Below are 57,671 nucleotides of genomic sequence, written 5' to 3'. Positions count from 1 at the left end.
TTCCACCACGGTGAAGTTAGGCATGGTTTTGCCCGGAATCGGCTCGCACTCGCCAGCACGCCAGTCTTTCGGATCGAAAGGCTGACCCAGTTCGCCCGGGGTATCGTGCATCAGCGGGGTCAGCACCAGATCCTGCTGGGTGCCGAGGTAAGGACCACCGATTTCTTCAAATTTCTTGGCCAGACCTTTGTAGATTTCCCAGTCCGACTTGGATTGCCACAGCGGCTGCACAGCTTCCGACAGCGGGTGAATGAAGGGGTGCATGTCCGAAGTGTTCAGGTCATCCTTCTCGTACCAGGTGGCCGTCGGCAGCACGATGTCGCCATACAGGCAGGTGGTGGACATACGGAAGTCCAGCACTACCAGCAGGTCGAGCTTGCCTTCGGCAGCCGGACGTACTTTCACGTCGCGCGGCTTGATGCAGTGCTCTTCGTCGCTCATCAGCGCATTCTGGGTACCCAGCAGGTACTTCAGGAAGTACTCGTGGCCCTTGCCCGAGCTGCCCAGAATATTCGAACGCCACACAAACATATTGCGCGGGAAGTTGGCCGGATTGTCCGGATCATCGCAGGAGAATTCCAGCTGCTTGTTCTTGATCTGGCTGACCGCATAGGCCACTGGCGCTACGCCGGCGGCTTCGGCCGCACGGGTCACTTCCAGCGGGTTGGTCTGCAACTGTGGTGCCGAAGGCAGCCAGCCCAGACGTTCGGCCTTGGCGTTGTAGTCCAGCAGCGACATCGGTGCAACGTCGTCACCTGCCGTCGGCGAGGCGATTTCTTCCGTGTGCAGTTTTTCGTGGCGCCACTGGCTGGTGTGGTTGTAGAAGAACGAGGTACCGTTCATCTGGCGCATAGGACGGTTCCAGTCCTGTGCGAAGGCCAGCGGGGTCCAGCCGGTTTGCGGACGCAGTTTTTCCTGACCCACGTAGTGCGCCCAGCCGCCGCCCGATTGACCGACGCAACCGCACATCATCAGCATGTTGATGATGCCGCGATAGGTCATGTCCATGTGGTACCAGTGGTTCAGTGCCGCACCGACGATGACCATGCTCTTGCCGCGGGTCTGGTCGGCGTTTTCGGCGAACTGGCGTGCCACGGTGATCACGTCTTCGGCTTTCACGCCGGTGTGCTTGACCTGCCATGCCGGGGTGTAAGGTACGTCTTCTTCATAGCTGGTGGCCACGTTACCGCCACCCAGGCCACGGTCGATACCGTAGTTGGCCATGGTCAGATCGAATACGGTGGCCACCAGTGCGGTGCTGCCGTCAGCCAGCGTCAGACGCTTGACGGGGACGTTGCGCATCAGCAGATCGCTGGCGTCCTTGCCACCGAAGTAGGCGAAGCCCACAGGCACCACTTCATCGGCGCAGTTGATCAGCGACAGTTGCGGATCGACGGGAGCACCGCTGGTGCCCTGCTTCATTTCCAGATTCCACTTGCCCGTTTCGCCCCAGCGGAAGCCGATGGAGCCGGCAGGCGCCACGATCTGGCCGCTGGCTTCGTCGATGACCAGGGTTTTCCAGTCCGGATTGTTGGTTTCGTCGAGGTTGTTGGCCAGATGCGAGGCACGCAGGAAGTATTCCGGTGCCAGCGTGCCGTTCTGCTCTTTCAGCAGCACCAGCATAGGGAAGTCGGTGTACTGCTTGGCGTACTCTTTGAAGTAGGCCGATTGACCGGCCGTATGGTATTCCTTCAGGATCACGTGGCCCATGGCCATGGCCAGTGCCGCATCGGTACCCTGCTTAGGTGCCAGCCAGATGTCGCCGAACTTGGCCATTTCGCCGAAGTCGGACGACACGGCAACCGTCTTGGTACCTTTGTAGCGCACTTCGGTGTAGAAGTGGGCGTCCGGGGTACGCGTCATCGGCACGTTGGAACCCCATACCATCAGGTAGGTGGAGTTGTACCAGTCGGCCGATTCCGGCACGTCGGTCTGTTCGCCCCAGATCTGCGGGCTCGATGGTGGCAGATCGCAATACCAGTCGTAGAAGCTCAGGGCCACGCCGCCGATCAGCGACAGGTAGCGGGTACCGGCTGCATAGCTGACCATGGACATGGCGGGAATCGGCGAGAAGCCGACGATACGGTCAGGGCCGTATTTCTTGATGGTCAGTGCATTGGCTGCAGCCATGATTTCGTTGGCTTCATCCCAGCTGGCGCGCACAAAGCCGCCCAGGCCGCGCACCGATTTATAGCGTGCTGCACGTTCCGGATTCTGGCTCACGTAGTCCCATGCCGCGATCGGGTCCATGGTCTTACGGGCTTCGCGCCACATTTCCATCAGACGGCCACGGATCATCGGGTATTTGACGCGCTGCGCCGAATACACATACCACGAGTAGCTGGCGCCGCGTGGGCAGCCGCGCGGCTCGTGGTTAGGCAGATCGGGACGGGTGCGCGGATAATCGGTCTGCTGGGTTTCCCAGGTAATCAGGCCGTTTTTGACATACACCTTCCAGCTGCACGAACCCGTGCAGTTGACGCCGTGCGTGGAACGCACGATCTTGTCGTGCTGCCAACGTTGACGATAGGCGTTTTCCCAGGTGCGATCTTCCTGCACGACGGCGCCGTGACCGCCCGAGAATGTCGACGTAGTTTTGCTGAAGAATTTCAGGCGATCCAGAAAATGACTCATGCTGCCTCCTCACTGACACCCGGCACTGCGCCGGGTATGCGGTCCCATGCAACATGCACGGACTCGACTATGTTGCAAGTCTAAGCAGCGGCCCTACTGGTGTGAATCGGCAAGAAGGTCATCTGGCAGGGTGAGAAGGACTAGTGCTCCTAGTCATTAGTGACTAGACGCATTCATCCCTTACGGCAATTTTCAACGGGGCGCTTGCGCGCTATGGTTACGTTGTACAAGCACCGCTCTCGCGAGCCAACGAGGAATCCCATGCAAATCAATAGTTTCGAAGACCTGATCATGGCTGCCGCCATGCAGACCCAGCCCCAGCGCCTGCTGATCGCCTTCGCCGTGGCTGAAGCCGAGCCTGATTCTGAGCCCGGTGCGGCCGGCCGTACCACGCTGGTTCCCGTGATGTGTGTGGACAAGCAGGTAGGCGAGCTCGATACCTATGCCAATCTGGTCGAAGAAGCACAGGCCATGGGCCAGCACTGGGATGTGATGCTGATCTCCACCCTGTCCGGCCAGAATGGCGTGCTGCCCGACCCGCAACGCACCGATGCGGCGCTGAACCAGATGCTGGGCCATATCCAGCAGGGCCAGATGGACCGCATGCTGGCGTTTGACCGCAGCGGCGACATGCTGCGCTACCACTAAGCGCCACAGCGGCGACGGCTGCCGGATACCGCAGCCGGGCGTCGCGCGCCCTTCCCCACATGGCCAAGCGCTTCCCCATCCATCCCGCCAAGCCCGAGCTGATCTGCTGGGGCTGCGATAAATATTGTCCGGCTGACAGCATGGCCTGCGGTAACGGCTCCGACCGTACCCAGCATCCCGTGGAGCTGTTCGGCCCGGACTGGCATACTTTCGGCTTGAATGCGCAGGATCAGGCCGACGAGGAGCCGGCCGCGCAGCAGGACGAACCGCCAGCGCCGACGACCTAGCCCTAGCGCGCTAGTCCTAGCGCGCAGCCACTTCATCAGAATATCGCAGGGATTGTGCCGCCGCAGATATGGCGCGACCAGTCTGGCCGCGCCGGTTTCTATCAGGCCGCGGCATCCTGCCGCTCGGGCAGGGAGCCGACCAGCGGCAGGAAGGCATGCTGGCGCGCGGAATACGCCATCAGCGCGCCCTTCTCCAGATCGAAATACCAGCCGTGCAGCTTGAGCAAGCCCTGCTCCACCCGGCGCTTGAGCCACGGGTAGGTCATCAGATTGTCGAGCGACAGCAGGATGCTGGCCAGTTCGCAGGCATGGTGCTGCTCGGCGCTGCTGCGGTGGGCCAGATCGCGCCGCACCCGCTCGGCCACCGGTTCGGCCACACGCATCCACTGGTTGACGAAGTCCGTCTCGCGCTCGACTTTGCGGGGCGACATCACGGCACGAATGCCGCCGCAGCGCGCATGGCCGAGTATGATGATGCGTTCGACCTCCAGCTCGCACACGGCAAACTCGATGGCCGAACTGACACCGGCCGAAGCCGTCGGCGTGCAGGCCGGCACCAGATTGGCGATATTGCGCACCACGAACAGATCGCCCGGATCGCTGCCCGTCAGCAGCATGGGATCGACGCGCGAATCGCAGCAGCCTATCAGCAGCGTACTGGGGCGCTGGCCCTCGCGCAGGCTGTCGAACAACGCCTGGCTATCCTGAAAATACTGCTGCTGGAAACGGCTGAAGCCATTGATGAATTTTTCGATATCTTCCATTTCAGCCTCCGCTTTTATTCCGCACAGCGGCGCAGACCGGCCCGATCCAGCAAGCTGATCTGGCGGCCCTTGAAGGTGATCAGCTGCTGCGAGCACAGGTCGGCGAGAATGCGCGAGAAGTGTTCCGGCGTCAGGTTCAGACGCGAAGCCAGCACGCCTTTGGACGCCGCCAGCGTGAACTGGTCACCGCCCTCGGGGAACTCGCGCAGCAGATAGGCCGCTACGCGCTGGGTACCGGAACGCAACGAATACGATTCCATATCGCACATCAGGCTGTGCATGCGCTGGCTCAGGCCAGCCAGCATCTTGTGGGCGAAGCTCGAATCGTTGTCGATTTCGCGGAAGATGGTGGGCTTGGCGACGTGCAGCAGCAAGGTGTCTTCCGTGGCTTGGGCCGAGACGATGTAGGGGCTGCCCATGAACATCAGCGCTTCGCCGAAGCTGTGGCCAGGGCCGATCAGCTCGATGACTTTTTCCGCGCCGCCGGCCGAAGTGAAGGACAGCTTGATCTGGCCGAACACTACCTGATGGAAGCCTATGCAGGGATCGCCCCGCTCGAACACCATCTGACCGCGCTCCAGCCGCACTTCGGTAGTGCCGAGCGCGATGCGGTCCAGTTCCTCGGCACGCATGGAGGCAAACAGCGGCACGCGCGAGAGGAAGGTCTGTACCTTGATCTTACTTTTATCCATAGTCGTCTTGCTACTTAGCTCTTGCTTAGATGGTACGCGAATAGCGCATTACCTGCGGCCCTTCCACTTTGGGCAGGTGCAGATACTGGTCGAAAGCCATGCAGATATTGCGGATCAGCAGACGGCCGCGCATTTTCACGCGTACGCCACGGCTGCCTACGCACAACAGGCCCAGTTCTTCCAGCGGTTTCAGGCGTTCGAGTTCGGTCGCAAAATATTCCGGCCCGCTCACGCCCGCTGGCAGCGGCAGATCGTCGTAATCGAGGATGAAATTGCACATCAGGCGGTTGATGGCCGTGCGCCGGATCACATCGTCCGTATTCAGCGTAATGCCGCGCGCGATAGGCAAGGCACCGGCATCGATGCGCTCGTAATACGCCGTCAGGGTCTTTTCGTTCTGGCTGTAGCTGTTGCCGACGGCGCTGATGGCCGACACACCCAGCGCCACCATGGGCGCATCGGCATGGGTGGAATAGCCCTGGAAATTGCGCTGCAGCTTGCCCACTTCGCGGCTGCGCGCCAGATCGTCTTCGGGCAGCGCAAAGTGGTCCATGCCGATATACACATAACCTGCGCCCGTCAGCTTCTCGATGCACAGGCCCAGCATGGCCAGCCGGGTTTCGCCGTCCGGCAGATCGGCTTCGTTGATCAGCTTCTGCGCCTTGAACAGATTCGGCATGTGGGCGTAGTTGTACACGGCCACACGGTCGGGACGGGCCGCGATGATGCGGTCCAGCGTCGGGCCGAAACTGGCGACGCTCTGCAACGGCAGGCCGTAGATCAGATCGACACTGACGGAGCGGAAGCCATAGGTGCGCGCGGCGTCCAGCACAGCCAGCGTCTGCTCGGGCGATTGCACGCGGTTGACGGCCTTCTGCACTTCTGCGTCGAAATCCTGCACGCCCAGACTCAGGCGGTTGAAGCCTTGCCGGCGCAGCACGCCGATACGTTCGGGCGACACCGTGCGGGGATCGACTTCGATCGAGAATTCGCCCTCTTCATCGCTGACGAACTCGAAGTCCGCACGCAGGCGGGCCAGTAGCTCGTCCATCTGCTCGTCCGTCAGATAGGTGGGCGTACCGCCGCCGAAGTGCAGCTGGGAGACGGCACGGCCACGGCCCAGCAGCTCTACCTGCATGGCGATCTCGCGGTACAGATAGCCCAGATACTCGGCCGCCTTGCCCTTCTCCTGCGTGATGATCTTGTTGCAGCCGCAGTAGTAGCACAGCGAAGCACAGAACGGAATGTGCACATACAGCGACAGCGGTGCTGCCGCACCTTCCGCGCTCAGGCTGCCGATAGCAGCCTGATAGGCGGCGATGCCGTAACCGCCATGGAAGCGGTCTGCCGTGGGGTAGGAGGTGTAGCGCGGACCGTTCAGGGTCAGCTTGCGGATCAGCGCTGCATCAAACAGTTCCGTGCGGGTCGCCACAGCGGCGGCATCTTCAGACATATCAAACTCCGTTTAGCAAGGCATGGCCGCATTTTTACGGGCGTAGCACCACCACGTAATTGCGATGCAGCTCATGTAGAAAGCAATGAAGCACCACAGCGCAGCGTCAGGACCGCCCGTCATTGCAATCGAGGTACCGTAGCTCTTCGGAATGAAGAAAGCACCGTAGGCGGCAACAGCGGAAGTGAAGCCCAGCACTGCAGCACCTTCCTTATTGGCGTCAACGATCGCTTGCTGTTGTTCGGCTTGCGATTTGCCAGCTGCTGCGCGCTGACGCTCGGTCATGAAGATTACAGGAATCATGCGGAAGGTGGAAGCATTGCCCACACCGGTACCGGCGAACAGCGCCATGAACATCCAGAAGAAGCCGGTGAAATTGCCGGCTGCACCGCCATGGGGCAGGAAGCTGATCACGCCGTACACGGCTGCAATCATGCCGACAAAAGTCCACACCGTGACTTTGGCGCCGCCCAGTTTGTCGGCGATCACGCCGCCGACCACACGGGCCAGTGCACCGACCAAAGGACCCAGGAAAGCGTACTGCAGCGGGTTCACATCAGGGAACTGGGTTTTGATGAGCAGCGGGAAACCGGCCGAATAGCCGATGAAGGAGCCGAAGGTACCCGTGTACAGCCAGCACATCAGCCAGTTGTGTTTGCGTTTGAAGATCACGGCCTGATCAGCGAACGATGCTTTGGCCGAGGCCAGATCGTTCATGCCGAACCATGCCAGCAGTGCGCTGACGCTGATGAAAGGCACCCAGATGAAACCGGCGTTCTGCAGCCACATGGTGCTGCTCTTGCCAGCTTTGACTGCCGTCTGGGCATCACCGCCCAGGGCGCCGAACACGCCGACGGTAATCACCAGCGGCACCACGAACTGCACCGCCGATACGCCCAGATTGCCCAGGCCGGCATTCATGCCCAGCGCATAGCCTTTCTGTGCTTTCGGGAAGAAGAAGCTGATGTTGGCCATGGACGAAGCGAAGTTACCGCCACCGAAGCCGCACAGCAGGGCCAGAATCAGCATGGTCGGATAGCCGGTGGTGACGTCCTGCACGGCAAAGCCTATGCCCAGCGCCGGAATCAGCAGCGAAGCGGTGGAAATCGTGGTCCACTTGCGGCCGCCGAAGATAGGCACCATGAACGAGTAGAAGATACGCAGCGTTGCGCCGGACAGGCCCGGCAGCGCCGTCAGCCAGAACAGCTGGTTGGTGCTGTACTGGAAGCCGATGGCCGGCAGATTCACCACCACCACGCTCCACACCATCCACACGGCAAACGCCAGCGCCAGTGCGGGGATGGAAATCCACAGATTACGGTTGGCCGTATCGCGTCCGCCGCTGGCCCAGAACGTGGCGCTTTCTGGCTCCCACGTGTTGATCATATATTTGCTCATGAAATTCTCCTAAAAATACAAATGTCTGCCTCAGGCCTTGGCCTGGGCTTTGACGGCGGCCGCAGCCACTTCGGGACGGAACGAGTAATGCATCCACACCAGCGAAACGCAGACGGTGCCGTACAGCAGCATGAAGGCGCTGGAACGCACGCCCGTCATATCCAGCAGCGCGCCGAACAGAATCGGCAGAATGAAGCCGCCCAGACCGCCAGCCAGACCCACCACGCCCGAGACGGCGCCGATGTTGTCGCTAAAGTCGTCGGCAATGAATTTGAAGACGGACGCTTTGCCGACCGCCATGGCGGTACCGACGATGAACAGCAGCACGGTGAACACGGTAGGCGACAGGGCCAGATCGAGTTTCAGATCGCCACGGGTGGTGGTGATGATCATCGAGGTCTGTGGGTAGGACAGCAGGAAGAAGCATACCCAGCAAACCCACATCACCCACCAGGTCACTTTGTAGGCACCGTAGCGGTCGGAAATCCAGCCGCCGACTGCGCGCAGCACGCCACCGGGCAGCGAGAAGCAGGCAGCCAGCAAGGCAGCCAGTTTCAGGTCAAAACCGTATTCGCCCACATAGTATTTGGTCATCCACAGGGCCAGGCCCACATAGCCGCCGAACACCACCGAGTAGTACTGGCAATAGCGCCATACGCGGCGGTCGCCCAGCACTTTCATCTGCGCGCCGAAGGAAATCGCGGAATTGGACTTGTGGCTAGGATCGGTCGCCGTGAAGATCCAGAAAATCGCGCAGGTGATCAGCATGGCGATCGCATACACCTTCGGCAGTGCCTGCCAGCCCCAGGCGGCGATGATGGCGGGTGCGACGAACTTGGTCAGTGCCGAACCGGAGTTACCGGCACCGAAGATGCCCATGGCCAGACCACGGCGCTCGCTGGGGAACCAGCGCGCCACATACGGCGTACCGACCGAGAACGAGCCGCCGGCCAGACCGATGAACAGGCCCAGCACGAGGAACTGCCAGAACTCGGTGGCGTAGCTGATCAGGAAGATGGCCGGCACCGTGGCCAGCATCAGCAGGAAGAACACGATGCGGCCACCGTATTTATCGCACCAGATACCGAGCGGCACCCGCACCAGCGAACCGCTGAGCACCGGCATGGCAGCCAGCAGACCAAACTGCGTTTCATTCAGGCCGAGCATTTTTTTGATGGGGATGCCCAGCACGGCGAACATCATCCAGATCGCAAAACAGATCGTGAATGAGAAGGTGCTGGCGGCGAGTACCCCTACCGCTTTGTTATTGCTTGCCACGTTACACTCCTAACGAGTTTAGAATGCGCTCAGGGTACGCGCCGCGCTAGACCTCGCCAATTGGCCGGAAGGCTAGGCGACCCCGGCAATCAGGCTAGCTATCTAGTCCGAAGTGACTAGTTGGATAATCTGGTCGAAGCGGTTGCGCGGCAGACCCGAGGCCGGCAGCTGCGGCAGCAGGTCGGCCAGCGTGACCTCGTCCAGCACGGCCAGAAACGCATGGCTGGCGCGTGCCAGCACGCCCTGCAGGCCGCAGGCCTGCGCATACGGGCAATCGTTCTGGCCGCCGTCGAAGCAGGCCGTCATATGGAAATGCGGCTCGCTGGCGCGCACCACCTTGCCCAGATTTATTTCGCCCGGACGTAATGCCAGCACGATGCCGCCATTGCGTCCGCGCACCGTACGCACCACGCCGCTCAGGCCTAATTGATGTACCACCTTGTTCAGATGGTGCTTCGCCATGTCATGGCGCTGCGCTATGTCGGCCACTGTGACCAGCCTGCCCTGCTGGCTGGCCAGGTCGAGCAAAGTGCGCAGCGTGTACTCCGTAAATACCGTTAATTTCATGATGCCCCAGCACAGTTTGTCGCGAGGCAGCCATTATTCCCGCCCTCTTGTGCATTTGTTCATAACTTGGATCAAGAAAAACAAGGATCGAATATACATGTTTAAAACAGCGGCCTAAAATCAGCCCCATCGTTCTGGACAAGACCGGAGCGAGGGTTTTCAAGCTGATACATAACTCACGAACTAAGGAACCATGTCATGCACGCTACGCGCAAACTCTGGACCTGGCTCGGCTTGATCTGTGCTCTTTCCTTCGCCGTCCTCGGCTGGGTGGGAGCAGAAATCTATCTAGCCGCCCCACCCATACCAAAACAAATTATTAGTGCCGATGGCAGCCAGCTCTTCGGCGAAGGCGAAGTTGACCGAGGCCAGCAGGCATGGTTGTCCGCCGGTGGCCAGCAACTGGGCACCGTCTGGGGCCACGGTAGCTATGTGGCACCGGACTGGTCGGCAGACTGGCTGCACCGCGAAGCCGTCGCGCTGCGCGAACTGTGGGCCCAGCGCGACTTCACCGCGCATTTCGAAGACCTGAGCAAATCCAATCAGGCCTATCTGAATGCCAAGCTGAAGGAAGAAATGCGCCGCAATACCTACGATAAAGCCCGTGGCGTCATCGTGGTATCGGCTGACCGCGCTGCTGCGATCCGCAGCGTCGCCAAGCATTACACCGGCCTGTTCGGCGACGAGGCCAGCCTCGACGCACTGCGTACCCAGTACGCCATGAACCCTAACTCGATCACCAATGCCGACGATCTGAAAGCCCTGCCGGCCTTCGTGTTCTGGTCGGCCTGGGCTGCTGCCACCGACCGTCCTGGCCAGCAAGACCTGAGCTACACCAGCAACTGGCCACACGAACCGCTGATCGACAACCGTCCTAGCGCCGGTGCCGGTATCTGGTCTATCGCCAGCGTGATCCTGATGATAGGCGCCATCGCCGCCATGGTGATGTTCCACAGCGCTGCCAAAGAGGAAGAAGATCCAGTCCCACCTAAGGCTGATCCGCTGCTGAACCTGAAAGCCACGCCTTCCATGCTGGCAACCAAGAAATACTTCTTCGTGGTGATCGGTCTGATCCTCGCGCAAGTCGGTATGGGTGTGATTACCGCCCACTATGCGGTTGAAGGCCGCAGCTTCTTCGGCTTCCCGCTGGCCGACATCCTGCCATTCGTGGTCAGCCGTACCATCCACACCCAGTTCGCCGTGCTGTGGATCGCCACTGCCTGGCTGGCTACCGGCCTGTATATCGCGCCTGCGATTTCCGGTCATGAACCACGCTTCCAGAAACTGGGCGTGAACCTGCTGTTCTACGCGCTGCTGTTCATCGTGGTCGGTTCGACCGCCACCGGCTGGCTCGGTTCGCTGCAACACAAAGGTACGGACTTCTCGTTCTGGCTCGGTAACCAGGGTCTGGAATTCACCAGCATGGGCCGTATCTGGCAAATCCTGCTGTTCGTCGGCCTGCTGATCTGGGTCACCCTGCTGGGCCGTGCCCTGTGGCCAGCGCTGAAAAAACCATCGGATAGCCGTGGCCTGATCGTCATGGTGTTCCTGTCGGCCATGTGCATCGGCGGCTTCTACGCTACCTCGCTGACCTGGGGCCAGCATAGCCACTACTCGATGATCGAATACTGGCGCTGGTGGCTGGTCCACCTGTGGGTGGAAGGCTTCTTCGAAGTGTTCGCTACCGCCGTGATCGCCCTGCTGTTCACCCGTCTGGGCCTGATCCGTGCTGCAACTGCCAACAGCGCCATCGTGCTGGAAACCATCGTGTTCCTGTTCGGCGGCATCCTGGGCACCCTGCACCACCTGTACTTCACCGGTACGCCAACTTTCGTGATCGCTATCGGTGCCATGTTCTCGGCTCTGGAAGTGGTACCGCTGTCGCTGATCGGTATCGAAGCATGGCGCAACTACCAGCGCTCGAAAGCTGCACCATGGGTACAGACTTACAAATGGTCCATCCTGTGCTTCATCGCTGTGGGCTTCTGGAATACCGTGGGCGCTGGCCTGCTGGGCTTCTCGATCAACACCCCGATCGCGCTGTACTACATGCAAGGTCTGAACATGACGGCAGCCCACGGCCACGCCGCCCTGTTCGGCGTGTATGGCATGCTGGGTATCGGCCTGCTGCTGTTCTGCCTGCGTGGTCTGGCTAGCCGTCTGGCCTGGTCCGATGCCCTGCTGCGTCCTATGTTCTGGTGCCTGAATATCGGTCTGGCCATGATGGTATTCATCTCGCTGGTTCCTGCCGGTATCTATCAAGCCTGGGCTAGCATCAGCACCGGCATGTGGTTCGCCCGTTCGCCTGAAATCATCCACTCCAAGCTGATGGAAACGCTGGTATGGATGCGTGTACCGGGTGACGTCGTGTTCGCAGTCGGCACCCTGTTCCTGGCACTGTTCGCATGGCGTCTGCTGGTAGCGAAACGCGAAACCATCGCAAGTAGCGACAAGCAAACCAACCGCGCTTAATCCCCCCTCCCTGCTGCTGCATGATGCGCCCGCATCATGCAGCAGCTTTCAATCCAGTATCCAGAAAGATCACACAATGTCACACGATTGCTCCATGCCCAAAGGGCCGGACGGTATCTATCCATTCGACGCACGCGGTGTCGCCAAGCGTTTTCGCCACGCTGCCATCTTCGGCGCACTTGACGCTTTATTTCCCGGCGAAATTATGCGATTCTGTAACGACCACGACCCATTGCCTTTGCTAGCGCAGATCGAACAGCGCTATCAGGGTCGCGTAAAAGTCGCTTACGTGGCACGCGAACCTGGGCAGGTGGTCATCGACTTCCTCCTCAGCGCAGCCTGAAACTTTCACTCCGCCAATTTTTCATAATCCATATCATGGAAAACATAGGCTTGCAGACTTAGCATGTGTTCATGCATCCGATACACGGCTGCGGCAAGTCAACGTACAAGGGGAAATAAGATGAAAAACAAATTCAAACTGAGCGCAGCAACTCTGGCCACTTCGGCCCTGCTGGCGATGATGGGTGCTACCGCAGCCGTGGCTGCCGAACCCGAACTGCCAGTGATTACCCAGGAGCTGGTGGCGCCACCACAACTGCCGCCACCAATCACCCGTAAGACCGCTGCCCACGTTGTGGTCAACCTGACGGTAGAAGAAGTCGAACGCGAAATCGCTCCCGGCACCCGCTACACCTTCTGGACTTTCGGCGGCACCGTACCAGGCAAATTCATCCGCGTACGTGAAGGCGACACCGTCGAGCTGCATCTGCTCAACCTGCCAGACAACAAGCTGCCGCACAATATCGACCTGCACGCCGTAACCGGCCCAGGCGGTGGCGCAGCCCAGACCCTGATCGCTCCCGGCAACGAAGCCACCTTCACTTTCAAAGCCCTGCAATCGGGCCTGTATGTGTACCACTGCGCCACCGCGCCTGTGGGCATGCACGTGGCCAACGGTATGTACGGCCTGATCATGGTCGAGCCTAAAGAAGGTATGGAGAAGGTCGACAAAGAGTACTACGTGATGCAGGGTGACTTCTACACCGAAGGCAACTACCGCGCTCCTGGCCTGCAGAACTTCGACATGCAGAAAGCCATCGACGAGAAGCCTACCTATGTGCTGTTCAACGGTGCCGACGGCGCACTGACGGGTGCCAACTCGCTGAGCGCCAAGGCCAACGAAAAAGTCCGTATGTTCTTCGGCGTGGGTGGTCCTAACATCACCTCGAGCTTCCACATCATCGGCACCATCTTCGACAAGGTGTACTTCGAAGGCGGCACCAAGTTCCAGGAAAACGTGCAGACCACCATGGTGCCTGCCGGCGGTTCGGCCATCGTCGAATTCACCCCGCGCGTACCGGGCAACCTGACGCTGGTTGACCACTCGCTGACCCGTGCGTTCAACAAGGGCGCCATCGGCCTGCTGTCGGTTGCCGGTCCGGACAAGCCTGAAATCTACAGCAAAGGCATCAAGAAACCGCTGACGGCTGCTACCATCGCCAAGGTTGCACCAGCTGCCAAACCAGCCGCAAAAGATGCCAAGCCAGCCGCACCTGCCGTTGCTGCTGCCCCATCGGTCCACGCCCGTGGTAAAGCTGTGTTCGATGCCAACTGCGCCGTCTGCCACCAGGCTGATGCCAAAGGCGTAGCCGGTGTATTCCCACCGCTGGCCCATTCGGACTTCTTCCAGCAGCGTCCATACGAAATGGCCCACATCGTGCTGAACGGCCGCAGTGGCACCATGGTCGTCAACGGTCAGAAATACAATGGTGTGATGCCTGCCCAGGACCTCAACGACGAGGATATCTCGGCCGTCATCAACTACATCAGCGTAGAACTGAACGAAGGCCAGCCTGTGCTGACGCCTGATCAAGTGCGCGACATGCGCAAAAAACGCTAATCATGAAAGCGCCCGCCCTCCGGCCCCTGCGGCTGGCGGCGCTGGCACTGCTGACCGCTACGGCGGTCAGCGTCCATGCTAGCGATACCGCCGTACCAGACTACCGCACCATACAGGGAGGTAGCCTGCGTACGGTCCTTCCGGCTGATGGCGTTGCCGCCGACGCCAAGGTTGCGCCTTTCCAGCTGCGCAGCCGTCTGGTTACCAATGCCGAATTTGCTGCCTTTGTGCGCCAGCACCCTGAATGGCAGCGCGGTCAGGCTCCCGCCCTGTTCGTCGCTCCGGCCTATCTGTCCGGCTGGACCAGCCCTACCGATTACTCCCCCATGGCGGCCGATGCGCCCGTCATCCACGTCAGCTGGTTTGCCGCCCAGGCTTACTGCGAAAGTGAAAACGCCCGTCTGCCGCGCTGGTACGAATGGGAATTCAGTGCTGCCGCCGATGCCACCCGCGCCGATGCGCGCGACGATGAAGCATGGCTGGCCAACATCCTGCACTGGTACGCCGACGCGGGCAAGAACACGCCGCGCAGCGTGGCCGGATCGCCCGCCAATTATTACGGCATCCATGACCTGCACGGCCTCGTGTGGGAATGGGTGGAAGATTACAGCGGCCTGTTCGTCAATGCCGACAGCCGCGCCAAAGGGGAACAGAAGCTGCTCGACTACTGCGGCGGCGCTGCCGCCACACTGGCCGACCGGCGCAACTACGCCATACTGATGCGCCTAGCCCTGCTGTCGGCCATGGAAGCTAATCAGGATGGCGGCAATCTGGGCTTCCGCTGCGCGCGCGACGCCGCCCCCGCCAAATAAGGAACACCATGATGAAACCATCTGCCTCACGCCCTGCTGTGCGCCAGCTCGGGCGCGGTCTGGCTGCGCTGCTGCTCAGCGCAGCCGCCTGCCACGGCGCTTATGCCGGCGCCGATACGGGCCGTAGCGCCGCTGTCAGCACGCCACCAGCCGCAGCAGCGGCAAGTGCAGCGGCGAGCACCAGCGCCCTGCCCGGCAATTCGCTCTACCAGCTCGACATCAGCCTGACCGATGCCAGCAACCAGCGCTTCAACCTGCGCGACATGGCCGGCACGCCCGTGCTGGTGACCATGTTCTACGGCGATTGCAATGCGGCCTGCCCCATCATCATCGAAACGCTCAAGCGCACGGTGGAAGCGCTGGGGCCCAACGCCAGCAAGCTGCGCGTGCTGATGGTCAGCCTCGATCCCTTCAATGACAGCCCGGCCGGTCTGGCCCAGCTGGTCAAGAACAAGCAGCTCGATCCACAGCGCTTCCGTCTGGCCGTGGCCAAGGATGAAAGCCAGACCCGGATGCTGGCCGGTGCGCTCCAGATCAAGTTTCGCCAGCTCGGCGATGGGGTCATCAACCACACTACCCGTGTCGCCCTGCTCGATGGCAGTGGTTTGACCAAGGCGGTCAGCACCCGGCTCGATACCACCCCGGATGCCGAGTTCGTCAAGCAAATCAATAGCTTACTGAAGACGGTAAAAAATTAATCTGGATCATGGAAAGCAGAAATAGCTATCCAGACGGTTGACCACACAATATCTAGTGTCTAATCTACTTAAACCAACTACATCTAGGGTTTAAGGGGATAGCATGGATAACGATCTGTGGCACACCAATATCATCAAACGGGACGGCAGCACGCAGCCGTTCAGTCTCTCCCGCATCACCGCCGCGCTGCTGCAAGCGGGCCGCGCCAGCGGTGAATTCGACCAGCCGGTAGCACAGCAGCTGGCCGGCTACGCGCTGCAGCAGCTGCGCGCCCTGCCTGAGGGGACTACGCTTAGCGTCGAGCGCATACAGGATGCCGTCGAAAGCGCGCTGTATGACGCCGGCTACCGCGCCACGCTGCGCTGCTATGTGGTGTACCGCGAACAGCACGCCCAGCTGCGCCAGGACCGCAGCTCCATCGTCGATGTCGAATCGTCGATCAACGAATACCTGACGCGCGCCGACTGGCGCGTCAATGCCAACGCCAATCAGGGCTATTCGCTCGGTGGCCTGATCCTCAACGTCTCGGGCAAGGTGATCGCCAACTACTGGCTCAACCACGTCTACCCGCCTGCCGTGGGCCAGGCCCACCGCGACGCCGATGTGCACATCCACGATCTCGACATGCTGGCCGGCTATTGCGCCGGATGGTCACTGCGCACCCTGCTCAACGAAGGCCTGAACGGGGTACCGGGCAAGATCGAATCGGGCCCGCCCAAGCATATGCACAGCGCCATCGGCCAGATCGTCAACTTCCTCGGCACGCTGCAGAACGAATGGGCCGGTGCGCAGGCTTTCAGTTCCTTCGATACCTATATGGCGCCGTATGTGCGCAACGACGGCCTCGATTATGTGCAGGTGCGCCAGTACATGCAGGAGCTGATCTTCAACCTCAACGTGCCGTCGCGCTGGGGCACCCAGACGCCGTTCACCAATCTGACCTTCGACTGGGTCTGCCCGGAAGACCTGCGCGAGCAGATCCCCCATATCGCCGGCAAGGAAATGCCGTTCGCCTATGGCGATCTGCAGGCCGAAATGGACATGATCAACCGCGCCTACATCGAAGTGATGATGGCCGGCGACGCCCATGGCCGCGCGTTCACTTTCCCGATTCCGACCTATAACATCACGCCTGATTTTGCATGGGATAGCCCGAACGCGGAACTGCTGTTCGAAATGACGGCCCGCTATGGCCTGCCCTACTTCCAGAACTTCGTGAATTCGGAACTCAAACCGAACATGATCCGCTCCATGTGCTGCCGTTTGCAGCTCGATCTGCGCGAACTGCTCAAGCGCGGCAATGGCCTGTTCGGTTCGGCCGAGCAGACCGGCTCGCTGGGCGTGGTGACGATAAACTGCGCGCGCCTCGGCTATCTGTACCGCGGCGACGAAGCGGGCCTGCTGGCCGCGCTGGACCGCCTGCTGGAGCTGGGCCGCGACAGTCTGGAAATCAAGCGCAAAGTGATCCAGCGCCACATGGACAATGGCCTGTTCCCGTACACCAAACGCTATCTGGGCACGCTGCGCAACCACTTCTCCACGCTGGGCGTGAACGGCATTAATGAAATGCTGCGCAACTTCGACCCTGTCAACCAGCAGGACATCACCAGCGAATGGGGCCGTGCCTTTGCCCTGCGCCTGCTCGACCATGTGCGCGCGCGCATGCTGGAATTCCAGGAACAGACGGGCCATATGTACAACCTCGAAGCTACGCCGGCCGAGGGCACGACCTACCGCTTTGCCAAGGAAGACCGCAAGCGCTTCCCCGATATCCTGCAAGCCGGTACCGCCGATCAGCCGTACTACACCAACTCTTCGCAACTGCCGGTCGGCTATACCGACGATCCGTTCGAAGCGCTGGAACAGCAGGACGCGCTGCAGCGCAAATACACAGGCGGCACCGTGCTGCACCTGTACATGACGGAAGCGCTATCGAGCGCGCAGGCCTGCCGCACGCTGGTGCAGCGCGCCCTGGGCCGCTTCGGCCTGCCGTATATCACGGTGACGCCGACCTTCTCGATCTGCCCTACCCACGGCTATCTGAAGGGCAGCCATAAGTTCTGCCCCAAATGCGATGCCGAACTGATCGCCCGCAAGCAGGCCCAGCTTGGCTCGCCTGCCTGAACCGGGACTCTACTTACTTATTGTCCACTTACTGTCCACTTACTGACCGACGAAAGGAACTACCATGCAGACCTCTACCAGCCCTGTACAAAGCACCATCATCCTCGACGATAGCGAGCGCCAGCCTTGCGAAATCTGGACCCGCGTGATGGGCTATCACCGTCCCCTGTCCTCGTTCAACACGGGCAAACAGGGCGAGTTCAACGAACGTAAATACTTCGTCGAACCCTGCAACGCCAAGCAGCACTAAGATGGACGCCAGCGCCCTCAAAGTCGGCGGCTACACGGCCTTCAGTGCCACCGACTATCCGGACCAGCTCAGTGCAGTGGTATTCGTACAGGGCTGTCCGTGGCGCTGCGGCTATTGCCACAACCCCCATCTGCAGCAGCGCACCGGCGCCAGCCCGCTGGCGTGGGAAGACCTGTGCGCCACCCTGCAAAAACGCGCCGGCCTGCTCGACGCGGTGGTCTTCAGCGGCGGCGAAGCCACCATCGATCCGGCGCTGGGCGAGGCCATGGCGCAGGTGCGGGCCATGGGTTTCAAGATAGGTCTGCATACGGCCTGCATCTATCCGGCGCGGCTACGCAGTGTGCTGCCGCTGGTGGACTGGGTAGGCTTCGATGTGAAAGCGCCATTCAGCCGCTATGCGGGGATTACCGGCATCGCCAACAGCGGCGATCCGGCCCGTGCCTGTGTCGAAGCGATACTGGCCAGCGGCGTGGCCTACGAATGCCGCAGCACCGTGCATCCCGTGCTGCTGCCTGAGGAAAGTGTGCTGGAAATGGCCGGCCAGCTAGCGGCCATGGGGGTAGAGAACTATGTGCTGCAGCCATTCCGCAGCACCGGCTGTAACGACGACAGCCTGATTGCCAGTGCCGCCAGCGCTGGCGAGTATCCGCCGGCGGCACTGGAACAGCAGCTCGCGCCGCTGTTCAAACGTTTCAGCGTACGGCGCCACCATTAGGCTGGGGCAGGAACTTCAGCAGGCGCAGCACGGCCTGCTTGCCCACTTCCGTCAGCGGCATATCCATCGCGTCCAGCGTATTCTTGACCAGCAGGCCCAGCTCCGTATCGCCTTCCATGGTCAGGCGGCGGGCGAAGAACAGGGTATCGGGATCCTGCTGGCGGCGCGCCAGCGCCACCATATCGGCCACGCAGGCGCCGATCTCCAGATCCGGCACACCACCAGCACGGCGCGCCGTGAAGCAGCTGCCATTCCAGCTGAAGTCGAACGCCACGCCGGCATCGCTGACGCGCACGCGCATGTGGCGGCCCAGCAGGCTGTTACGCACATCGTCCGGCAGCTGCGGGCGCAGCACCAGATTCAGCGCCGCCACGCACAGCAGCGAACCGGGATAGGCCGGCAGGCGCTGGCCCAGTGCCGTCAGAAAGGCGGGCAGTTGCGGCGCCGCCTCGCTCGCCTTCTGGTTGAAATTGGAATTGATCATGCTCGGGTTCATAGTGCTTCCTCCATACGCTGTTCCAGGCCGGGTTTGCCGTACCAATAGCCATTGCAGCCTGCGGCCGGCATAAAGGCTGTCATCGCATCGGCCACTTCGGCCGCCACTGCCTCGCCCTTACGCACGCTGTCGTAAGCGGCAATGATCTGTTCCATATGCTGGGCCTGAGGGCTCAGGCGCAGCACTTCCACGCCCATCTGCTCCATCTGCGTCAGCTCGTTAATCAGGTTGTACACCAGCGCCGACTGGCTCTGGATACCGTTGAGCACAAGGAAGGGCTGCTGCTCGCGCGTCTGCATCAGCAGGCCGTCCGGATGTTCGATGCAGCTGAACTGGCAGTCGTCCTTGGGCAGATTGCGGTTACGCGCCGTGAAGCAGCGCGCCGAGAAGGCCAGCGGCATGCGGCCATAGGCAAACACCTCGGTGGCGATATCGTTGGGACGCTGTTCCAGCATGGCCTGCAGGCCGGCGCGGCCCATCTCCAGCGGCATCACCCAGCGCGTGGCGCCCAGTTCCGCCATCAGCGCCAGCGTGGGCGGGTTGTAGATATTCAGATGCGGTCCGGCCACGAACGGGCCTTTATCGGACAGCAGTTGGACCGCGCCCATATCGCTCGCTTCGACCATGAAGCGGCCATTGCCCGTCAGGCGGCGCAGCGCCGTCACGTCGGCGCTCGATTCGATCAGCGCCAGCGTCGACAGCACCACCTGTTTGCCGCGCGCTTCCAGCATGGCGGCAATTTCCAGCCAGTCGGCGGCCCGTACTTCGTGGCGGCGCGAGCATACGCTCTCGCCCAGATACACGATGTCCACCGGAGTGTCGGCCATCGCTTCATAAAACTCCATCACCTTGGCACGTGGCCAGTAGTACAGCAGCGGCCCCAGAGCAAGTTTCAACATGTACTTCTCCCTCTCTTCATTTCCAGGCGCGGTGGTAGGCGCCCAGCGTGTGCTGCTGGCCTTCAGCCAGCTGGTTCAGTTCCGACATCCAGTTCGGCTTGACGGAGTAGCGCGCCGGTTTCTGCAGCGCCTGATCGATGGCTTCGCGCCACACGCGCGTCACCTGCGCCACATAGGCGGGACTGCGCTGGCGGCCTTCGATCTTGACGGCGCGTACGCCCATATCGATCAGCTGGGGCAGCAGTTCCAGCGTGTTCAGGCTGGTCGGCTCTTCCACTGCGTAATAGGTCTCGTCGTTGACATCGAAGCGGCCCTTGCACAGCGTCGGATAGCTGGCGTTTTCCTGCGGCGTGTAGCGGTCGATCAGCACGCCGTTCAGACGCGATTCCAGCCCGCGCGGGCTCTGCTGCCAGCGCACTGCCTTGGCAGGCGAGCAGACGCCGTGGGTATTCGGCGATTCACCCGTGACATAGGACGACAGCGCGCAGCGGCCCTCGACCATCACGCACAGGCTGCCGAAGCCGAACACTTCGATTTCGACATTGGTGTTGTTGACCACGTGTTCTACCTGCGCCAGCGACAGCACGCGCGGCAGCACGGCACGGGCCACGCCGAAATTCTTGTGGTAGAAGTTGATGGCTTCCGCATTGGTGGCCGAGCCCTGTACCGACAGGTGCAGGCGCAGATCGGGGTAGTTTTCCGAGGCGTAGCGCATCAGGCCCGGGTCCGCCAGAATCACGGCGTCCACACCGGCGCTGGCGGCACGGTCGATGGCAGTGCGCCACAGGGCACTGGTTTCCGGCTGCGGATAGGTGTTCAGGGCCAGCAGCACTTTGCGGCCATGACGGTGGGCATAATCGATGCCCTGGGCGATGGCCGCATCGTCGAAATTCAGACCGGCGAAATTACGGGCATTGGTGGCGTCACGGAAGCCCAGATAGACACAGTCGGCACCGAGATCGATGGCCGATTTGAGCGCCGGCAGACTGCCGGCGGGGCACACCAGTTCGATCGGACGCGGGCTGCTGTCCGGAGAAATATCTTTTAGACTCATAGGGGTGGTCTTGCTTAGTGAAGTGCAAAGGTTTTTGCGACCACGCACTGTATCCCGTAGCCAAGCCCGAAATCCTTGACATGAATCAAGGAAAGCCAGCTTCCTGCGATGGGACAATGCATTGGTCATCCCGACGGTCTAGTAAAGCAGGAATTAGCATGAGTAACCTCAGTAGCATCAGCCAGTATCTCGAACACGATCATCAGTATTGCGACGACCTGTATATGCAGGCAGAAGAACATGTCGCCGAAACCCGTCTGGCTGAAGGCGCAGCCGCCTTGCAGCGCTTCATGCTGGCTTTCGAATTGCATCTTACACGCGAAGAACATCTGCTGTTCCCCGAACTGGAAAAACATCTGGGCAGCCAGGGCGGCCCGACGGCCGTGATGCGCATGGAACACGAGCAGATGCGCGCCATCCTGCGCCAGATGCTGGGCGCCATCGAGCATGCCGATATCGACAGCTTCTTCGACTTTGCCGACCATCTGCGCATGCTGATGCGCCAGCACAACCTGAAAGAAGAAAATGTGCTGTATCCCATGGCAGACCGTATACTGGGCGCCAGTAGCACCGCCATGCTGGAGCAGCTGAGCGACACCAGCCTGCCAGTGCAGAACCCTGCCCAAGGAGTTGCCGCATGACTAGCGAAGTCCCGAATGAAGTGCAGATCGACGTCAGCGGTCTGGAGCCGCCCGAACCCATGGTGCGCGTGCTGGAAGCGCTTGATCTGCTGGCCGACGACGGCCGTTTGCGCGTGCTGATCGACCGCCAGCCGGTACCGCTGTATCAGGTCCTGCAAAGGAACGGTTATTCCCATCTGACCACCGCGCGCGCCGATGGTCTGTATGAAGTCTTGATCTGGATCACTGGCAGCGCCAGTCCCGTATGAGCGGCGCCAGCGTTCCGCGGCGCGTGCTGTCCTTCGATAGCAATCCGCCGTACACGCTGCCGCTGCGCTTCTTCCTCAGCGCCCCGCTGTTCGTCCTGCTGGCCTGTGCCCTGCTGTTCTGGCAGGGCGATGCGGCACTGGCCAGCCGCTGGTCACCCTACACGCTGGCCATCACCCACCTGCTGGTACTGGGCTGCATCAGCATGACCATGCTGGGCGCGCTGATGCAGATGCTGCCCGTGGTAGCCGGCATCAGCCTGCCCGCCGTACTGCGTATCGGCCCCCTCGTACATGCCGGCCTGTGCGGCGGCAGCCTGCTGTTGGGCGCGGCCTTCTGCTGGCAGCTGCCATGGCTGTTCATCGCTGCCGGCCTGTTGCTGCTAGCCACCCTGCTCCTGTTCGTCGGCGCCTGCACCATAGGCCTGTGGCAGCAGCCCGATAGTGGCGCGGCCGAAGTGGTGGCCGCCATCCGCCAGTCGCTGGCCGCCCTGCTGGTGACGATCACGCTGGGAGCGCTGCTGGCCTCGGCCTTCGTCTGGCCCGCGGCGATCGGCCTGCCTTTGCAGCTGCTCACGGATCTGCATGCGCTGTGGGGCCTGCTGGGCTGGGTCGGTTTGCTGGTGATGGGCATCGCCTGGCAGGTCGTGCCCATGTTTATGGTGACGGAACCGTATCCGCTCAAGGCGCGCAGCCGCGTCAGCACCACCCTGTTCCTGCTGCTGTGCGCGGTTTCCATGAGCAGCACGCTAAGCGGTGCGGGACAGAGCTTCCACCAGCTGGCGCTAGCCCTGCTGGTGCTGGGCTACGGCGGTTTCGCCGGCCTCACGCTCTACCTGCTGGCACGGCGCAAACGCCCCAGTGCCGACACCACCACGCTGTACTGGCGCACGGCCATGGCCTTCCTGCTGCTGGCCGGCCTGCTGGCCCTGCTGATACAGCTGCCGGCCGGCCTGCTGCCCTACGCGCTGCCCGTGTATGCCACCGAGCTGGCCATAGGCGTACTGCTGCTGACCGGCGTGGCCCTGTGCGCCATCAACGGCATGCTGTACAAGATCGTGCCTTTCCTGACCTGGTACCACCTGCAGGAAACCCGTGCGCTTGGCAATAGCGTGCCGAATGTGAACCAGATTATTCCGCCGCAGCATGGCCGCTGGCAGTACTACCTGCATGGCTGTGCCGTATTGCTGCTGCTGGCGGCCTGCTATGCACCGGCGCTGCTGTGCCGCCCTGCGGCTGCGCTGATGGCGCTGGCCAGTCTCGCCCTGTGTGCCAACCTGCTGACGGCAGTGCGTCTGTACCGCCGCCTGCGGCGGGCCGTGGGCGCCTGATCGGCCATGCTACAGAGTTCGTATAGTCCTTATGGCCAATAGCGCGCAACGGCGCAAGCGGCCAGAATATCCACCAGCGTCCGCTTTTCGGCGGTCCACCCGAGAGAGTACATCATGACCTGCCATGCAGAGCACTGCTACGACGGCCCTATGCTGAGCATTACCACCAATCGCGAAGGCAACCGCGTACACCGCCTGATCGATGACACCCTGTTCCCTACCCGTCCGAAAAAAGTGCTGGTAAGGCGCGACCCCATGGTCGCCGCGCTGTTCGGTGCCGCCCCCGGCGCCAGCGCCAATGATGAAGCGCCAGCTCTGGCCGCTGCGGGCCGCGCACGCGGGCGCCGCCCGGCTACCGGCCGCTAGCTGCACGCCGCTAGCCGCACGCCACTGAGCGCTCGCCACTGAGCACCAGCTGGTCAGCCACTAGCTGGCCATCACCGTGCGGTTGCGGCCAGCCTCCTTGGCCGCATACAGCGCCACATCGGTGCGCACATACAGCCCATCGAACTGTTCTCCGGCCGCGCGCATGGCCAGCCCTATGCTGACGGTAGGATGCAGACGGATCTCGCCGCTGCACACTTCGGCCGCAGCAATCGCTACGCGCACACGCTCGGCCAGCCGCCACGCCCCATCCCTGTCCGTGTCCGGCATCAGCACGGCGAATTCCTCGCCGCCCATACGGCCCAGCATATCGGTACTGCGTATGGTCAGTTGCGCCGCCTTCACGGTCGCACGCAGCACCTCGTCGCCGAACGGGTGGCCATAACGGTCGTTGACCTGCTTGAAGCCATCGAGGTCCATGATCAGCAGCGCCAGCGGCTGACTGGTGCGCTCCATCAAGGCCAGATAATCGCGTGCTCTTTCGATGAAATGGTGGCGGTTGGCGCAACCGGTCAGCGAGTCTATGGTCGCCAGCTGGAACAGCCGCTCATTGGCCGTACGCAGTTCCTGCGCCGTCTGTTCCAGTACCAGCGTGCGTTCTTCCACCTGCTGTTCCAGCGCGCGCTGACGCTGGCGCAGCAGGGCAGTACGCACCTGCACCACGCTCACCAGCACCGCCAGCGCCAGCGCCACCAGCAGCGCCCTGACCCACAGCGTCTGATACCAGGCCGGAATGACGACCACGGGCAGATTCAGCGTATGGCGCGACCAGTTGCCATTACGGTCGGCCGCCTGCACCAGCAGGCTGTACTGGCCGGGCGCCAGATTGGTGTAGCTGGCGAAACGGCGCAGGGCATCGGTGGAAATCCAGTCGGCATCGAAGCCGTCCAGACGGTAGCGGTAGACGATACGTTCAGGGGCAGTGAAATCGAGTGCAGCAAATTCCACCGTCAGGCTATCGGCCGAATTTCCTACTTCCAGCGCAGTGCGCTGGCCCGCATGGTTGTAGCGGGCCGAGGCGACCGGCTTGCCGCCGAGCTGGATAGCCGTCACTACCAGCGGCGGCTGATACTCGCGGCTCTGCGCTTCGGTCGGACGCAGCACGGTCAGGCCGCCTTCACCGCCATACAGCAGCTCGCCCTGCGCCGTGCGGCTGCCGGACCCGACCCAGTAACCATTGATGGCCAGCCCGTCCGCCTGATGGAAGATGCGCATGGCCAGACTATCTGGGTCCAGCGCCACAATGCCGTCTGCCGTGGTGGCCCAGATCTTGCCGCTGCCGTCGAGCAGCAGCGCATCCACATTCATGCTCGGCAGCCCCTGTTCGCGCCCGATGCGATCGAAGTGCAGCAGGCCCGGCTGCTCCTTGCGCAGCACATGGATGCCGCCCCCCAGCGTAGCCACCCACAGCCGGCCTTTGCGGTCGCGCATGATGGACGACACCAGCCCGGCCGCCAGCGCCTTGCCATTGTTCTTGTCGGGCAGGCTGCGGGTAATCTTGCCGTTGTGCAGATCAAGCCGGTTCAGGCCATTGCGACTGCCTATCCACACGGCATTGCCGGCATCGGCATACAGGGCCGTAATCCGGCCATCGCTAAGCTGATCAGCATCGATGTGGCGCACGGCGCCGCCCCCTGACGGCAGCACCCAGATGCCGTCATCGCGGCCGCCCACCCACAGTTCGTCGCCCAGCCGCAGCAGCCGGTAAGTACTGGCGGCGGGCGGCCGGCCGGCGATGCTGATGCGCTGCACCCGGCTGCCTGCCGCATTGACGCGGAACAGGCCGCGCCCGGTGGCGACAAACATATCGCCATTGGCGGCCTCGGCAAAATCGAATACATGGTCAACCGGCAAAGCACTGTCGGCCTGGTCGGCGTCGGCCACAACGTGCTGGATCACGTTACGCTCGGGGTCGATGATGTCCACCCCCTGTCCCTGCAAGCCTAGCCAGATACGCCCGTCACTGTGGGTATAGACGGAAAACAGATCAGCACCCCGTATGCCGCCGCTGCGGCGCGAATCGCCGAAGACGGTGCTGACCAGCTTCTGCTGGCCGTCGTGCCGGCTTACGCCGCGCTGGCTGCCTAGCCAGATGGCGCCGCTGCGGTCGGCAAAGATGGCAAAGATGATGTCGCCCGCCAGACTGCTGGCCAGCGCCGGATCATGGCGGATGCGCCGGTAGCTGTCGTCGCGCAGATCCACGGCCAGCACGCCCTGACCATACGTGCCTATCCAGACTTCCTCCGGCCCGGCCGCACCGATGGCATACACCCAGCTATGCTGGAGCACGCGGTGTGCATCGCCACGGCCAGAAAACTGTTGCGCCACCACATCGTTCTTACCCAGACGGAAAACTCCGTTATGGCGCGTACCTATCCATACTTGACCTAGTGCATCTTCAAACAGGCTGTGCACGGCGATCTGTCCGTCCTGCCCTTCCTGCCCACCCTGCAGGGTGACGCGGTGGAACGGCTGGTCTGGGCCATTGCGCCGGTACAGGCCGCTTCCCATGCCGACCAGCAGCGCGCCGCTGCGCAAACGCAACAGCGAAAACACCGGGGCAGCCGGTAACTCCTTGCGGCCCTGCGGCGTGATGGCGCCGCTGGCCAGATCAAGCCGGTCCAGACCGCCGCCCGTGCCTATCCACAGGCCCGCGGCATCATCCTGCGCCAGCGCATTCACGGCCATGTGGCTGAGCCCTTGCCCGCCCACCCGGTAGTTGATGAAATGGTCGTCACGGGCGTCATAGCGGGCCAGCCCGCCGGAGCTGGTGCCTATCCACAGCTGGCCGGCACCATCCTTGTGCAGGGCCGTCACCCAGTTATCGGGCAGCGAACGGGGTTCGGCAGGATTCGGCTGGTAGGTGCGGAAGCGATAGCCGTCCCAGCGGCTCAAGCCGTTCTGGGTGCCTACCCAGAGAAAGCCGTCGGCATCTTCCACGATGGCAGTGGCGATCGAATTGGGCAGGCCCTGGGCCTGGGTGTAGTTCTGGAATACCGCATCGCGCAGCCCGGCCCAGCGCTCCGTCGCCTGCGCGGGCAGGCCGCTGCCGAGCATGGCAAACAGCCAGAGCAAGCCCAGCTTGATCAGCGCAGTCCAGCCCGGGCGGGCCGGCTGGCAGCCCTGGTTTCGGCATTCATAGTTCAATGGTAGGCGTCCGGATGACGGTAAACGGCCAGGCCGCATGTAGCCGCAGCGCAAGCCCGATTTGAGTCTATCTGAAGCCTGTGGGCTTGGGCCGATAAAAGCATACGGGCGGCCAAAAAAAACGCCCCATCCAAGGGGCGCTCTGACTAAGTGTCTGATTTAGAGTATGTATTTACATCAAGTTGCATGATTGCAATGCTGTGTGATTACAACTGTGTAAGACAAATGCGGGCTCAGTGGTACACGCCCACGCCCAGATAGTACTCGCCTACCCGTTCCACATAGGTGCTCTTGGCTTCCATTTTCTTGCTGATCGAGTTAGGCCACTGGTATTTGACCCAGCCATATCCGGCAGAAGAATTACCTACCTTGATCATTTCCTTGATCGGATAGACATCCCCGGCCATGATCTCCATGAGGTTCTTGTTCACCATACGCGGATTCTGCCCATGGGCCAGCGCAACGCCCTTCTCATCGAGCATAATCACGTAGAGGTCGCCGGCCACAAACTCGCCGGCAGGATCATTGAACGCCGCCACGGCCTTGTCTTTGCCGTTCTTGTTGAGATAGGCTGCCGCGCGCTTGACCATCGCTACCGCATCATCGGCCGTGCCTCGCGCTGCCTGGGCCTGTGCGGCGGCAGGGACAGTCCAGCCCAGCCCCACTATCAGCAGCAGGCTGGTGAGCATTTTCGCAAACATTTTCATGGTGTTCTCCTCTCAAAGTGAGCGTTGCCGCCAAGGGTAAAATCATCTTAACACTACAACTCAAAATCAACACAAAAATATCGAAATTGATTTTTTTGGTGACTTAATTGGAAAAATCGTCTATTCTGATATTTCCGAATGCAAACACTATTTGCGTTTAAAACAATTCTTTGTACCACACTGAATCCGGAGAAACACCAACATGAGCAAAGGCATCATTCTATGTGTCGATGACGATTCGACCGTCCTGAACGCCTTACGTACCCTGATCGGCAAAATTTTCGGCAACGACCATCTGGTGGAGATCGCCGAATCCGCCTCGGAAGCGCTGGAAATCATCGAAGATCACCACAAGCGGGGTCTGCAGTTAAGTGTCGTCATCTCTGATTACATCATGCCATGGATGCGTGGCGACGAGCTACTGATCAAGCTGCATGAGATGTATCCTGCCGCCATCAAAATCATGCTGACCGGCCAGAGTGATCTGGAAGGCGTGAAGAAAGCCATCAATGACGCCAATCTGTACCGTTTCATCGAAAAGCCTTTCAATAATGCCGACCTGATTCTGACCATACGCTCGGCCCTGCGCGCTTTCCACCATGAAGCCCAGCTCAATGCCGAAATCGCAGCCCTCAAACAGCAGCTGGAACAGAAGGATGGCGAACTGGCGCAACTACGCGGCCCTGCGGCAGCATGAGTACCGCCCACGGACAGGGCCGCGATTCCGTCAGCGCCCAGCTGATGGCCCAGCGCGAAGCCGATCTGGCCATCATCAACAGCGTGCAGACGGCGCTCACGGCGCGCCTGCAGCTGGCCGATATCTGTACCATCGTGGGCGACAGGATCCAGCAGATTTTTCAGGCGCAGGTGGTCAACATCGCCCTGCTCGCGCGCGACACCCAGCAGTTCCATGTGCCCTACTACATCGAGCGCGAACTGCGCGAGCCGCCCCATACCATAGGCATCTTCGGCTTCCGCAAGCATGTGCTGGAAAGCCGCCAGGCCCTGCTCTTCAACGAAAATCTGGAACGCCAGAGCATCGCCTACGGCAATCCCGTGCTGCGCGGCGAGACGGCCAAGAGCGCCGCCTTCATTCCCATGATCAGCGGCGACGAAGTGACCGGCGTGGTAACGCTGCAGCACCTCGATCTGGAATTCGCCTTCAGCGAGGCCGATGTCACCCTGCTCAAGACCATCACCAACATTCTCAGCACGGCACTGGAAAACGCCCGCCTGTTCGATGAAACCCAGAAGCTGCTGCAGCTGACAGCGGCGCGCGCCAACGATCTGGAAGTGATAGGCCGGATCGGACGCGAATTTACCGCCTGCCTCGATATGCAGGCCGTGTTCCATTCGCTGGCGCTGAATGTGCACCAGCTACTCAAGACCAATACCTTCTTCGTACTGCTCATGAACGGCAATACGCAGAAGCTGGACATGGTGTTCGGCATGGAGAACGGTGCCCCGCTGGCGCCATTCTCGCTGGCACTCGACGACCCGCTGGCCATGTCCTCGCGCTGCGCCCGCACCCGGCTCGAAGTGGTGCGGCATATGCGGCCCGGCGAGCCACGCTATCTGGCCGGTAACTGCCCCAATCTGAGCAATCTGTACTCGCCGCTGATCGTCGGCGAACGCCTGCTGGGCGTGATGTCGGTGCAGACCATGGAATCGAATGCGTATGGCGAGCGGGAACAATCGATCTTCCGTACCCTGTGCTCGTATCTGACCATCGCGCTCGATAACGCGGCCGCCCTGCAGGCCCAGCACGAAGCCGAAGCCCAGCGCGCGGCCACGCTGGAACAGGCCAATGCCACACTGGAGCAGCTGGGCGCCATCGGCCGCGAAATCACGGGCAATCTGGAACAGGCTGCCGTGCTGTCCTCGCTGGACCGCCATGTGCGCGCCCTGCTCGACACCCATAGCTACCGCATCTACCGCCTGCGTCAGGGCGGCAGCAAACTGAGCCTCGTACTCGGCATCGATAATGACCAGCGGGTAGACAGCAACGGCGAACTGCTGGACATCGAACCGGCAGCCGCCCTGTGCATCGCCGAACAGCAGGAGGTGCTCGATGCGCAGGCCGGCACCAGCGCCATCTATGCGCCGCTGATGGCGGGCGAACGGGTGCTGGGCGTGATGTCCATCCACACCCCGCGCGCCCATGCCTACGGCGAGCGCGATGTGGCCATCTTCCGTACCCTGTGCGCCTACGGTGCCATCGCACTGGCCAATTCGGACACGCTGGCAGCGCTGCGCAAGGCGCAGGCGATGATCATCCAGCAGGAAAAAATGGCTTCGCTGGGCCAACTGGTGGCCAATGTCGCGCACGAGATCAACACCCCCATCGGCGCCATCAAGGCCAGCGGCCACAATATCGCGGAAGCGCTGGAGCAGACCCTGAGCAATCTGCCGCGCCTGTTCCAGCTGCTGGCCGAACCGGAGCAGCAGCTATTCATCGACATGCTGCAGCACACCCGCCAGAGCAGCGAGATCCTGAATACGCGCGAAGAGCGGGCTCTGACCAATCAGGTGATGGATACGCTGGAACAGGCCGGCATCAGCGCAGCGCGCCGCAAGGCGGCCCTGCTGGTGGAGCTGCGCGCCCACGCCTACGCGACCAACTATCTGGGCCTGCTGCAGCATCGGCACGCCGATTTCATCCTCGATACGGCGGCCAGCATGGCCTCCATCGTCAGCAGCGCCAGCAACATCAACACGGCGGTGGAGCGGGTGGCGAAAATCGTCTTCGCGCTGAAATCCTATTCGCGCGTGGATAGTTCGGGCGAACTGCGCGAAGTCGATCTGCGCCAGAGTCTGGACACTGTACTGACCATCTACCAGAACCAGACCAAGCAGGGCATAGAGGTGGTGCGCAACTACCAGCCGATTGCCCCGCTACGCTGCCTGCCGGACGAACTCAATCAGGTCTGGACCAATCTGATCTACAACGCCATACAGGCCATGCAGAATCAGGGCACGCTGACCATCAGCATAGAACAGCAGGGCAACGAAGCCGTGGTGGCCATACGCGACACCGGCTGCGGCATACCGCCGGAAATCCGCGACCGCATCTTCGATGCCTTCTTCACCACCAAGCCGGCCGGCGAAGGCAGCGGGCTGGGGCTGGACATCGTGCGCAAGATCGTCGACAAGCACCATGGCCGTATCACGGTCGATAGCGAAGCCGGCGTGGGGACGGTGTTCGCCGTCCACCTGCCCCTGCAATAGCGCTGCATGCCGCCGCACCGGCGGCATATCAGCGCGTTAATGCTTGTCGACTTCGGCCAGCATGCGCTGCAGATTGGCGCTGCGGGCCTGCGTATTCGGGTGCTGTTCACCCAGCTTTTCCATCTTCTGCACATTCTCGACAAACATGCCCAGCTGGTTGGCCGCCACCGTATCGGGCGTGGCCGGCGGCAGGCTGGCCTGATAGCTCTGGATAACCTGATGCAGCTTCTTCTTGTCGTGCAGAGCTGCATCGAGCAGGCGCACGGCGCAGGCATCGGCCTGCATCTCCTGATCCTTGGAGAACACTACGAAGCGCCCCATGATGTCGTTCGAATAGGCCATGATATTGCCGGGCGTGCTGTTGACGCCGTCGATCAGCTTGCGCAGTCCATCGAAGCTGTCGATGGTATCGGTCATGCGCGCCTGTATGGCACGCGTTTCGTGGCGCTGCAGTACGTGGGCAAGCTCGTGGGCCAGTGCAAAATAGGCCTTGTCCTCGTTCTTGGCCACCGTGACCAGATCGCGGTCTATTACCAGAAAACCGCCCGGTAGCGCCTGCGCGTTGCCACTGGCCTTGCGCACATCGATCTGGAACTTATAGGGCAGCTCTTCCTTCACGCTGGTCAGCAAGGTCTGCATGATCTGGTTGGCGCGCGTCACGGCCGGCTTGTTGGCCTTGCGTTCGCCATCGAGAAAATCGGCCGCCATGTCGCCATGCATGCGTTCACCCAGCATGCGTTCTGCTTCCATCGGCAGCCAGTTGAGATTTTTGCCGGCCAGCCGCAGCGTGCTGCGCAAATCCATGCTCTGTCCACCGAAGCCATAACGCGCGCTGGCATTGTTGATCGCCAGCTTGGCGCCCAGCTTACCCAGCGAGAGCAGACTGTCGGTGGTGCCGAATGGTTCGATCAGCGATTTGCAGCTGGGATCGAACTCGCGGGCCGACAGCGAAAACACTTCGTCGATATCCTTGACCTTGGTCGGGCTGCCAGAGCTGCCCGTCAGGCGGCTGAAGAACGAAGGCTCCTCTTCGCCTTTCGGCTTGTCGCTGTTTTCGTTCTTATCGGCCGGCGCTTCGGCTTTGGGCTTGTCGCCGCTGGCGAAGAAGGACTTGACCTTGTCGAACAGTCCGGGGGCTTCGGCTGGCGCAGCTGGCGCAGCTGGCGCCGGTGCCGCTATTTCGCTGGCCGCCGCCGGCACGCTGGCTTCGCTACTGGCTGCTGCCTGTGCCGCCGCGCTGGCGCTGGCGCTAGTACTTGCGCTGGCGCTGGCACTGGCGCTGGCGCTGGCCTTGCTCTTCTTGGTAGGCGCGGCACTGGCCGGCGGCTGCGCCAGCGTGCCCGCCATTACCAGCAGCACGGCCGACATGGCCAGCCGCGATCCCGTCTGTACTTGCGCCATACTGCGCTCTCCCTTCAACATCTGCTTCACCATTACAGAGCCAGCATTGCGCGCAATTGCGCATACACGCGGTCACGTTCGACGAACAGATTGGCATCGTCGTAAATCGCGGCCTGATACAGCAGGCGCGCCACCGGATCGAGCCCGGCCTTGTCCAGCTGCGCCAGCTGCTGCTCCACTTCCTGCCGCTCGGCCGCATCGGCCAGCGTGTATTCGCCGTGATAAGTCGCAACCCGCGTCACCAGCGTCCACTGGTAGGCATCGCCGCCACTCACCGGCACATCGAATTCCAGCGCACCATTGGCCGGCGTCGCCAGCGTCTGCGCACCGCGCGCCAGCAGGAAGGAACGGATACCTTCACCTGCCACGGCACGCAAATCGAAGTGGACACCGGCGCTACCGGCCAGCACGGTGCCGTTCGGCATACCGTCCGGTATGGCCGGCTCCAGCCGGCGTCCCCCCGTCTTCTTGGTGGACAGCAGGCCGGCCCATACTGAGCCCAGCGATTTGCCGCTCAGTCCCGGCACCACTTTGCAGGGATCGGTCGCGCGCAGCCGCTTGGCCGCTTCGGCCACTGGCGCAGATTTGTCGCTCTGACCCAGCGGAGGCACGCTGCAGTCCGTCGCAGCATGGGCCGCGATGGCAGTAGACAGCGACAGAGATAGCACCAACATCGACTTCAGCATGGATCTCACCTTTCCAGTTTAATGACTTAACATGACGATCAGGGCAGCGACCAGCACCACCCAGTAGGCACTGTGGCGCAGACAGAACGAGAGCGCCCCGGCCAGCTCGCGCCAGCCGTGTATTTCGTGCTGCACGCCGAGCAGCTGCGCCGTCCACCAGCGCGCCGGACGGGAAAAGCTGCGCCACTGCAGGCTGCGCAGCAAGCCTATGAACAGCACCAGTACCAGCCCGGTGATCACGCCGGCAAACGCAGCGAGCAGCCATCCCATGCCCAGCGCCAGATACTGGTCCGCTGCCACGCCGGCTAAAGCGCCGCACAGCAGCCACGCCAGCAAGTGCGCGCGCGGATAGGCTTCATGACTGCCATGGTCAGCGTGGCTGCCATGGCCGCCCTTGTGCTCGGCCTGAGGGGCGGGCCACAGCACGGGCAATACCCGGTCGAGCAGTGTCGCCAGCAGCGTCAATATCAGCAGCTGCAATGGCATGGACCAGTGGTGCAGCAGCGGCACCAGCAGCACCAGCACGCTGCAGGTCAGCACGACCGACATCACCTGCGCCGCCATCAGCGCGCGCCGGGGCTGCTCCTGCTCCGCTTCGCTCAGTTCCAGACTGGCCGCAATCGGGCCGCGCACAAAGCCGTCGATCAGCATGCTCAGGCCTATCAGCAGCGGGGCGATCAGGATGCCGTGCATGAACAGCAGCACGGAGAGCTGGAAGAACAGCCACAGCATGATCGCAAAATACAGTACAAAACCCAGCACCAGCAAGGTGGAATTCTCGCGCTGATAGCCTTGCCCGTGCAGGCTCACTTTCAGATAGCGCGACCAGAAGAAGCCTATGCCGAGCGAGAACACGAAGGCCGTCAGGATATCGGTCGCCACGCCAACGGCATGGGGCAGTTCGCGCACGGGATGGGCCTGCGTCCAGGCGATGGCCGCGTGGATGGTCACGCCGGGCAGCGGCCCCATAGGCGTCAGGAAGCGGTCATCCTTGCTGCCGCCATAATCGCCGCCGAAATACACATCGCGCCCGGCCCAGTTGCCGATGTTCTGCACGGCCGGATCATCGAGCGCCAGCGCCACCACCTGCTTGCTGAAGCCGGCGAAATTGATGGCCTCGGCCGAAGCATCGTCGGTCACCGGATCAGCACCGCGGCGCAGCCAGCGCTCGCGCCCGTCGGCCGTGCCCAGCTGGTGGCACACTTCCACGCTGCCCCGTTCGTGCATGGCATCGGCCATGGCCTGGCTCTCGGGCACAAAGTCGATTACGGCGCCCAGCGACACATTCAGTGCGCCATCGCCGAAGGCCACGCCGGCACGGCAGCGTTGCGCCAGCCACTCGGCCTTCTGCGCCAGCAGCGTGTCCGAGCCGACGCGGAAAGGCATCAGCAGCACCAGTTTGTCAGCATGCTGATCGAGCAGCTGGTCCAGCTGCTGCTGGCAGCCGGCGCGGCTTTCCTGCAGCGACGGCGACAGATCGAAGTCCACCAGCAGCTGGCGCGGCTGGTGCGCCAGCATCTGGCCCAGATCTTCCGCCAGTTTGCAGCGGTCCAGCGGCGCCCGTTCCAGATAGCGCTGCTGCCACTGGTTCTCGCTCAGATACAGCACCACCGGCCCGCTGCCATTCAGCGCCACCTGCGGCGCGGTCAGCAAAGCCTGATTCGATACCACCAGTAGCGATAATTTGGTCAGGATCGCCAGCGCGCCCACTTTCAGCGCCAGCACGGCCAGCGCGGCCGAAAACAGGCTGGCACGCAGATCGGCGTTGAAGTGGTGGGCACACAGATCGGCCAGACGGCGGAACGAGAGCCAGAGCGCGGAAATGGAAGTAGAAGTAGCTTGCTTGGAAGTAGTCATCGTCAGTCAGTGAGCCGGCAATAACCCGGCTGAAAACCGACGTGGTTTATGCACTAGGCTTGCGATTCGTCAATACTCTTAGTTGTTTTTTATTATCACTTGAAATAATTAGAAAGACAATTTTGCCTTGAGGTATGTGGCAAAAACGCCGCTCGACGCTGTGACAACGTGCGTATTTGCGCCTATTTCAAAATGACGTTCTTGATCAAAACAAGTCAGAGCAAGGACGGATCACGCCAGCCGCAAGCCTTAGCCAGCCAGCATGCGCTGCGCGGCGGCCGCCAGCGCCGGCATCAGGTCTATGCCATTGCTGGCGTGCGGCACGGTATTGCAGCTGACCACAGCGGCCACGCCAGTCTGCTGCAGCACGCTGTAGGCATCGCCGGCAAACAGCGCGTGCACGGCAATGCAGATGGGCGCTGCTGCGCCAGCCTGCTTCAGCTGCCCGGTCGCGGCCACCATGGTGCGCGCCGTCGAGGCGATATCGTCGACCAGCACGGGCGTGCGCCCTGCCAGCAACTGGGCCGGTGGCAGCGACACGGCCACTTCGTGGTCGCCGCTACGCACCTTGCTCAGCACCGTGTAGGGGCAGCCGGCCAGTTCTGCCACCTGGGCGGCCCATTGCTCGCTTTCGCTGTCCGGCCCCACCACTACGGGCGCCGCCACGTTCCGGCGTATCCACTGGGCGATCGCCGGTGCAGCCGCCACTACTTCGCTGGCCACGCTATACACTTCGTCGAGGCTGAGGATGCGGTGCAGATGGGGATCTACCGTCACCAGCGCATCGCAGCAGGACGACAGCAGGCGCGCGAAGTGGCGCGCCGTAATGCCCTGCCCCGGCTGGAACACGGCATCCTGCCGCATATACGGCAGATAAGGCAGTACCAGCACGATGCGCCGTGCGCCGAGTTCGCGCGCGACGCAGGCCGACAGATACAGTGGCAGCAGCTTGTCGTCCGGATGGTCGAGCGCAGCCACCAGCACCACGTCACGCCCTTGCGGCTCGGGCAGAATCTGCGGGCAGCATTCGCCATCGGGGAAGCGATGCAGTTTCAGTGCGCCACGCTCGCACTCCTTGCTAAGTTTCAGCGATTCGGCCAGTGATTCGGCCAGCACTTCGGCGCCGGGCATGGCCAGTAGCAGCGGTTTCATGGATGCTCCTCGATGGTGTACAGGTCTTCCTGCGCATGGGCATAGCTGAGCGCATAGGCCAGCTCGCCCGGCGATTCCGCATGCAGTGTGTAGAGCGGCTGCCCGACTTCGACTGTCGTGCCCAGTGCCACATGCAGCAGCAAGCCGGCGGCACTGGCCTTGGGTGCACCGGCCAGCTTGGCCAGCCTTGCCAGCCGGCGGTTGTCCACGGCCACCACCTTGCCGGCATGCTGGGCCGTGATGACATGGGTGTGCGCAGCGCGGCCCGGCTCGCGCATGCCGCCCTGCGCAGCGCACAGGGCCTGCATCTTGTGCCATGCCGCGCCGCTGGCCAGCACTTCCATCGCCAGCGCCACGCCCTGCCCCGGCAAGGCTTTGCCACCCAGTTCCAGCAAGCGGCCGGCCAGCGTGACAGCTCGCTGGCGCAGATCGTCGGGCGCACCGGCTTCGTTGCGCAGCACCGCCAGCACATCCCAGGCTTCCAGCGCCGGGCCTATGCCGCGCCCTACCGGCTGCGAGCCATCGCTCTGCACCACATCGATGGCCAGACCGAGCGCCGTACCGACTTCGATCAAACGGCCCGCCAGTGCCGCAGCGGCAGCCGGCGAACGCACTTTGGCCGTGCGGCCGACGGGGATATCGATCACCACATGGGTGGAACCGGCAGCGATTTTTTTCGACAGCACGGACGCCACCAGCAGGCCATCGCTATCGAGTCCCAGCGGTCGCTCGACGCGGATCAGCATGTCGTCGGCAGGGCTGAGCGAAACGGCGCCGCCCCAGACGATGCAGCCGCCCTCCTGATCCACCACGCGCCGCATGGCCGGCAGGTCCAGCCCCACCGGCGCCAGAGTTTCCATAGTGTCGGCCGAACCGGCCGGCGACGTAATCGCGCGCGAAGAAGTCTTGGGGATGGTCAGGCCGCAGGCGGCCACGATGGGCACCACGATCAGCGTGGTGCGGTTGCCGGGCAAGCCGCCCACGCAATGCTTGTCCACCACGATGTCGCGCTCCCAGTACAGGCGCTGGCCCACGCCCACCATGGAACGGGTCAGGGCGATGGTCTCGGCCACGTCCATGCGGTTGCCGGAACAGGCCGTGATCAGCGCCGCCATCTCGATATCCGAGTAGTGGCCGCCAGCGATATCGTGCACGATGGCTTCCACCGCATCGCTGGTGAAGGGCCGGCCATAGATCTTGCCGCGCACGGCGGAGAAAGACTGCAGCGGCGGCGCGTGCTTGACCTTGACGGGTACACCATCCTCACCGCCCAGCGCATGCCAGGCCGCTTCCGACAGGCCTAGCTGATGGCGTCCGATCAGCGATTCGTGCACCACATTGAGCGTGGCGATGATATGGCGGCTGCCGCAGCAGACCTGTATGCGCGACTGCGCCTCGAAGCCTTCCGAGCGGCAGATCGGCGAATCGCTGCGCAGATAGGCCACCAGTTCCTGATAGGTGTCGATGCCGAGACGGCGCAACACCAGCGCATCGGGATTGAGATTCATACCAGCTCCACCTGTTCTTTGTATTCGGGCACGCGGCAAGGCCAGTGCAGGGTTTCTTCGATGCGGTGGCGCAGCGCATCGGCTGCATCAGGCTCGCCGTGGGTGATGAAGACCTGCTTGGGCGCCTGTTTGAAGTGACCCAGCCAGGTGAGAATTTCATTGGCGTCGGCGTGGGCGGACAGATTGTCGATCTGGCTGACCTGCGCGCGCAGCGGCACATATTCGCCATGGATCTTGACGGCGTCTATCCCGTCCAGCATGGCGCGTCCGCGCGTACCGCCAGCCTGGAAGCCGGCGAACAGGATGGTGTTGCGGCTATTTGGCGCAAAGGCCTTGAGGTGGTGCAGCACGCGGCCGCCGGTGGCCATGCCGCTGGCGGCAATGATCACCATCGGCATCTGCCGCTGGTTCAGCTCTATCGATTCTTCCACACTGTTGACGATCTTGGCGGCATGGCACATGGCCTGACACTCTTCCTGGTTCAGGCGATGCAGCTTGCGGTGCTTCTGGTACAGCGCCGTGGTATCGATGGCCATCGGACTGTTCAGATAGACCGGCAGCAGCGCCGGTATCTCGCCGCGCTGTTTCAGGCGGTGGATTTCGTACAGCAGCGACTGGGCGCGGCCCACGGCAAACGACGGGATCACCGTTACGCCGCCGCGCGCGGCCGTATCGCGTATGGTCTGGCCCAGCAGCACGGCAGGATCGGCCGGATCGTGGTTGCGGTTGCCATAGGTCGATTCCAGCACCAGATAGTCGGTCTGTTCGATCAGCGTAGGCTCCACCATGATGGCGTCATGCAGCCGGCCCAGATCGCCGGAGAACGTCAGCGTACGCTTGCCGTCATTGAGCGTGACGATGGCCGCGCCGAGGATGTGGCCGCCCAGAGCCAGCTGCGCCGTCAGCCCTGCCGCCACCTGATGCGGCTTGCCGAAGGGAATAGGATGGAAGTACTCCAGCGCGCGCAGCGCATCCTCTTCCGTGTACAGCGGCAGTGCCGGCGCGTGGCGCGAATAGCTGTGGCGGTTGGCATGGTTGGCCTCTTCCTCCAGCAGGCGGCCGCTATCGGGCAGCAGGATCTTGCACAGGTCGTAGGTGGCCTCGCTGCAGTAGATCTTGCCGCGGAAACCTTCGCGCACCAGCAGTGGCAGATAGCCGCTGTGGTCGAGGTGGGCGTGGGTCAGCACCACGGCATCGATGGAATCTGGCGCCACGGGAAACTCTTCCCAGTTGCGCAAGCGTAGTTGTTTGTAGCCCTGAAACAGGCCGCAGTCGATCAGGATGGTGGCGCTGCCCGTGTTGAGCAGATATTTGGAACCGGTCACGGTGCCCGTGGCACCAAGGAATTTGAGCTTCATGGCATGGCCCTGGAATGTTGTGCGTTGGCCGGCGCAGTCGGTCACTGCGTCTAGGTCTAACGACAACATTGCCTGTAGTAAAGCTCGATTTCCTTGATCTAGGTCAAATTATCACTGGTGCGTCCTGCTAGGCCAGTAAATCGTGCGGGCCGGCTGCGCAGCCAGCTCACCAGCCGCTGCTCTACCAGCTCGTAATAGCCATAGGCCACGACCACACAGATGGCAGTCGAGCACCAGACGAAGTCCCAGCTATGCGAGCTCCAGCCCTGCCGTTCGACATAGCGGATCAGCAGCTGCTGGGTGCAGGTGTGGGTCAGATACAGCGAATACGAGATGCTGCCCAGCCAGAGCAGCAGCGGCGGCACACGCAGGCTGACCGTCTTGCTGATCAGGGCCAGCGTCAGCACCAGTGCACCGGCAAACAAACCCCAGCCCATGGGGCCATGGAAAGCCCAGAAGCGCACCAGGCTGTACCAGCTGCCGGCCGCCACCACCAGTAGCAGCAGATGCCAGCACAGGCGCGCCGAAGGCAGACGCCAGGGCGCGCGGTATAGCCAGGCCGCCCATACGCCGAACAGGAATTCCAGCACCAGCGGGTTGCTGGCCACGTTCAGCAGCACGGGGCGCAGGCCGGCATCGTGCTGGGGACTCAGATTCCAGTCCTGCCACACAGCGGGATCGAGCAGCACGCCACCGATAATCAGGCCGTGCAGCACCAGCCAGCGCCAGCGCTGGGCACACATGGAGAGCGCAAACACGGCATAGAAATACATTTCGAACACCAGCGTCCACGCCACCGGCAGGAACATGTCGAAATAAGGCGGGGTGTGGCTGTTGGCCGGAATCAGCAGCAGGGTTTTAAGCAGGCCATTGCTGCCCGCCGCCTTGAGCGCGGCCAGCCCGCCATTCATGGTGTAGGCCCATACCAGCACCATCACGGCCAGCGGCGGCCAGACCCGCAGCAGACGCCGGCGCAAGAAGCTGCCTACCTCGCTGCGGCCCTGCCCCATGGTGGTGTAAGCCATGATGAAGCCGCTGATGACGAAGAACAGATCCACCCCCGCCGCGCCCACCGTAAGCCAGTGTTCGGCCACGGGCCATTCGGGCGTATCCAGTAAAAAATAGCGGGCGTGGGTAAATACCACACCCAGACAGGCGATGGCACGCAGTGCCTGTATCCATTCGAGACGGTGCTGGGCCGGTTCCGCCGTCGCTGCTAGCTGCATAGAAGTCAAATATGTTCTTTTGATAAAACATTATAACTTGTTAGGCAGCCCTGCGTGCTGCTATACCTGCGCTTCGGCCTGTACTGCCAGATGCACCGAAGAGCAATGTAGCTCGACCTCGGGCAGGGCCTGCAACTGGCGTAACTCCTGCCGCACGATCTCGTGCAGCCGGTCGGCATCGCTTTCCTGCACGGTGCTGACGCCGCACCAGCCGTCACGGCCGTGATGCTTGACGTGGTATAGCGCGGCATCCGCCATTTCGATCAGTACCGGCCAGCCCACGGCCTGCGGCTGGGCAGTACTGAGCGGGAAGCAGGCATAGCCGATCGAACAGGTTTTGCCCAGCGCCGTACCATCGGGCAGCAGGAAAGGCTGCTGCGCTACCGCCAGCCGGGCCCGTTCGGCCAGCTCGGGCGCGCGGCTGCGCCGGGTGGCGCGCGCCACCACGAGGAATTCCTCGCCGCCCCAGCGGATCAGGTAATCGCTGTCGCGGAAGGTCGATAGCAGACGCGCGCGCATCTGCTGCAATACGGCATCACCGGCCGCATGACCATACTGGTCATTGACGGGTTTGAAATGGTCGATATCGATCAGGAAGAAGATCAGGTCGCCGTCATCGCCGGCCTGCGTGCCACGCCGTTCCTGCTCGGCATAGCGGCGCAGCGACTGGGCCACATCGTTATCGATCTGCTCGGTCAGGAAGCGGCGGTTATGTAGGCCCGTCAGCGGGTCGGTACGGCTGGCCAGTTCCAGCGCCACCGTCTTGGCTTCCAGCGCGGCCGAAACCTGCTGCAATTCGGCCGTGCGCTCGCTGACACTGAGCTCCAGCATCTGCTTGCGCCGCTGCAGCTGGCCAGTGCGCCACTGCAGCAGCGCCACCAGGGCCAGCACCAGTAACACGACCAGTCCCGTACGGGCCCACCAGGTTTCCCACCACAGGGGCAGCACCAGCACCTTCAGGCTGGCGGAATAGGGGCTCCACACGCCATTGCGGTTACTGCCCTGCACCTGCAGCGTATAACTGCCGGGCGGCAGCTGATCATAGCTGGCGACCCGTAGTGCGGCGTCCGTTTCGCGCCAGTCCTCGTCATAGCCCTGCAGCTGGTAGCGATAGTGCAGACCTTCCGGATAGCTGTAGTCGAGCGCGGCGAATTCCACCCGCAGCGTGCGCTGCTGCGGGCCGACCTGCAGCACGCCTGCGGGCGGTACTACCACCGCCTGCCCGCCGGCCAGCACACGCGTCAGCACCACCGGCGGCTGATAGGCCCACGGCACATAACGCGTGGTATCGATCAGCAGCAGGCCGGCACTGCCACCGAACAGCATGCGCCCATCCTTGAGCGCCGTGTAGGAACGGAACCAGCCTGTACCGAAGTCCACCCCGTCGGCCGGACTGAATTCGTAGAACCTGTCGCTGACCGGCGAATAAATGCCACGGTGCGACCAGATCCTGCCCTGTCCGTCGTGCAGCAGGTTGGCGCCTATGCTGCGTCGGCTGCCGGCCCGCACCGGGATCACCAGCGTATAGCGGGCACGCTGGCCTTCGATATGGTCTATACGGTATAAACCATTATCCGTCTCGCACCAGTAGGCACCGCCTGCATACAGCAAACCCTTTACCGACCAGCGCGCCGCCTGGGCATCGGGATAGGAGGCCAGCTTGTGCAGCTCGGTACCAGCGGCATCGCGCCAGTACATGCCATCTACACCACCCACCCAGATGCGGCCATCAGGCGCCAGATCGAGCGCATCGACATAGCCGCGCAAAGGTCCGCCCTGCGCCAGCTGGACGGGCTGCAGTTCGCTGGCGCCAGCCGCCAGCCGCAGCAGACCATCCTGGGTAGCGATCAGCAGCGCACCATCCGGCTCGAATAGCAGCCGTCTGACCTTGCCGCCACCGGTGTCGTAGCTGCGCAGCAGGCGATGCGTGCCATCGAACTGGTAGAGGCCATAATCGGCACCCAGCCAGATCTGGCCGGAACGGCTTTGCGCCATGGCCGTTACGGGACTGGCACCGGCCTGCGCCATGCGGCTGCGCGGCAGCGCCAGATGGCCGCTGGGCCGCAGCGCGCTATCGAGTATCGTCACGCCGCCTTCCGAGCGGCCCAGCCAGACTTCGCCATTGGCCATCTGCAGCACGCTGCGCACACCGATATCGGCTTGCGGATCGCCGCCGTCCGGCACCAGTACCGCAATGCCGGGCAAAGGCGGCACATAGCGCTGTACACCGCCGGAAAATTCGCCCACGAACAGTACGCCGGAGGCGTCACGCACCAGCCCCCGCACATCGGCCCCGGGCAAGGTGTGGGGCTGATCGCGCCGGTGCGTCAGGCGTTCGCGCAGCGCACCGCTGGCGCCATCGCGCACATCGATGCCATTGCCCCGCCCTACCCAGACGGTCTGCCGGTCCGCCGCGATCATGGTGTTGACGGGACCGGCCGCTTCACTGCCATCCTGCGCCATCCAGCGCACAGTGCCATGCTGCGGATCGAGCAGCAGCAGGCGGCCATTCTGGGTGCCCACCCAGATCACACCGGCAGCATCCTGAAACAGCATGGTCACGGTTTCCTGCGCTAGCGCCTGCTGGTCGGCGCCGGCGGGCAGCGCCGCTTCGAAGCGCTGCGACGCACGCTTCTTGCGCACCAGTCCCTGACGCCCACCGGCCCACACATCGCCCTGCCGGTCCACCAGCAAGGCAAACATCCAGTCGCTGGGCAAACCTGCTACGCTGCCGCGCCAGTGGCGGAACTGGCTGCCGCCGGCAGGCAGGTAATCGACCCCGCCGCCGGAGGTGGCCACCCACAGCCCGCCCTGCTCTTCGCGTGCCAGCGCCCGCACCACCCCGCTGGTGAGCGAGGCCGGATCGGCGGCATCATGCTGATAGAACACTGAATGGCCGCTGTCGGCATCGACATAGGCCAGCCCCACCGTGACCAGCCCGGCCCACAGATGGCCGTGGCCGGCCGGTACGATGGCCGTTACGAAACCCATTTTTTCCGCGCTGGCGGCGCCGGCTTTCAGACCGAGACGCTGGAAGCGGTAGCCGTCAAAGCGCGCCAGCCCGGTAGGGCCACCGGCCCAGATATAGCCACGCTCGTCCTGCGCCAGCGCCGTCACCACGCCGTCCGGTATGGCATCGCCCGTCTGGGCCGGGATAAAGCGCAGCCCCTGCTGCGGCATAGGACTGGCCAGTACCACGCCGCCCAGCAGGCTGGCACATAGCAGTACGAGCAGACCCCGCACCCGCAGGCTGCGGGCGCAGATCAGAAACACAGGGCGCAGAACAGGCGTGAAGATGACGCGCAGCATTCAGCGACAGGCAGACTGGCGGGAAGCCACACTCATGGTCTGGCCGGCTCAGGCGCAGGGGCTGGCGCTGGCACGGCAGCCTTTTTGCTGGCTTCCTCTTCCTTCTGCTGTTTGGCCTTCTGCTTGGCCATGTGGCGGCCTGCCACGCAACCGACCACTGCACCGGCCACCGCATGCTTGCCTGCCACATGCCCGACCACGCCGCCTACCACGGCGCCTTTGATACAGCCCTTGGCCTGCACTGCCGGCGTCGCGCCGATCAGCAACATCAGGCTCGCCGCTATGATTTTCTGCATAATCCTATCCTCCCAGCGCTGCTTGTATAGCTTACATATTACACGCCTATGCGGCAGTTGCACGCATTAGGCCGGAGCAATGTCCGTTTCAGAAAACAAAAGGCCCGTACACTGCAACAGCGCACGGGCCTGATCCACGCGGGTGCCGCTGGCGGCACCTTTGCTGAGGAGCGAATTACTTGCTGATGGCGACGGTGTCGGCCACGCTGCGGAACTCGTCGATCTGGTCGAAGTTCATGTAGCGGTAGATCTGCGAGGCGTTCTTGTCGATCACGCCGATCTGCGACATGTACTCTTCCTTGGTCGGGATGCGGCCCAGTGCCGAGCACACCGCCGCCAGTTCGGCCGAACCCAGATACACATTGGTTTCCAGACCCAGACGGTTAGGGAAGTTACGGGTCGAGGTCGACATCACGGTAGCGCCCTTGCGGATCTGTGCCTGGTTACCCATGCACAGCGAGCAGCCCGGCATTTCCATACGGGCGCCGGTGCGGCCCAGCGTGCCGTAGTGGCCTTCGGCCGTCAGCACTTGCGCATCCATCTTGGTCGGTGGCGCGATCCACAGACGGACCGGGATATCCGACTTACCTTCCAGCACTTTCGAAGCAGCGCGGAAGTGACCGATGTTGGTCATGCAGGAACCCACGAACACGTCGTCGATCTTGGCGCCAGCCACGTCGGCCAGGGTTTTCACGTCGTCCGGATCGTTCGGGCAGGCCACGATAGGCTCGTGGATGTCGGCCAGATCGATCTCGATCACGGCAGCGTATTCGGCATCGGCGTCCGGCGACAGCAGTTCCGGATTGGCCAGCCAGGCTTCCATGGCCTGGATACGGCGTTCCAGCGTACGCTTGTCCTGATAGCCGGTCGCGATCATCCACTTCATCAGCGTGATGTTCGAGGTCATGTACTCGATGATAGGCGCTTTATCCAGATGCACGGTGCAACCGGCCGCCGAACGTTCTGCCGACGCGTCGGACAGTTCGAATGCCTGTTCCACTTTCAGCTGTGGCAGACCTTCGATTTCCAGAATACGGCCGGAGAAGATGTTTTTCTTGCCTTTCTTGTCCACGGTCAGCAGACCCTGACGGATCGCGTACAGCGGAATCGCGTTGACCAGATCGCGCAGGGTCACGCCCGGCTGCATCGCGCCTTTGAAGCGTACCAGCACCGATTCAGGCATATCCAGCGGCATCACGCCGGTAGCCGCAGCAAACGCTACCAGACCGGAACCGGCCGGGAACGAAATACCGATAGGGAAACGGGTGTGCGAGTCGCCGCCGGTGCCGACGGTGTCAGGCAGCAGCAGACGGTTCAGCCACGAGTGGATCACGCCGTCGCCCGGACGCAGGGCTACGCCGCCACGGTTTTCGATGAAGGTCGGCAGTTCGCGGTGCATCTTCACGTCCACCACTTTCGGATAAGCGGCGGTGTGGCAGAACGACTGCATCACCATGTCGGCCGAGAAGCCCAGGCAAGCCAGATCTTTCAGCTCGTCGCGGGTCATCGGGCCGGTGGTATCTTGCGAGCCCACGGTGGTCATCTTCGGTTCGCAGTAGGTGCCCGGACGGATACCTTTGCCAGCTGGCAGACCGCAGGCACGGCCAACCATCTTCTGGGCCAGCGAGAAGCCGCGGCCGCTGTCGGCCGGATCTTGCGGCAGACGGAACAGGGTCGATACTGGCAGACCCAGTGCTTCGCGGGCTTTGGCGGTCAGGCCACGGCCGATGATCAGCGGAATACGGCCACCGGCGCGTACTTCGTCGAACAGCACGTCCGATTTGACTTTGAATTCAGCGATGACAGCGCCGTTTTTCAGGGCTTTGCCTTCGAACGGACGCAGTTCGATCACGTCGCCCATTTCCATTTGCGACACGTCCAGTTCGATCGGCAGTGCGCCCGCATCTTCCATGGTGTTGTAGAAGATAGGAGCGATCTTGGTGCCCAGGCAGACGCCGCCGAAACGCTTGTTCGGGATGAAAGGAATGTCTTCGCCGGTGAACCACAGCACCGAGTTGGTGGCCGATTTACGCGACGAACCGGTACCGACCACGTCACCCACGTAGGCGACCAGATTGCCTTTGGCTTTCAGCGCTTCGATCTGCTTGATCGGGCCGACTTTGCCTGGCTCTTCAGGGTTGATGCCCGGGCGCGGGTTTTTCAGCATCGCCAGAGCGTGCATAGGAATGTCCGGACGGGTGGTGGCGTCAGGGGCTGGCGACAGATCGTCGGTGTTGGTTTCGCCCGACACTTTGAATACGGTCAGGGTCATGCTCTGTGGTACTTCAGGACGCGAGGTGAACCACTCGGCGTCGGCCCACGACTGGATCACGGCCTTGGCGCGGGCGCTGCCCTTGTCGGCCAGTTCTTTCACGTCATGGAAGTAATCGAACATCAGCAGGGTCTTTTTCAGACCTTCGGCAGCGACGTCACCGACGACGGCGTCGTCCAGCAGGTCGATCATAGGCTTGATGTTGAAGCCGCCCAGCATGGTGCCCAGCAGGCGGGTTGCCAGCTCGCGCGAGACCAGCGGCGAGCTTTCCGTGCCTTTGGCCACAGCCGACAGGAAAGCGCATTTGACTTTGGCCGCATCATCCACACCGGCAGGAACGCGGTTGGTGATCAGGTCGACCAGGAATTGTTCTTCGCCAGCAGGCGGATTCTTCAGGAGTTCGACCAGGTCCGTGGTCTGGGCAGCCGACAGCGGCAGCGGTGGAATACCAAGGGATGCACGTTCAGCGACGTGGGTGCGGTAGGCAGCTAACATGGAGAACTCTCATTCAGGTTGATTGCAGGGAAGCGGAGCGACTCCGCCGACTCTGATGACTATTGTACCTCAACAAGTCTTATATAAGACATATAATAGGAGACAGCACGCACATTTTGCCACAAAACAGCGGTAGCAGCAGCTAAAACCGTGTTTTCACCAGCTCGCGCCGCGCCCGTCGGCCAGCCGTCCCCGACAGTATTTTGCACCTGTCCGGCCAATCGGGAAAGCGCAATCTTGCGATCCGGCGGCGCTGGCATCGTCATTTTCAGCCCGGCAGCACAGCCGCCACACTGCCCAGCAACACATCGGGCAGCTAAACGGCGGGACGAAGGTCCGGTGAAGGAAATAGACAGCAGCTAAGCCGGACGCCAACATTGATTTATTGGCAAATATACCCGGCCTGCGCAACAATATATATCGGCGGCAAGTCGGCCACCGACTACGCCGGAGTATGGGGGGATCACTCCGTAGACTGGCGGGCCCGGGGTGGTTGCCCGCACAATTTCGCTGCGGCCCCGAACTACACATAAACAACAGTCAGGGTCGCACCAGCTGAGGCTGTCCTACTTGTCAGCCGCCGGCTTGTCGCTGGCCGGCTTCTCTGCCGGTTTGTCGGCCGGAGCTGGCTTGGCCTGCTGGCCCTGGATCATGCGCATCGCATCTTTGCCGGCCTGGCTATCCGGATTCAGGCCGGCTGCCTGCAGCGCATTGCGCACCGCATCGTTGCCCGTCACGCCGCCAAAGGTGTAGCGCAGGCCCACGTACAGGCGGCGCTGATGCACGCTCACATCGTTACGGTCACGCAGGATGTCGGTATCGACGCGGTAATGCTGGTCGGTGCCGCGCAGCACGTCATTGGCACGGATGTTGAGCGACAGGCGCGGCGAGAATTTATGCTCGAGCGCCAGATTCACCATGCTGAACGGATCGCGGTAGCCTTCGCCCGACAGCTGTTTGCCCTGACGGAAAGTCATAAAGGTCAGCGTATCTTCCGGCGTAATACTCCATTGCGCCCCGCCCTGCAGACCCAGCGATGGCGTACGGCGCTTCTCGCCGGTCGGTCCCAGCAAGCCCAGACGGTCCTGCTCGACATAGCCCCAGTGACCGTTGAACATGAAGCGGATCGGTGGCAGCGTCATCCCCGCCAGCTTGATATTGGGCGGAATCATGGCCATGATGGAGAACTCCACCCCGCCCGCGGCGCGGTCGCCTTCATTGACTTTGCTGGTCAGCAGCGTGGTTGGGCTGACGAAAGTGCGGCGCTCGGTGATCACGTCTGATTCATGACGCAGATAGCCACGCAGGCTGGCCGGCGCCAGCCCCATGATCTTGGTCTCGTAACCCAGCTCCAGCGAGTGCAGCTTGACCGGATGCAGATGCGGGTTGCCGGAACTAATCGAATATTCGCTGGCGTAATTGACGAAAGGATTCAGGTCGCCCGCATTCGGGCGCGAGATGCGGTCTGCGTATGACAGGCGCAGATTGGAGAACTGGTCGAGCTTATAGGTCAGGAACAGGCTGGGCAGATAGTTGGTGTAGCTATTGCTTGCCTGCACATTGGTACTGACCTGATTCAGGTCCAGCTCCGTATGCTCGACGCGCAAGCCGCCTTTGAACGACCACAGCGGGTTGATCGGCAATTCATAGGTCGCATAGGCAGCAGTGACATCCTGCGCCAGTTCGAACAGATTGCTGCGGCGGGTATCGAGTGCTCCGTTATCCAGGAACAGATAGCGGTAATCGCTGGTCTGACGGGTGCGCTGCCAGCGCCCGCCCGCAGTCAGGAAACCGCCAGCTACCTTGCCGGAGAAATCCGTACTCAGGTCAGTCAGACGCACCTGGGTCTCCACGTTCTGGGTGTAGTCGCGCAGCACGGGCGCCGCGATCACAGGCAGGGTCAGCGGCTGATACAGCGCCGCCGTATCCACATTATTGTTGTTCGAGGAATGGCGCAGATCGACCTTCAGGCTTTCGCCATCCGTATTGAAGCGGCGCTCCCAGCCAGCAACGAATTCGTGATTGAGCGCATCGCCACTGGCAGTGCGGTGGGTCAGATAGTCCACCAGCGGCGTGCTGCCGGTACCGAAGTCGGCCAGATGCTCATTGGTGCGGCCATCATTGCTGCGCTTGTTCAGCGAGACCGATCCCGTCGCCGTATCGCGTTCGTTGTAGTTGTAGCGCCCGCCTACGCCACCCTGTATGAAATCCGTCAGGCCGCTGCGCTGCGAGGTCTGGTGCAAGCGGCTTATGCTGCCGTTGGCCGGATCTATGCGTTCGCGCGTACCATCCGCATCGGACTCGTTGCCGTCGCGGCGGTAATTGAGGGTGCCGTTTATCGAAGCGTAGCCGGCACTGTAGCTGCCAGTGGCGAAAGCGCTTTTGCGCCCGGCCGGGCCGACATTGCCGGCCACGCTGCCATTGCCACCGGGCTTGGTGTAGCGGCGCGTAATCAGATTCAGGATAGGACCGCCACCGGCCTCGTTGCCGAATTCCGCGCCCGGGTTGTTAATCACCTGTACCGATTCATAGTTCTCTGCCGGCAGCGCATTGATGGCGGCGGCACGGTTTTCCCCCTGCATCTGGGCCGTCGGTTTGCCATCCACCAGCACAGTGACGCGCTCGCTGCCGCGCAGACGCACCGTGCCATTCGGATCGACGTTCACGGATGGCACGTTGTTCAGTACATCGCCCACCGAAGCGCCAGCCGTGCTGGCGTCGTTTTTTATGTCATACACCTGACGGTCAATACGATTAGTCTGGCGCTCGCTGACCACGTTGACCACCGGCGTAGTCCCCGCTTCCGCCGCACTGCTGGTGGACGTAGCCGGCTGGGCGCTCGCTTGTGCTGCATGCGGTTTTACTTCTTCCTTGGCCTTGGCTGGCGCGGCTTCGGTGGTCTGGGCTTGTGCTTGCCAGCTCAGGAGCAAGGCAGCAATGGTAAGGGAGAGAGCGGACGGCGACGGCATAGACTTGGACATAAATGGCTAGCGACAAAGACGATGATCGGAAAGTTCGCCACCATACCATTTTCTATAAAGACAAGCTAGCAAAAAGGCAACCCTGCGACCAGCAGCCGGCTGCGCGGCTGGCAGGTGGCTACCTGCCAGCCTCACGCCACCGGATGGCCTGCCAGTAGTTTCAGCATGGCGGGCTGGAGCGATGGCGTCAGTGCCAGTATTCCCGCGCTAGCCCAGTCCAGCTCGCTGCCATCCAGCCCCGTCACTACAGCGCCGGCCTCGCTAGCGATCAGCATGCCGGGCAGCCAGTCGTACAGGGTACTGCCCTGCTCCCAGTAGCCATGCAACTGCCCCGCAGCGAGCTGGCATAGCGATAGTGATGCCGGCCCCATCCAGCGCTGCGCCAGCACATGGGGCACGATGCTGGCCAGCCGGCGCAGAAAAGCATCCACTTCCTGCTGCGGGCGCGGCGGATAGTTGGGAAAGCTGGTGCCCAGCATGGCCATGGCCAGCTGCTGCTGTAACGCGACGGTCATGGGCCTGCCGTTGGCCGTCGCGCCCTCGCCCTGCGCAGCGCAATACAGCATGCCCAGTGCGGGGTGCAGCACCCAGGCCAGCACAGCGCGCCCATCGATCAGCAAAGTCAGCGTCATGGTCCAGAGCGGCAAGCCATGCAGATACTGTACTGCGCCGTCTACCGGGTCGAACAGCCAGTAAGCGGGATACTCGGCTTGCAGTTGCTGCGGTCGTATTCCGGGCTGGGCCAGCGGCAGCGCCGGGGCCAGCTCGCGCAGCAGCGGCGCCAGTGCGGCATGGGCCCGGCGACAGGCTGCTTCCAGCGTCTGCTTCATCAGGGCCGGATCGGCCATGGCCTGCCGGGGCTGGCGCTGCAGCAGGGTATCGCCTAGATCGCGCAAAGGCTGGGCCAGGCGCGCCAGTAACTGGCGGTCTACAGGATGGGGGGTGTACATGGCTATCTCCGCTACGATGATGGAAAACACAGTGTGGGCGCAACCGGCTTGCGCCGCTAACGCTAGAATGACAAAAACTATCTGCCGCTGGCCAAACCATGGAATTACTTGCCACCCGCACCATCACGCATAGCGACGAGCTACATGACGCGCTGCATAGCCACGCCCAGGGGCAGCTGTTCTGTGTGCAGTCCGGCGTGGTCAGCGTACAGACCGAGACCGGCCGCTGGCTGCTGCCGCCCGGCTGTCTGGGCTGGGTGCCGCCATGGCAAGCCCACGCGGCGACCAGCCGTGGCCCGCTGCAGGCCGTCAGCCGTTACTTCGACGAGACCGGCTCCCGCGCCTGCATGCCCGCCACACTGACCGTAGTACGCAGCACGCCATTGCTGCAGGCTCTGCTCGATGGCCTGCCCGCAGCTGGCGCCGCACGACAGCACTATCTGCAGACCTTTGCCCATGCGCTGGGAATGTGTGCGCCGCTGACCGGCTTCCTGCCCATGCCTGGCCACCCCGCCCTGCAGGCGCTGGTACAGCATCTGTTGCAGCATCCGGCCGATGCAGCCGATTTCGGGCAATGGGCCCAGCGCTGCCATATGTCGCGCCGCACACTGACGCGCCGCTTCAGCGCAGAAACAGGCTGGAGCCTGGGGCTGTGGCACCGCCAGATGCGTTTGCAATGCGCACTGGAACAGCTGGCCCATGGGCTGCCCGTCACCACTGTGGCGTTCGATTGCGGCTACCAGAGCGTCAGCGCCTTCATTGCCGTGTTTCGGGCCCGCTACGGCCTTACGCCCCGAGCATGGCAGCTAGCCCATGCGGCAGCGCCGGCTGAACCGCACAGCAAGGCCGCAGCGGGCTGAAGCACCCGCCCCGCCGTTACGCTACACTGGCGCTCTTGCCGACACCACCAGCACGGGGCTGGAAACTGCCATGGACCTGCACTACGGCTGGACGGGAAAGCTGGAGATCGGCGACCGCTGGGCCATCTGGCGTGGCGCCGTGGGAGACAGCCAGCCGCACCGGCATTACGCCGCCCAGGCGGTACTATCAACCGAAGCGGCCACCGTGGCCTTTGCAGATGGCGAACTGGGCAGCGGCACTTGCCTGCTGATAGCCCCGCTGCTGCCCCACCGTCTGCTGCCGCATGCGCAGGCCGCGATACTGTTTGTGGAACCGGGGGCAGCTGTAGTGACGGGCCTCGATCCAGCGTGGCTGGCCCAGATCCGCATCGCCATAGCCCGCAGCGCTACGCCCCCCTCGCCGTTCTGGCAGCACTGGGTCATGCAGGCAGAGCAGCCAGCCGCGCCCCAGCCTGACTGGGTCGAACAGGCGCGCAAGCTGATCGATCAGGCACTGGGCGAAGGCAATGTTTCGCTGCCAGCCATCGCCCGCCATTTTCCATGGTCGCCGGAGCGCTTCCGCCATCGGCTGGCCCTAGCCCTGGGCACACCCTTTCGCCGCTTTGTGCTGTGGCGCAGGCTGAGGCTGGCCGCGACGCTGCTGGCGCAAGGCTGCGACGCCACTCAAGCCGCCCATGGCGCAGGATTCGCCGATGCGGCCCACTTCGCCCGTACCCTCAAGCGTCAGTTTGGCGTGACGGCGAGCCAGGCGCTGTTACAGCCGCCCCGCTAACACTGGCCGCCGGCCGGAACGGTGCAAGCAGCTGCGCCCGGTAGTTGCGCGGATAGTCGGGCTGTGTGCCTATGCCAAACTCGCCCGGCACGAAACGGCGCTGAGGGTCGTAGACGGCAGTGCCTAACAGCCGGTCCCAGAGGGTGGTGAACAGGCCAAAGTTGACGTCGCCGATGCCGGCCCAGCGCTGGTGGTGAAAACGGTGCAGCGGCGCCAGTGCCAGCAAATAGCGCAAAGGGCCCAAACGCATATCCACATTCGAGTGCTGCAGCAACAACTGCAAGGCCACGGAAAAGCCCAGCAATCCGGCGACGGACTGGGGTAGCCCGATCAGCAGCAGCGGCCCGGTACCGGCCATGGTTTCTATCAGCTGATGCAAAGGATGCTTGACCAGACCATTCAATCCATAGAAACGCGTTCCCGCATGGTGTACCGCATGAAAGCGCCACAACAAGGCAGAGCGGTGGCTAAGCCAGTGCATCAGGGTGATGCCGCAGTCAGCCACCAGCACAGCCAGCAGCCATTGCCAGACCAGAGGCCAGTGCTGCGGCCAGTAGCTATGCCAGGGCGAATAGCCGGACAACAGAGGGATAGCCAGTACGCCGAGCACCGTCGCCGTCTCATTCACGAAAGCGTGCGTCAGATCGCAGGCACTGGCACCGCGATTCCACGCCGCTTCATACGGCAGCAGCCGTTCCGCCCAGAACGATAGCAGCAGAGCGGCGAGCAGCAAGACCAGCAGCCAGGCATGGCTGGCATTCTGCTCGACCAGCCATAAGGCTGCGCCATTGAAACCCGCCAGCATGAGCGGGGCGTAGAGTAGCCGGATAGCGGCGAGGATGAGGCGGTGCGGCATGGCGATGCTCCGTGGACGCGTTGGGAATAGCGTCTAGCATCGGCGATAGCCGCCCATAATACTTGAACGTAGCGGTCGCCCCCGGCCATGTGCGGACTGTACCGGGGCTGGGCCGGCCCGGCCTCTGGCCGTCGGGCGTCAGTCGGCCCAGTTGTGCTGCACTTCGCGTATCTGCGGCTCCAGTGTCAGAAACAGTTCGGCCAGCACGGGATCGAAGTGCGTCCCCGCCTCTTTCCGGATCAGATCGAAAGCCTGCTCCACCGACCACGCGCTCTTATAGGGACGCACACTGGTCAGCGCATCGAACACATCGGCAATGGCCACGATGCGGGCTTCCAGCGGAATCTGCTCGCCGCTGATGCCGCGCGGATAACCGCTGCCATCCCATTTTTCATGGTGGTTGCGGGCGATGCTGGCCGCCATCCTGAGCAGACTGGAATCATCATCGCCCAGAATTTCGGCGCCGATATCGACATGGCTCTGCATGATTTTCCATTCATCCGCATCGAGCTTGCCCGGCTTGAGCAGCACTGCATCGGGGATGCCGATTTTTCCGATGTCATGCATGGGCGCTGCTTCGAACAGCTGTTCGACGAAGCCGGCATCACAGCCAGCCGCCAGTGCCAGATAGCGCGCAAAATGGCTCATGCGGATGACGTGCAAGCCCGTTTCATTGTCTTTATACTCGGCCGCTTTGCCCAGTTTGTGGATGATCTGCAAGCGGGTCTTTTCCAGCTCTTCCACCCGCACCAGCGATAGATGGGTTTTCACCCGGGCTTTGACGACGGCCGGGCTGACAGGCTTGCTGATGTAATCGACTGCCCCGGCCGCAAAACCGATGGCCTCATCATCGGCGTCGCTCAGGGCCGTCACGAAGATCACCGGAATCTTGCTGGTACTGGCCTGCTGCTTCAGGCTGCGGCAGACTTCCAGCCCCGTCATGCCGGGCATCATCACGTCCAGCAGGATCAGATCAGGCTGTTCCTGTTCGGCCAGCTCCAGCGCTTTCTGCCCGTTACGGGCAAATTGCAGACGATAGCTATCCTGCAAAATATTGCGCAATACCTGAAGGTTGGTGGGCTCGTCGTCGACCAGCAATAAATTGGGCAGAGAGTTAGACATAGGGTGCGCTCGGATTCTGTTTTTACGGAGATACTGCTTGGGCCAGCGTCTGCAGCAATCGGCTGACTTCCTTGTGGGCTTGTTCGAAATCGAAATCGTCCAGTGCTGCCTGCAGGCCCGAGGCTTGCTCTGCTGTTAGTGCGGGCAATAGCTGGCCTATCGCTTCATCGTCAAACGTGCTGCGACTATACGCATCCTGCAGACAGCGCAACAACGCCGGCACATCGACCTGCGCCTGCACAGGCTGGGCGTCCTGCTGTGCAGCGTACGCGCCATCCATTTTAGCGAGCTCGCTGCGCACCTGATCGAGCGCCGCTTCGAGTGCCTGCACCGCCCCGGGGGCTAGCGCTGCATCGTGTTCGATGGCGGCCGCAGCGGCCACCACACGGTTCAAGCCCAGATTGGCAGCCGCCCCTTTGATCTTGTGGGCCAGCGCGCCAAGCTGCTCCGGCGCGGCCGCCCGCTCCAGGCCGGAGAGCACATCCGGATTACCGATAAAGTTGCTGATCGCTTTCAGCAAACTGGCCGGTTCGCGCCAGCGGCTCAATGCACCATTCCAGTCCAGCCAGCTGTCGCCGGATGCGAGGGCCGTGCCTGATGGCGATGCCGGCGGCTGATCGGCATAACCGAGCACGCGCATGATTTCTGCTTCCAGCTCTACAAGATTGACGGGCTTGGTCGCAAAGCCGCGCATGCCGGCGGCAATCGCAGCGTCGCGGTCCTTGTTCAGCACACTGGCCGTCAGCGCAATGATTTCCGGGCAGGCCAGGCCGTTTTCGCCGGCACTGGCCAGTATCCTGCGGCTCGCTTCCAGTCCATCGATGTCGGGCATTTGCACATCCATCAGGATGATGTCGAACTGGCCGTGTTTGCAGGCGTCCAGCGCGGCCTGCCCGCCGTTTGCCGCCACCACCTGATGCCCCTTATCCTCGAGCATCAGGCGCAACAGTTCCAGATTTTCCGCCACATCGTCGGCAATCAGGATACGCAAATGCGGCAAGGCCGTTTGCGGCACCACCTTGGCGACGCGGGCCGCATTGCCCACCGTCAGAGGAATGATCACCTCGAAGCGGCTGCCCTGCCCCAGCACACTGCTCACCGTGATTTCGCCATCCATCAGGTCCACCAGCTGTTTGGCAATGGTGGTGCCCAGACCAGTTCCGCCAAAACGGCGCGACATCGATGCATCGGCCTGGGTAAAGGGCGCGAAGATGCTCTGGATGCGGTCTTCGGCAATGCCAATGCCCGTATCGTCGATCACGAAATGCAGCTGGCCCGCAGCCGCCGTCACGTTCAGGGTGACCTGGCCCTGCTCGGTAAATTTCACCGCATTGCCCAGAATATTGGTGAGAATCTGGCGCAGCCTCAATTCATCGGAGCGGATAAACACCGGGCAATCGGCGGCGTAATGGTAGTCCAGCCGGATATGCTTGGCCTCGGCCTGAAGGCGGAAGGTATTGATCAGCTGCTCGCATAAGTCATGCAGCGAAAAATCGTGTTCTTCGAGTTCGATGGCACCGCGCTCCAGCTTGGCCGTATCGAGTATGTCGTTGAGCAGCCCTAACAGCGATCGCGCCGATTGCTTGACGGTTTTCAGATAGCCCAGCTGTTTCTGGTCCAGCTCGGTTTTTAGCAGGATTTCCGTGAAGCCTATGATGGCATTCATAGGCGTGCGGATTTCGTGGCTCATATTGGCCAGGAACATGCCTTTGGCAGCGGAGGCCTGCTCGGCCACATCCTTGGCGCTGATCAGGTCCTGTTCTATCGCCTTTCTCTGCGCCAGGTCGGCCGCCAGCTTCACCACTTTCCATGGTTTGCCGTCCGTATCGAGAATCGGATTATAGGCCGCCTGCAGCCAGACTTTTTTGCCATGCTTGCCGACACGCTGGTATTCGCCGCTCTGGAACCGCCCTTCGCGCAACTTCTGCCAGAACACGGCATATTCTTCGCTAGCGGCTTCGGCCGGTGTGCAAAGCAGCTTGTGGTTCTTGCCACGCAATTCATCGAGACTGTAACCGCTGAGCTTTTCGAAATTCTCGTTGACGTCGAGGATGTTGCCCTGCATGTCGAATTCCGCCATGGCCAGCGATTTGCGGATCGCCATCACGATGCCCTGATATTCGGCCGCCTGTATCTTGGAAGCGGTGATATCGAGCATCACCCCATCTATCCACAGCGCCTTGCCGTCTTCGCCATACACCCCGCCCGCGCTTTCCGATAACCAGCGCTCACTGCCATCGCGGCGCAGAATGCGGTACTCGATGCTGTAGGAAACCCTCTGCTCCAGCGCGTTTGCCACGGCCGTACGCACAGCGTCAATATCGTTACGGTGTATCAGATCGGCATAGCTGACCCGCTTGCTCATGAACTCTTCGCGGCCCCAGCCCGTCAGCGCCAGCACGGAATCGCTGATGAATATCTTGCTCCATTCCGCATCCACTCTGCTGCGGAAAGAGACGCCGGGGATATTGGCGATCAGCGTGCGGTATTTGGCTTCGCGCTCCTGCAGTTCGGTCTGCATGGTGATGCGTTCGCTGATATCGGTAACAAAGCCGACAAAAAACTGTTCGCGCATCGTATGGGCCTGCCCCACGGCCAGCCGGATCGGGAACGTCGTGCCATCGGCACGGCGGGCCATCACTTCGCGGCTCTGCCCTATCACCTTGGCATTTCCTGTCGCCAGAAAATCGGCGATAAACTGATTGTGCTTGCTGTGGTAAGGCTCCGGCATCAGCACATGCACATTGCGTCCGATCAGCGCCTCGCTGGACCAGCCAAACATACGCGACACGGCAGCGTTAGCTGCCAGCACCGTTCCTCTGGAATCGATGGTGATGATGCCGTCCAGCGCCGTATCCACGATAGCCCGCAGCCGCTCCTCATTTTCCTGCATGCGGTTGTACAGCTGGCGCATGCGCAGCAGGAAGTTGCCGGCCAAAATCAGGCCGCTGGCGATCACCGTCACGATGGCGATAATCAGCGCCAGATAATGGTTCTCCTCGCCACTAATGACCTCATCGGTACCGGACAGGCTGATGAAGCGGGCCGCCGCCATGCCGGTGTAATGCATGGCCGAAATCGCCAGCCCCATCACGGTTCCGCCGATGAGTATCGCCGGCAGATTACCCAGGCGGCCGCGCTGCTGGAGGTCAAAGCGTATCCACAGGGCCAGCACGGCCATGCCCACCGCCACTACCAGCGACAATAGGAACCAGCCCGAGTCGTAGCGCAGCAGATATGCCATATGGATGGCGGCCATGCCGGAATAATGCATCAGGCCTATGCCTGCCCCCATCACGGTGCCGCTGACCAGCAGTTCGCGCCTGCTGAAATCATCTTTGCTGAGCAGGTTCAGGGCAAACCACGAGGCCAGTATGCCGGGCACCATGGACATCGCCGTCAGCAGCTTGCTATAGCTGACCGTGGCACAGAAGCTGTACGCCAGTATGCCGATGAAATGCATGGACCAGATGCCTACCCCTAGCGCCACAGAGCCGGACAGCAGGGCGAACTGCTTGTGCAACCGGGTTTCTGCCTGCCGGGCCAGCCCTGCCATCTGCATGGCCATCATGGAACTGAACACGGCGATCAGGATCGAGAGCGATACCAGGGGCAAGGAATAGCTTCCGCTCACATACAGAGCATCGGAAATTCCGGGCGAAGTGAAAAAATATTCGAGCATGTACAAATCCTGAACTAGAGCCCATCCTGGCATGGGTGTGCTGCAACGACAGCCACTTTA

The 57,671-nt window shown here is 62.2% G+C and carries 45 protein-coding genes (1 of these 45 only partly in view); 18 read left to right on the top strand and 27 right to left on the bottom strand.

Features of this window, described 5'->3' with window-relative positions; translation table 11 throughout:
* Positions 1-2,634, bottom strand: partial view of a nitrate reductase subunit alpha gene (locus GTP23_RS11395; protein ID WP_161035231.1) — the 5' portion only. 1,068 nt of this gene lie to the left of the window's left edge; 2,634 of the gene's 3,702 nt are visible here — the first part of the coding sequence; it begins with the start codon at positions 2,632-2,634; the stop codon falls past the left edge of the window.
* Positions 2,635-2,895: 261 nt separating this feature from the next.
* On the opposite strand from GTP23_RS11395, the gene GTP23_RS11390 reads away from it, so the two are divergent.
* On the top strand, positions 2,896-3,282 hold the full coding sequence (locus tag GTP23_RS11390) for a hypothetical protein (protein WP_161035230.1): 387 nt from the start codon (positions 2,896-2,898) through the stop codon (positions 3,280-3,282).
* A 59-nt stretch (positions 3,283-3,341) separates the two neighbouring features.
* Positions 3,342-3,569: a DUF3079 domain-containing protein gene (locus GTP23_RS11385; protein ID WP_161035229.1), complete on the top strand. Its 228-nt coding sequence runs from the start codon at positions 3,342-3,344 to the stop codon at positions 3,567-3,569.
* A gap of 101 nt (positions 3,570-3,670) precedes the next feature.
* Here the strand turns inward: GTP23_RS11385 and GTP23_RS11380 are convergent, their stop codons facing one another.
* From GTP23_RS11380 to GTP23_RS11355, 6 genes are all read right to left on the bottom strand, one after another.
* Positions 3,671-4,333 (bottom strand): carbonic anhydrase, encoded by a 663-nt coding sequence (locus GTP23_RS11380; protein WP_155435875.1) that lies wholly within the window; start codon positions 4,331-4,333, stop codon positions 3,671-3,673.
* A gap of 14 nt (positions 4,334-4,347) precedes the next feature.
* Entirely contained in the window at positions 4,348-5,025 is a 678-nt protein-coding gene (locus GTP23_RS11375) for a Crp/Fnr family transcriptional regulator (RefSeq protein ID WP_155435874.1), read from the bottom strand.
* A gap of 25 nt (positions 5,026-5,050) precedes the next feature.
* A complete protein-coding gene (hemN, locus tag GTP23_RS11370) occupies positions 5,051-6,478 on the bottom strand; it encodes an oxygen-independent coproporphyrinogen III oxidase (RefSeq protein ID WP_161035228.1) in 1,428 nt (475 codons plus the stop codon).
* A gap of 12 nt (positions 6,479-6,490) precedes the next feature.
* Complete coding sequence (locus tag GTP23_RS11365; RefSeq protein WP_161035227.1) at positions 6,491-7,876, bottom strand: NarK family nitrate/nitrite MFS transporter; 1,386 nt, start codon at positions 7,874-7,876, stop codon at positions 6,491-6,493.
* A 30-nt stretch (positions 7,877-7,906) separates the two neighbouring features.
* A complete protein-coding gene (locus GTP23_RS11360) occupies positions 7,907-9,154 on the bottom strand; it encodes an MFS transporter (protein WP_161035226.1) in 1,248 nt (415 codons plus the stop codon).
* A 102-nt stretch (positions 9,155-9,256) separates the two neighbouring features.
* Positions 9,257-9,721, bottom strand: a complete 465-nt coding sequence (locus GTP23_RS11355; protein ID WP_161035225.1) for an RrF2 family transcriptional regulator — start codon at positions 9,719-9,721, stop codon at positions 9,257-9,259.
* Between the two features lie 198 nt (positions 9,722-9,919).
* Here GTP23_RS11355 and GTP23_RS11350 point away from each other — a divergent pair, with 198 nt between their 5' ends.
* From GTP23_RS11350 to GTP23_RS11315, 8 genes are all read left to right on the top strand, one after another.
* On the top strand, positions 9,920-12,193 hold the full coding sequence (locus tag GTP23_RS11350; protein ID WP_161035224.1) for a nitric-oxide reductase large subunit: 2,274 nt from the start codon (positions 9,920-9,922) through the stop codon (positions 12,191-12,193).
* Between the two features lie 76 nt (positions 12,194-12,269).
* On the top strand, positions 12,270-12,536 hold the full coding sequence (locus GTP23_RS11345) for a DUF2249 domain-containing protein (RefSeq protein WP_155435869.1): 267 nt from the start codon (positions 12,270-12,272) through the stop codon (positions 12,534-12,536).
* A 120-nt stretch (positions 12,537-12,656) separates the two neighbouring features.
* Complete coding sequence (gene nirK, locus GTP23_RS11340) at positions 12,657-14,096, top strand: copper-containing nitrite reductase (protein WP_161035223.1); 1,440 nt, start codon at positions 12,657-12,659, stop codon at positions 14,094-14,096.
* A gap of 2 nt (positions 14,097-14,098) precedes the next feature.
* The gene (locus GTP23_RS11335; RefSeq protein ID WP_161035222.1) at positions 14,099-14,908 is read left to right on the top strand and encodes a formylglycine-generating enzyme family protein; all 810 of its coding nucleotides are present in this window, start codon (positions 14,099-14,101) and stop codon (positions 14,906-14,908) included.
* An 8-nt stretch (positions 14,909-14,916) separates the two neighbouring features.
* Entirely contained in the window at positions 14,917-15,606 is a 690-nt protein-coding gene (locus tag GTP23_RS11330) for an SCO family protein (protein ID WP_229256050.1), read from the top strand.
* A gap of 103 nt (positions 15,607-15,709) precedes the next feature.
* Positions 15,710-17,731 carry a ribonucleoside triphosphate reductase gene (locus GTP23_RS11325; protein ID WP_161035221.1) on the top strand — a complete coding sequence of 674 codons (2,022 nt, stop codon included), beginning with the start codon at positions 15,710-15,712 and terminating at the stop codon, positions 17,729-17,731.
* A 64-nt stretch (positions 17,732-17,795) separates the two neighbouring features.
* Complete coding sequence (gene nrdD / locus GTP23_RS11320; protein WP_161035220.1) at positions 17,796-17,981, top strand: anaerobic ribonucleoside-triphosphate reductase; 186 nt, start codon at positions 17,796-17,798, stop codon at positions 17,979-17,981.
* A gap of 1 nt (position 17,982) precedes the next feature.
* Positions 17,983-18,696, top strand: a complete 714-nt coding sequence (locus GTP23_RS11315; protein WP_161035219.1) for an anaerobic ribonucleoside-triphosphate reductase activating protein — start codon at positions 17,983-17,985, stop codon at positions 18,694-18,696.
* Here GTP23_RS11315 and ubiT read toward each other — a convergent pair.
* The 3 genes from ubiT to ubiU are packed head-to-tail and all read right to left on the bottom strand — an operon-like array spanning position 18,674 to position 21,145.
* Positions 18,674-19,192, bottom strand: a complete 519-nt coding sequence (ubiT, locus tag GTP23_RS11310; RefSeq protein WP_161035218.1) for a ubiquinone anaerobic biosynthesis accessory factor UbiT — start codon at positions 19,190-19,192, stop codon at positions 18,674-18,676. The genes GTP23_RS11315 and ubiT overlap by 23 nt on opposite strands.
* Positions 19,189-20,091 (bottom strand): U32 family peptidase, encoded by a 903-nt coding sequence (locus GTP23_RS11305; RefSeq protein WP_161035217.1) that lies wholly within the window; start codon positions 20,089-20,091, stop codon positions 19,189-19,191. The genes ubiT and GTP23_RS11305 overlap by 4 nt, the downstream gene beginning before the upstream one ends.
* Before the next feature lie 16 nt (positions 20,092-20,107).
* Positions 20,108-21,145, bottom strand: a complete 1,038-nt coding sequence (ubiU, locus tag GTP23_RS11300) for a ubiquinone anaerobic biosynthesis protein UbiU (RefSeq protein ID WP_161035216.1) — start codon at positions 21,143-21,145, stop codon at positions 20,108-20,110.
* A gap of 158 nt (positions 21,146-21,303) precedes the next feature.
* Between ubiU and GTP23_RS11295 the strand changes: the two genes are divergently transcribed.
* The 4 genes from GTP23_RS11295 (at position 21,304) to GTP23_RS22600 (ending at position 23,728) form a co-directional block, all read left to right on the top strand.
* Positions 21,304-21,786 carry a hemerythrin domain-containing protein gene (locus GTP23_RS11295; RefSeq protein ID WP_161035215.1) on the top strand — a complete coding sequence of 161 codons (483 nt, stop codon included), beginning with the start codon at positions 21,304-21,306 and terminating at the stop codon, positions 21,784-21,786.
* Positions 21,783-22,034, top strand: coding sequence for a DUF2249 domain-containing protein (locus GTP23_RS11290; protein ID WP_155435860.1), 252 nt, complete (start codon positions 21,783-21,785; stop codon positions 22,032-22,034). The genes GTP23_RS11295 and GTP23_RS11290 overlap by 4 nt, the downstream gene beginning before the upstream one ends.
* The gene (locus GTP23_RS11285; protein ID WP_161035214.1) at positions 22,031-23,362 is read left to right on the top strand and encodes a permease; all 1,332 of its coding nucleotides are present in this window, start codon (positions 22,031-22,033) and stop codon (positions 23,360-23,362) included. The genes GTP23_RS11290 and GTP23_RS11285 overlap by 4 nt, the downstream gene beginning before the upstream one ends.
* Before the next feature lie 114 nt (positions 23,363-23,476).
* Entirely contained in the window at positions 23,477-23,728 is a 252-nt protein-coding gene (locus GTP23_RS22600) for a hypothetical protein (protein ID WP_202412139.1), read from the top strand.
* A 60-nt stretch (positions 23,729-23,788) separates the two neighbouring features.
* On the opposite strand, the gene GTP23_RS11280 is transcribed toward GTP23_RS22600, so the two are convergent.
* On the bottom strand, positions 23,789-26,893 hold the full coding sequence (locus tag GTP23_RS11280; RefSeq protein ID WP_161035213.1) for a ligand-binding sensor domain-containing diguanylate cyclase: 3,105 nt from the start codon (positions 26,891-26,893) through the stop codon (positions 23,789-23,791).
* A 233-nt stretch (positions 26,894-27,126) separates the two neighbouring features.
* Positions 27,127-27,600 (bottom strand): cache domain-containing protein, encoded by a 474-nt coding sequence (locus GTP23_RS11275; RefSeq protein WP_161035212.1) that lies wholly within the window; start codon positions 27,598-27,600, stop codon positions 27,127-27,129.
* Positions 27,601-27,802: 202 nt separating this feature from the next.
* On the opposite strand from GTP23_RS11275, the gene GTP23_RS11270 reads away from it, so the two are divergent.
* Both GTP23_RS11270 and GTP23_RS11265 read left to right on the top strand, forming a co-directional pair.
* Complete coding sequence (locus GTP23_RS11270; protein WP_161035211.1) at positions 27,803-28,297, top strand: response regulator; 495 nt, start codon at positions 27,803-27,805, stop codon at positions 28,295-28,297.
* Positions 28,294-30,828 (top strand): GAF domain-containing protein, encoded by a 2,535-nt coding sequence (locus tag GTP23_RS11265; RefSeq protein WP_161035210.1) that lies wholly within the window; start codon positions 28,294-28,296, stop codon positions 30,826-30,828. The genes GTP23_RS11270 and GTP23_RS11265 overlap by 4 nt, the downstream gene beginning before the upstream one ends.
* Positions 30,829-30,864: 36 nt before the next feature.
* Here GTP23_RS11265 and GTP23_RS11260 read toward each other — a convergent pair whose 3' ends face one another.
* The 12 genes from GTP23_RS11260 to GTP23_RS11205 all read right to left on the bottom strand — a co-directional run bounded on the left by GTP23_RS11260 (position 30,865) and on the right by GTP23_RS11205 (position 50,319).
* Positions 30,865-32,229 carry a M48 family metalloprotease gene (locus GTP23_RS11260; RefSeq protein ID WP_161035209.1) on the bottom strand — a complete coding sequence of 455 codons (1,365 nt, stop codon included), beginning with the start codon at positions 32,227-32,229 and terminating at the stop codon, positions 30,865-30,867.
* 32 nt (positions 32,230-32,261) lie between these two features.
* Positions 32,262-32,915 carry a hypothetical protein gene (locus GTP23_RS11255; RefSeq protein WP_161035208.1) on the bottom strand — a complete coding sequence of 218 codons (654 nt, stop codon included), beginning with the start codon at positions 32,913-32,915 and terminating at the stop codon, positions 32,262-32,264.
* Positions 32,916-32,933: 18 nt separating this feature from the next.
* Positions 32,934-34,772 carry a CHASE2 domain-containing protein gene (locus GTP23_RS11250; protein ID WP_161035207.1) on the bottom strand — a complete coding sequence of 613 codons (1,839 nt, stop codon included), beginning with the start codon at positions 34,770-34,772 and terminating at the stop codon, positions 32,934-32,936.
* A 249-nt stretch (positions 34,773-35,021) separates the two neighbouring features.
* Positions 35,022-35,924: a ribose-phosphate pyrophosphokinase gene (locus GTP23_RS11245; protein WP_161035206.1), complete on the bottom strand. Its 903-nt coding sequence runs from the start codon at positions 35,922-35,924 to the stop codon at positions 35,022-35,024.
* Positions 35,921-37,432 (bottom strand): thymidine phosphorylase family protein, encoded by a 1,512-nt coding sequence (locus GTP23_RS11240; RefSeq protein WP_161035205.1) that lies wholly within the window; start codon positions 37,430-37,432, stop codon positions 35,921-35,923. Before GTP23_RS11240 ends, GTP23_RS11245 begins: the two co-directional genes overlap by 4 nt.
* Complete coding sequence (locus GTP23_RS11235) at positions 37,429-38,790, bottom strand: MBL fold metallo-hydrolase RNA specificity domain-containing protein (RefSeq protein WP_161035204.1); 1,362 nt, start codon at positions 38,788-38,790, stop codon at positions 37,429-37,431. Before GTP23_RS11235 ends, GTP23_RS11240 begins: the two co-directional genes overlap by 4 nt.
* 98 nt (positions 38,791-38,888) lie before the next feature.
* On the bottom strand, positions 38,889-40,016 hold the full coding sequence (locus GTP23_RS11230) for an acyltransferase family protein (protein WP_161035203.1): 1,128 nt from the start codon (positions 40,014-40,016) through the stop codon (positions 38,889-38,891).
* 60 nt (positions 40,017-40,076) lie between these two features.
* The gene (locus GTP23_RS11225) at positions 40,077-43,325 is read right to left on the bottom strand and encodes a ligand-binding sensor domain-containing diguanylate cyclase (RefSeq protein WP_161035202.1); all 3,249 of its coding nucleotides are present in this window, start codon (positions 43,323-43,325) and stop codon (positions 40,077-40,079) included.
* A gap of 32 nt (positions 43,326-43,357) precedes the next feature.
* A complete protein-coding gene (locus tag GTP23_RS11220) occupies positions 43,358-43,621 on the bottom strand; it encodes a hypothetical protein (protein ID WP_202412138.1) in 264 nt (87 codons plus the stop codon).
* A gap of 175 nt (positions 43,622-43,796) precedes the next feature.
* The gene (locus tag GTP23_RS11215) at positions 43,797-46,388 is read right to left on the bottom strand and encodes a bifunctional aconitate hydratase 2/2-methylisocitrate dehydratase (protein WP_161035201.1); all 2,592 of its coding nucleotides are present in this window, start codon (positions 46,386-46,388) and stop codon (positions 43,797-43,799) included.
* 566 nt (positions 46,389-46,954) lie between these two features.
* Positions 46,955-49,369, bottom strand: a complete 2,415-nt coding sequence (locus tag GTP23_RS11210; protein ID WP_161035200.1) for a TonB-dependent receptor domain-containing protein — start codon at positions 49,367-49,369, stop codon at positions 46,955-46,957.
* A gap of 131 nt (positions 49,370-49,500) precedes the next feature.
* Positions 49,501-50,319, bottom strand: coding sequence for an inositol monophosphatase family protein (locus tag GTP23_RS11205; RefSeq protein WP_161035199.1), 819 nt, complete (start codon positions 50,317-50,319; stop codon positions 49,501-49,503).
* A gap of 98 nt (positions 50,320-50,417) precedes the next feature.
* Here GTP23_RS11205 and GTP23_RS11200 point away from each other — a divergent pair, with 98 nt between their 5' ends.
* Both GTP23_RS11200 and GTP23_RS11195 read left to right on the top strand, forming a co-directional pair.
* Positions 50,418-51,179 (top strand): AraC family transcriptional regulator, encoded by a 762-nt coding sequence (locus GTP23_RS11200; protein ID WP_161035198.1) that lies wholly within the window; start codon positions 50,418-50,420, stop codon positions 51,177-51,179.
* A 70-nt stretch (positions 51,180-51,249) separates the two neighbouring features.
* Positions 51,250-51,951, top strand: coding sequence for a helix-turn-helix transcriptional regulator (locus tag GTP23_RS11195; RefSeq protein WP_161035197.1), 702 nt, complete (start codon positions 51,250-51,252; stop codon positions 51,949-51,951).
* Here the strand turns inward: GTP23_RS11195 and GTP23_RS11190 are convergent.
* The 3 genes from GTP23_RS11190 to GTP23_RS11180 form a co-directional block, all read right to left on the bottom strand.
* The gene (locus tag GTP23_RS11190; protein WP_161035196.1) at positions 51,896-52,807 is read right to left on the bottom strand and encodes a sterol desaturase family protein; all 912 of its coding nucleotides are present in this window, start codon (positions 52,805-52,807) and stop codon (positions 51,896-51,898) included. The two genes, GTP23_RS11195 and GTP23_RS11190, sit on opposite strands and share 56 nt — an antisense overlap.
* A 138-nt stretch (positions 52,808-52,945) precedes the next feature.
* Positions 52,946-53,929 carry a response regulator gene (locus GTP23_RS11185; protein WP_161035195.1) on the bottom strand — a complete coding sequence of 328 codons (984 nt, stop codon included), beginning with the start codon at positions 53,927-53,929 and terminating at the stop codon, positions 52,946-52,948.
* A 22-nt stretch (positions 53,930-53,951) separates the two neighbouring features.
* Positions 53,952-57,611, bottom strand: a complete 3,660-nt coding sequence (locus tag GTP23_RS11180) for a PAS domain S-box protein (RefSeq protein ID WP_202412136.1) — start codon at positions 57,609-57,611, stop codon at positions 53,952-53,954.
* Positions 57,612-57,671 lie beyond the last annotated feature (60 nt).

This window comes from Duganella fentianensis (assembly GCF_009857835.1).
Classification (GTDB): domain Bacteria; phylum Pseudomonadota; class Gammaproteobacteria; order Burkholderiales; family Burkholderiaceae_D; genus Rugamonas; species Rugamonas fentianensis.
This window is presented reverse-complemented; position numbering and strand designations above follow the sequence as displayed.

What these genes read in the sequence shown, in the direction of transcription:
- GTP23_RS11190 (WP_161035196.1), bottom strand. Translation starts at nt 52,807, where the DNA reads ATGCCGCACCGCCTCATCCTCGCCGCTATCCGGCTACTCTACGCCCCG.
- hemN (WP_161035228.1), bottom strand. Translation starts at nt 6,478, where the DNA reads ATGTCTGAAGATGCCGCCGCTGTGGCGACCCGCACGGAACTGTTTGAT.
- ubiU (WP_161035216.1), bottom strand. Translation starts at nt 21,145, where the DNA reads ATGAGTCTAAAAGATATTTCTCCGGACAGCAGCCCGCGTCCGATCGAA.
- GTP23_RS11245 (WP_161035206.1), bottom strand. Translation starts at nt 35,924, where the DNA reads ATGAAACCGCTGCTACTGGCCATGCCCGGCGCCGAAGTGCTGGCCGAA.
- GTP23_RS11265 (WP_161035210.1), top strand. Translation starts at nt 28,294, where the DNA reads ATGAGTACCGCCCACGGACAGGGCCGCGATTCCGTCAGCGCCCAGCTG.
- GTP23_RS11275 (WP_161035212.1), bottom strand. Translation starts at nt 27,600, where the DNA reads ATGAAAATGTTTGCGAAAATGCTCACCAGCCTGCTGCTGATAGTGGGG.
- GTP23_RS11180 (WP_202412136.1), bottom strand. Translation starts at nt 57,611, where the DNA reads ATGCTCGAATATTTTTTCACTTCGCCCGGAATTTCCGATGCTCTGTAT.
- GTP23_RS11380 (WP_155435875.1), bottom strand. Translation starts at nt 4,333, where the DNA reads ATGGAAGATATCGAAAAATTCATCAATGGCTTCAGCCGTTTCCAGCAG.
- GTP23_RS11375 (WP_155435874.1), bottom strand. Translation starts at nt 5,025, where the DNA reads ATGGATAAAAGTAAGATCAAGGTACAGACCTTCCTCTCGCGCGTGCCG.
- GTP23_RS11330 (WP_229256050.1), top strand. Translation starts at nt 14,917, where the DNA reads ATGATGAAACCATCTGCCTCACGCCCTGCTGTGCGCCAGCTCGGGCGC.
- GTP23_RS11355 (WP_161035225.1), bottom strand. Translation starts at nt 9,721, where the DNA reads ATGAAATTAACGGTATTTACGGAGTACACGCTGCGCACTTTGCTCGAC.
- GTP23_RS11230 (WP_161035203.1), bottom strand. Translation starts at nt 40,016, where the DNA reads ATGCAGCTAGCAGCGACGGCGGAACCGGCCCAGCACCGTCTCGAATGG.
- GTP23_RS11270 (WP_161035211.1), top strand. Translation starts at nt 27,803, where the DNA reads ATGAGCAAAGGCATCATTCTATGTGTCGATGACGATTCGACCGTCCTG.
- GTP23_RS22600 (WP_202412139.1), top strand. Translation starts at nt 23,477, where the DNA reads ATGACCTGCCATGCAGAGCACTGCTACGACGGCCCTATGCTGAGCATT.
- GTP23_RS11255 (WP_161035208.1), bottom strand. Translation starts at nt 32,915, where the DNA reads ATGCTGAAGTCGATGTTGGTGCTATCTCTGTCGCTGTCTACTGCCATC.
- GTP23_RS11345 (WP_155435869.1), top strand. Translation starts at nt 12,270, where the DNA reads ATGTCACACGATTGCTCCATGCCCAAAGGGCCGGACGGTATCTATCCA.
- nirK (WP_161035223.1), top strand. Translation starts at nt 12,657, where the DNA reads ATGAAAAACAAATTCAAACTGAGCGCAGCAACTCTGGCCACTTCGGCC.
- ubiT (WP_161035218.1), bottom strand. Translation starts at nt 19,192, where the DNA reads ATGAACCCGAGCATGATCAATTCCAATTTCAACCAGAAGGCGAGCGAG.
- GTP23_RS11200 (WP_161035198.1), top strand. Translation starts at nt 50,418, where the DNA reads ATGGAATTACTTGCCACCCGCACCATCACGCATAGCGACGAGCTACAT.
- GTP23_RS11195 (WP_161035197.1), top strand. Translation starts at nt 51,250, where the DNA reads ATGGACCTGCACTACGGCTGGACGGGAAAGCTGGAGATCGGCGACCGC.
- GTP23_RS11295 (WP_161035215.1), top strand. Translation starts at nt 21,304, where the DNA reads ATGAGTAACCTCAGTAGCATCAGCCAGTATCTCGAACACGATCATCAG.
- GTP23_RS11315 (WP_161035219.1), top strand. Translation starts at nt 17,983, where the DNA reads ATGGACGCCAGCGCCCTCAAAGTCGGCGGCTACACGGCCTTCAGTGCC.
- GTP23_RS11215 (WP_161035201.1), bottom strand. Translation starts at nt 46,388, where the DNA reads ATGTTAGCTGCCTACCGCACCCACGTCGCTGAACGTGCATCCCTTGGT.
- GTP23_RS11220 (WP_202412138.1), bottom strand. Translation starts at nt 43,621, where the DNA reads ATGCAGAAAATCATAGCGGCGAGCCTGATGTTGCTGATCGGCGCGACG.
- GTP23_RS11365 (WP_161035227.1), bottom strand. Translation starts at nt 7,876, where the DNA reads ATGAGCAAATATATGATCAACACGTGGGAGCCAGAAAGCGCCACGTTC.
- GTP23_RS11250 (WP_161035207.1), bottom strand. Translation starts at nt 34,772, where the DNA reads ATGACTACTTCCAAGCAAGCTACTTCTACTTCCATTTCCGCGCTCTGG.
- GTP23_RS11390 (WP_161035230.1), top strand. Translation starts at nt 2,896, where the DNA reads ATGCAAATCAATAGTTTCGAAGACCTGATCATGGCTGCCGCCATGCAG.
- GTP23_RS11260 (WP_161035209.1), bottom strand. Translation starts at nt 32,229, where the DNA reads ATGGCGCAAGTACAGACGGGATCGCGGCTGGCCATGTCGGCCGTGCTG.
- GTP23_RS11305 (WP_161035217.1), bottom strand. Translation starts at nt 20,091, where the DNA reads ATGTTGAAACTTGCTCTGGGGCCGCTGCTGTACTACTGGCCACGTGCC.
- GTP23_RS11205 (WP_161035199.1), bottom strand. Translation starts at nt 50,319, where the DNA reads ATGTACACCCCCCATCCTGTAGACCGCCAGTTACTGGCGCGCCTGGCC.
- nrdD (WP_161035220.1), top strand. Translation starts at nt 17,796, where the DNA reads ATGCAGACCTCTACCAGCCCTGTACAAAGCACCATCATCCTCGACGAT.
- GTP23_RS11350 (WP_161035224.1), top strand. Translation starts at nt 9,920, where the DNA reads ATGCACGCTACGCGCAAACTCTGGACCTGGCTCGGCTTGATCTGTGCT.
- GTP23_RS11290 (WP_155435860.1), top strand. Translation starts at nt 21,783, where the DNA reads ATGACTAGCGAAGTCCCGAATGAAGTGCAGATCGACGTCAGCGGTCTG.
- GTP23_RS11325 (WP_161035221.1), top strand. Translation starts at nt 15,710, where the DNA reads ATGGATAACGATCTGTGGCACACCAATATCATCAAACGGGACGGCAGC.
- GTP23_RS11385 (WP_161035229.1), top strand. Translation starts at nt 3,342, where the DNA reads ATGGCCAAGCGCTTCCCCATCCATCCCGCCAAGCCCGAGCTGATCTGC.
- GTP23_RS11235 (WP_161035204.1), bottom strand. Translation starts at nt 38,790, where the DNA reads ATGAAGCTCAAATTCCTTGGTGCCACGGGCACCGTGACCGGTTCCAAA.
- GTP23_RS11285 (WP_161035214.1), top strand. Translation starts at nt 22,031, where the DNA reads ATGAGCGGCGCCAGCGTTCCGCGGCGCGTGCTGTCCTTCGATAGCAAT.
- GTP23_RS11335 (WP_161035222.1), top strand. Translation starts at nt 14,099, where the DNA reads ATGAAAGCGCCCGCCCTCCGGCCCCTGCGGCTGGCGGCGCTGGCACTG.
- GTP23_RS11225 (WP_161035202.1), bottom strand. Translation starts at nt 43,325, where the DNA reads ATGCTGCGCGTCATCTTCACGCCTGTTCTGCGCCCTGTGTTTCTGATC.
- GTP23_RS11185 (WP_161035195.1), bottom strand. Translation starts at nt 53,929, where the DNA reads ATGTCTAACTCTCTGCCCAATTTATTGCTGGTCGACGACGAGCCCACC.
- GTP23_RS11240 (WP_161035205.1), bottom strand. Translation starts at nt 37,432, where the DNA reads ATGAATCTCAATCCCGATGCGCTGGTGTTGCGCCGTCTCGGCATCGAC.
- GTP23_RS11210 (WP_161035200.1), bottom strand. Translation starts at nt 49,369, where the DNA reads ATGTCCAAGTCTATGCCGTCGCCGTCCGCTCTCTCCCTTACCATTGCT.